Origin of the sequence: Paenisporosarcina sp. (assembly GCF_049671445.1) — a bacterium.
Lineage (GTDB): Bacteria > Bacillota > Bacilli > Bacillales_A > Planococcaceae > Paenisporosarcina.
The window spans coordinates 1-57,671 of the sequence record NZ_JBATUX010000020.1; the positions used below are offsets into that span (position 1 = coordinate 1).

Consider the following 57,671-nt stretch of genomic DNA (forward strand, 5'->3'; position numbering starts at 1 on the left):
TGAGATAGCTTTCGATTTAGTGATATGGAGCAAAACAGTGAAGACTCCAGCGGAAATAGCGAAGTGCAGAAATCCACTCGGACGTTAAGTCCGAGTTAGTTCGGCGCAAGCCCGCGGAAAGCGTAACTGTTTTGCGGAATATCAACAGCAACATTTAACATAGCCTTTATTTTTATCCGCCGGGAACCCAACCAGGATTCTTCAATATTCGCTGCCAAAGAGGAGTGGGCATCACTAACTCATGCTGCTTATCAATATCGAGTTGCGTCACAATGTCATCTTCTCGACCTTGTTCTATTTTCTGTACCCATTCAGGATCTATTAATAGGCCTCGTCCAAGACCGATTAGAGGAATACCTGAAGTTAATGCTTTGCGTGCATCTTCAGCGGTATAAATAGAACCTACACCGATGACTGGTACGCGATCACCAACAGCTTCTTGGATAATTTCAATACGAGAACGTGTGTCTTCAACCCCACGTCTAGGTGTTGACCAGAAGTCCATAAGTGAAACATGAAGATAATCTAAGTTTTTATTCGCTAATTCATCAATTAACACTAATGTATCGGACATCGTAATTCCTGGTGTTTCTGGTTCTTCAGGTGAGAAACGATAGCCAACAATAAATGGTGTTGTTGCGTGCTCTCTTACGATTCGTTGAACTTCATCTACAACTGCTAGTGGGAACGTCATGCGTTTTTCTAAAGACCCACCAAATCGATCCGTTCGTCGATTAGAATGTGGGGAAAAGAATTGTTGTATCAAATACGTGTTTGCCCCATGAATTTCCACACCATCGTAGCCAGCTTCAATAGCTCGGCGAGTTGTTTGACCGAAATCCGCAATAATATTTTCCACTTCTGATTCAGTCAGCTCACGAGGAACTGGTTTACCTTCTCCAGGATAAGGAACAGGACTTGCACTTACTACGTCACCATTTGGGGCAATCTCTTGTGGCACTTGTCGACCACCATGGAAGATTTGCAAAATAGCTTTTGAACCTTCGTCTTTAATCGCAGTGGCCAATCGACGTAGACTCGGAATCATCTCATCTGTGTGTCCGGCGAACTCACCAGGAAAACCTTGGCCGTTCGGCGTAACGTATGTACAAGCTGTAATGACCATGCTAACGCCTTTAGAGCGGTGAATATAATAATTTATTTCATCGTCAGATACCGTGCCATCTGAATTTGAAGAGTAGTTCGTCATTGGTGCCATAACTACCCGATTTTTTAGTTGGATACCATTTGGGAATACAAAAGGTTTTAGTAATGGTTTATATGTTTCGTTAATCATATTTGATAACCTCCTGGATGTTAGTTTATAGAGAATTTAGAGATGGTCGGATTTGGTTGCAACTATCCAATTATCTCCTAATAATTAGATATCTCCTAAAGCTGTGGTAAGGTTACTTTATGTCTTGTTGTTGGCTATAGTCAAAAATTATGCCTATATAATATGCTAACTAGAAATATCAAACGATAAGGAAATAGAGAATAATAGAGGAATAAAGACAAATGAAACAGAAGGTAACGTATATACTAGTATTTAGAAAATAGGTGAAAAGAGTGTTAATACGAACTGAAACTAAAGATGATTTTAAACACGTATTTAATCTCAATTACTTGGCATTTGAAAAAAGAGATGATGAGGCGAAGTTAGTGGAACGCATTCGCTTTTCCAACTGTTTTATCCGAGACCTATCATTAGTAGCGGAAGAACAAGGAGAAATAGTTGGTCATGTCTTACTTAGCAAGGCTAAAATCATTCAAGAAAATGGGGAGAAAGAAGTCCTCGTACTTGCTCCGGTAGCTGTGAACCCTTCTGTTCAAAAGAAAGGAATTGGCAGCAACTTAATTCAAGAAGTCTTAAGACGAGCAAAAGATTTGGGTTATGGTCTTGTATTATTAATTGGGCATCCAACATATTATCCGAAGTTTGATTTTCAGCCTGCTAAACAGCATGGGATAGAATTGACTCAATTTATAGTTCCTGACGATGTTTTCATGGTTTGTGAACTAATAGAAGGTGAGCTCCAACGAACCAATGGAGAATTACGCTATCCTCCCGCATTTTTTAGGTAATACTGTGTTTAAATATAGGGATATTTCGTATGAGTTTTTTCATATATCTTTTCTTTAACAAACTGAAAACACCAGATAGAGACACTGAGCCAAAATGCACCAGCAAAATAGCCACCAAGCACGTCACTAGGATAATGAACGCCTAAATAAATACGACTAAAGCCAATCGTAAGAATCATAATAGTGCTAAACAGAATGAGTAGCTTGCGACCCCAAGAAGTAGGGATATGACGCCATAACAGAAATGACAGAATTCCGTATACAGTCATTGCATTTGTCGCATGACCGCTTGGAAAACTATATCCACCGATTTCAATAAGACGATGTAAATCCGGACGGGCTCGATGAAAGATTTCTTTTAAAAACCGAAATATATAGTGAGAACCCATTAGGACAAAGATAAATAACAGAATTTCTGATCGATAATGTAGGACGAAGTAAAGAATGATTACGCCTAGAACGACAATTATATTAATAAATGATCCTGAACCGATATATGAGAAGAAATTCATCGTCGCAGTTAAAAATGGAGTCTCTAGGTTTTGAATAAAGGAGATAATTATTTCGTCGAAAAGAACAATGTCGTTATCTTTTATTAAAAGTGTCATGGAGCCAAAACCAACTAAAGTGATAAGTAAGAGTGAAAATTTTAACTTTGTGTTCATTGACAACTTCTCCTCGATACACAAGAATTAATGCCGTAAAATTATATACTTACATTTGTATGAATTATCCAATTCGTTGAATTCGTCGCATACTTATTGGAAGGGGAATCATCTTGAAAAAATACATATTGATAAGTGGCATTCTACTTTTAACGGGCTGTTCAAATGAATTAGATACTTCACAATTAATCGAATCACAACAAGGAGAAGGGGATTTTTTAAAGTTTTACAGTGCACCTTCTGTTGAAGTAGCAATCAAAGCATTACCTTATGAAGTCAATTTGCCCGAGCGATTGCCATTCGAAACAGTGGGTTTTCAATCTTTAGGAATTACAGATTACGGTGGTAAAGGGCAAAACCCAGAAGCCCAATTTATCGCAATAAATGAAAATGAAAATAACTTAATCCTGTCCACTACTACAGCCCACCGTGATTATCCAGACAGTGATACTGAAGAAATCACGTTAGACAATGGCTACGAAGCATTTTATACAGCACCAGATGGACTCGATGTGATTGTAAAAGATATCACTTATTCTTATACACTAATCATGCCAGAATTAGAAGAACCACAAATAAAAGAAGAATTGTTGAAATTAGCGGAACAATTATCTGAGTAGATAAGCTGTGAAAAAGAAAGAGGCTGACCCAGGAGCAGAATTTATCTACTCCTGGGTCAGCCTTTTGTCGTATAACGATCAAAAATTACACGAAATCGGTAAGTTATTTTATTCTCATAAATTCTACGACTTTTTTATCAATCATGCCACGTTGTTGTACACGTTCATCAAAGTTCTCTATCAAATGGTAGGACTGAACAGCATCCAACAAATCCTCATGTTCTGAAAGCTCACGGCTAAGATGTCCATTTTCATATAATAAGTCTTGAAGTTCTTCTGCAAGAGCTCCTTCTATGGTCACGATATCCTCTGGCAAAGTAGGTTCGAAATATAGTTTATGTAATTTTAATAAGCGGGTTAGTTCTTGAACAGGATCCTCATGATCATCCACTCGAAGATCAATATAGCGGTCGTTGTAGCCGCCATAACTTCCGTTTTCTTTAACCACTAACAAAGCAGCAGATTGTTTTCCTCGACTATCTCCACCAGCAGCATCACCTGCAAGTAAGCTTGCGAGCAACCGTTCAGCTAATGATCCGGGTGTTTGTAGAAAAGTGGATTCCATTGCCTCAAGCGTGTGTTGATCGACTAATATATTACCTTGTGCTGCAAAATTTTCCCCTGCAGAACCTCCAGCCCAGTCATAACAATCTTCTCCAGTAAATGTGACGCTTCTTCCTTGTGCATCCACAATGCCAACTTGTCTAGAAGCAGAGTTATCATCATTACGAACCAACTCTTCTAATACTTCATGAGGGGTAAAGCCATTTTCCAACATCTCAAGTCCGTGCTCCCCATAATTTAAGTTTGCCCAGGACTGTGTTGCAATTGCTCCAACTCCTGCTTTAGCATATGGAACAACAGCGCCGACGCTTAAAAATTTTGAAGCCACGGCAACTCCTAATTCTTTTGTTTCTGGATCAAAGCCTACGATTGAAAATGTCATGAAGAAAACCCCCTTGTTTATAGATTAATGTTTATTATTTAATATCAACTTACGATGTGTTTCTTCATTACAAATCACATATAAAACTGCATCCTGAGGAATATCCTCATGCAATCGTCGATTGATATCCATTTGTTGACGATCTGCAATTAGAGTTGCTCCTTTTGCTAATAAATCATGGAAAGCGTCTCCATATGTTCTCCAATTAGAATCTTTTGTTACTTCAAACAAATCCTCGCCGATGCTTCGACTAATCAATTGCGTAACGATGGTACTCACATTTTGATGCATTGCGGAACGAACAGCAAGTAGAGAGGTAGTTTCTTGAGATAAAATGAACTCATCCACTTTGACATGAGAGAAATTCGGGATTTGTTTTTTTGTCATGATTTCTACAGTTGTGTGAACGTGAGTAGCTAAACGTTCGACTGTTATAGCAATCGTCAATGTTTTTGCATCTCTCAAGGAAGGCACTTGAATCGCATCATCTGAGAAAATAATAACGGATTTGGCTTTTTTAATATTGGCACGAATAAATGTCTCTTCTTCTGAAGCATCACCTTGAATATAATGCACACGCTCGATAGCTACATCTATCGGTGAAGTAGGAAGGGTATCGATAATGACAACTTCACTAAATGAATCTGAAGATAATATTTCTTCTACAGCGGTTTCCGTTTTCTTACCCCAGCCTACAATGATAATGTGATTTTCATGTGTATACGCCAATTTACCTTCCTCCTTACGTTTTCTAAAGATAGAGAACGAATCAACTATTTTTCCAATAACTACACCTAGTAATCCAATCCCCAGTAAATACATAAGAACAGTGAAAAGTCTGCCGGGTCCCGTCACAGGTGAAAAATCTCCATATCCTACTGTAGAAAAAGTAGTCATGACAAAGTAAAATGAGGTTAGTAAACTTTCAAAAGTTTCCGGCTCTAATAAATAAATCGTTACCGTACAAAAAGTAATGAAAATAAGTGCAGCGATTAATAAAGATAGATTTTTCATACGGACTAAACTAAGTCCTACTTTTAAGAAAAAATGCATACACGAACCTCCACGCTTCAAAATTTCATTTAATTCAGTGTACCGTTTTTTAGATGGATGTACTAGGTTTTAGAAAGGGCAATGTTTTAAATGGAAACCACTCAATGTGCTTCATCAAGCCCTTTACTAGAAAGAGTATCAACTTTAATCGGCCAGTCAATATCGTTTTTTTGAGTATATTCATTAACCTTTTTTGAGGTTAATAGATACCCGACAAAAATAAGAATCCAAAAAATTAAGCCTAAAGCTTTTCGCAAAAGAATAAGATGCATAAAGGCTTCTACACCATGGCGCTTAATTTATTATTTTTTACTTTCTTTTGTAAAATGACCAATTGAATACATTAAACCCCATTTTTCCGATAATTACCAATATTATAATACCTAACGTAGCGTTAGATACAAGTGGAGAATTTTTAAAGATTTACATTTAAATATTTTAGTCAAACTAGAGTAATGAAATATAGGATATAAGCGAATCATGAATATAATACTTTGACTGAAAAAGGAGAAATCAAATGATAAACATTTTAGTCGACGCTGATGGTTGTCCAGTTGTAGATTTAACCATTCAATTCGCAAAAAAATATAAACTTCCTGTAACGTTATTTTGCGATACTGCACATAATATGCAACGTGAAGGTGCAAAGACTATTATGGTTTCAAAAGGCATGGATGCGGTTGATTTTGAACTCGTCAACCGAGTAAAACCAGGCGATATTGTGATCACACAGGATTATGGTTTAGCAGCAATGGTCTTAGCTAAGCGAGGTCTCGTTATGGATCAAAATGGGCGAGAGTATACCAATCAAAATATAGATCAACTTTTACATAGTCGTCATATCGCAAAAAAAATTCGTCAAGCTGGTGGAAGGATGAAAGGACCGAAAAAGAGGCGGAAAGAAGATAATGAGAGCTTTGAAATTGCTTTTAATGCATTAATACTGAAGCAGATAAATAAGCAAGAAGAGTGAATTGAATGAGCTAAGATAATGCGAATTACATTTTGAGCGAGTGAAACGCATGTTGATTTTAAAAAATAAGCATAGGTCGGTAAGTTTCACTCATACTAAATTCGATTTCTTCTTTTCATTCTTAAAAAAAGAGGTGAAAGGCAATGAGTAAAAAACAACCAATGGATGTAAAATCCTCGGGGATTCATCACAACTGGACGAGACCTAAGAGAACCAATACCCAAGTCAACGGCCAAACCGAAGAATCACAGTCTACTCAGCTTTTAAAAACCAGCGCCAAAGTCCACTCACTTAAATAAGTTGGATAAGAAGAATGTCAGGCCCGGAGATTTCTCTGGGTCTTTTATTTTGGAAGAAACTGGCCGAATGGGAATAAAAGCAGCGTAAAAGGGAATAAACCCATCATGAAACGCACCACGCACCGCACGAACAACAAAATACACCTCATTAGAACTAATCCAACCCTAACCTTATTAGATTCCCTGCACATATCTGTATATACCTACATATTATTTGGATGAAGAGGTGGTGAAAAATGACGGAGTTAAAAAATCCAATAGAGACGGAACGACAGGAATGGCGTAAGCAACAAATCCAGAAACGATTGAAAACATGGTTGACCATTTTTTCGCCACTATGCCTCTTGCTTATCTGGCAATTCTTATCTCAAAGCGGGCTTATAGATGCTCGGTTTTTCCCACCACCAACTGCTATTGTTTCCACATTTATTGAATTGCTCACAAGTGGTGAGTTATTTCATCACATAAATATTTCGTTGTTTCGGATTTTAGTTGGATTCTTACTAGGTGTAATTCCTGGTATTATCATTGGATTGTGCATGGGCTTATATGCACCAGTTCGCCACTTTATTTCTCCTCTTATCATGGCTTTGATGCCGATTCCTACACTTGCTTTACTGCCAATCATTTTAATTATCTTTGGAATTGGAGAAGTGTCAAAGGTTGTCACCATTGCGGGAAGCGTGTTTTTTCCTGTTGTCATTAATACGGTTGCAGGTGTCATTTCAATTGACTCTATTTACTTAGATGTTGCAAAAAATTATGGAGCAAATCGAAAAGATTTCTTCATGAAAATTGCTTTACCTGGATCACTTCCTTTTATGTTAGAAGGAATACAAATGGGGCAGGCAATCGCATTGCTGACGATTGTAGCAGCTGAAATGATGGGCGCAAGATCAGGGATTGGTTACTTAATATGGACTTCCTACAGTGCGTTTTTATTAAAAGAAATGTTCGTGGGATTGATTCTTATTTCTTTCTTTGGCTATGTCTTTTCATTATTGTTGCGGGGATTGCAACGAAAGTTAATACCTTGGAGGTGACGATATGAACGCGAAGCCCAAAATTTCAATTCGTAATTTGACGAAAGTGTTTTATAAAAAAGAAGATAGTGTCACCGCAATTGAAGATATTTCACTGGATATCAAAGATGGAGAATTTGTTTGTCTGGTTGGACCGAGCGGTTGCGGGAAAACGACATTACTTCGGATATTAGCTGGACTTGAAAATCAAAGCTCAGGTGACTTTACTATTGAAAAGAGTGACCATGATCGTCCCAATCAATCCATGGTTTTTCAAGAACGAGGAATCCTTCCTTGGCTAACAGTAGAAGAAAATGTAGCGTTCGGACTTTCAATGCGTCATTTGTCAAAACCACTTATTAAAGAAAGAACGGCTTACTTTTTAAATAAAGTAGGTCTCACGAAATTTTCGAAAATGTATCCGAAAGAACTTTCGGGAGGAATGAAGCAACGAGTTAGTATTGCACGAGCCTTTGCGAACGATTCGGAGATTCTGTTAATGGATGAACCGTTCGGAGCCTTAGATGAACAAAATAAATACATCTTACAAGAAGAATTATTATCGATTTGGTCTGAAACAAAGAAAACGGTGTTATTCATTACACATAGTATCGATGAAGCGCTGTATTTAAGTGACCGCGTGTTATTAATGAGTGCACAACCAGGCAAGATTCTTACTGAAATGAAAATAGATTTACCCCGACCAAGAAAATTAGAAGACATTCGATCAAATCCAGAAATGGCTGCAAAATTTTTAAAAATTTGGAGCCATTTACAGGTAGAAGTGCAAGGGTCAAGATTGTGAAAGGAGTGTATAGATGAGAAAGTGGTTAGGAATGTTAGGCGTATTAATCTTACTAATTGGAGGCTGTTCGGAAAAAGATGCCGTTAAAGTAAACGACGACGTAAGTAAAGATAATCCATCCGGCGATTTAGCGCCATTAAGTGAGAAAACAAAAGTTGTGATTGCAGAGGATGGTTCAGCATCTGGAGCAGGTTTTTATATAGCGAACGAAAAAGGGTATTTTGATGACTACAATATTGAAGTTGAGTTTGTGTCATTTGCGAACAGTGACGATATGCTGCCAGCACTGGCATCTGGTGAAGTGGATATAGCAGGCGGTATTTCTTCAGCTGCGTTCTTTAATGCAATTGCTCAAGGCATTGACGTTAAAATTATTGCAGATAAAGGGCATAATGCCAAAGATCGATCGTATTTCACCTTTGTAATTGGTGCTGACAAACAAGACGAAATTAAAGACTATAGTGATTTGAAAGGGAAAAGAGTTGCGGTATCAGGAGAGCATGGCGTCGATGATTACATCTACCAACTGATGCTCGAACACGCAGGACTGGCGAAAGACGAAGTGGAGTTTGTACTAATGCCTGACTTCGGCACCATGTTAGCGGCTATAGAGAATGGCTCGATTGATGCAGCCTTGAATATTGAGCCGCTCATTACACAAGGGGTTTCACAAGGCATTCACGCGCGATTTGGTGATGCCACAGACTTTGCACCAGAGGCACAAATAGCAATGGTACTTGGCGCTCCTCAATTTATGAACGATGAACAAGATGTATCCTTACGCTTTATGGCAGCATATTTGAAGGGTGTCCGTGATTACAATGATGCTTTCATCAAAGGCGAAGATAAGGATGAAATTATCGATATTATGACCAAATACACGGCATTAAAAGACCCCGCAGTCTGGGAAAATGTATTTGTGACTGGACTTAATCCTGATGGCAAAATGTTCATAGGAGACATTCGTGATCAATATGAAATGTATAAGAAAAATGGAGCCATTCGTGGACAATTCAAATTTGACGAAGCAATTGACACGTCGATTACTGAAAAGGCAGTAGAGATTATAGGAGAGTATGAAAAATAAGTTGTGAATATTAACTAAGCAACACAATATTAAATTAAATCTCAAGAAGAAAGGACTAAGCGTCATCGTTTAGTTCTTTTTTTATGATGGTGGTTTTTAAAATACTTGAAAGTATGTAGGGCAAGCTGGAGATTGAATGTAGTTGATAAAGGGGCAAATGTGAAAAATGAATCGATGAATGGCCGACTTTTTTATTTATCAATAGGCTATATTAAAAAATGCTATTGATTTTCGGCTAGTACAAATGAAGGGTAAAAAACAGTGTAGTTTAACAGAGCAAATCCATAAAACAGAAAAAGAGTATTCTTTACTAAGAATCTCTTTTTCTGTTTTATCATTTATTTAGTATACTTTCTTGAGAAAACCTTAAAAGCAGTCCTTGATAAAACTCCTTTTAGTCCAGTCTTTGGAACATGGGCATTGGCTTCTCCATGCTCCACATATTGTTGTAGGTGAAGGAGCGTATCATCCCATCCTTTGGAGCACATTTTGTAACATGATAAGGATGGGGTTAAGCCGTTATGTTGAAATTCAACACTTGTTTTTCTTGTTCCAATAGAACGTAATAAAAAAACAACATCCGTACCTTTCCACTCATTCCAACCCTCAACACAGGTCCAATGTACCTTCTCGTTCGGGACGAGATTCACTATTTTCATTGAATTAAATAATAATCGTTCGAAGCGAAAAGAGTGTACTCCACCGATTTCAGTGCTTATATCGCAATCAACAGTCCACCAACTTTTTATGCCTTTTTCAGTTGTAATGGCTTTGTATACTTCTTCAACTGATGCCGAAAGTTCAAATCGTTTTACATAGCTACTCATTATTTTCCCTCAACATGTTTTCTTAATTTATTTAGAAGTAATTCCCATCCATTCGAATGTGCTTTTTCCCATTCTGGATCTAGTAATCCAACAGCACTATGTGATAATTTTACCGTCGTTACTTTACCGTTGTTTTCCAATTTGTACCCATAATGACTATTAACAGCGCCTTGCATACCTAATAAACCTTGCAAACGAATTTCTTCATTTTCTTTGTAATAAAGAACTGTTCCCCAAAGTGCTCCTTGACCATTGTCCCAATTCTCCATAAAGAACCCACCAACTTTTGGATCAAATGTAATGTGAGAATTTTCTTCTTCAAATCGGAATTCCCACCAGTCATTAATATCATTAACAAGAGAGTGGAAAACAGCTTTTAATGGTGCGTTTATTTCAACTTGTTGTTCAATTTGAAAAGAACTAATTTCAGTCTTCATATTTTCGGTTCCTCCAATTTCTAATTTTGTTTTTAAATTAGTTAAAGATGTTGATAATGTTGATTCATATTTACTAACCCAACGGTTATACACTTCTTGAAAAGGAATGATATTTAAGTAGTTTAATCGCATACGCCCTTGTCTTCGTATAACGATTAAATGTACGTCTTCCAATATCTTTAAATGCTTCATAACAGCATACCTAGAGACATCAAAGTGTTCACTTAACTCACCTGTAGATAGTGGACCTTTCTTTAATAAATCAAGAATATCTACTCGTGTTGGATGGGACAGCGCTTTAAATAGATGAGTAACTTCTTCGTTAATCATAATATTGTTTCTTCACGCCTTTCCAATCATTATGTTACTAAAAGGTAACATATAATATTTTTAAATACAAGCTTGATGTTGTAGGAGAAAGGGTAATGAAAAGAGAAAATATATGGTAAACTAAAGTTACTATTTTCATAATTTTCTAACAATACAACTAGAGAGGGTGTTGACATGTTTACTTCGTATAAGGTAGATCCATTTTTTGATGAAATGTTAAAAGCAAGTGGGAAGCCGAAAGACCATTATCAAAAATTTTATGATATGATACAAAAATTTTCTATCGATGAACTTAAAGAAAAACATGAGACAGCCCAACAATCTTTTTTACGCCAAGGGATAACCTTTACGGTTTACAATAATAACGTAGGTGCTGAAAGGACAATGCCTTTCGATTTCGTACCAATCATCATTCCGCCAGAGGATTGGAATACCATAGAAAAAGGTATGGTGCAGCGCTCTGAAGCGTTAAATTGTTTCTTGCAGGATGTGTATAATGAACAAAAAATTATTAACGATGGCATTATTCCGCGAAATTTGGTTGAAGAAAATCCTTATTATTATGCCAAACAAATACAAGGGATAAAAATACCGTTAAATAATCATATTTTTCTTGCTGGTATTGATTTAATTAGAGATGAAAATGGAGATTACTTAGTGCTAGAAGACAATTTGCGAAATCCTTCCGGAATATCATATGTGTATCAAAATCGCTATGTCATGCGTCAAGTTTACCCAGAGTTTTTTGCCAAACATTCTGTCCAAACATTAGAACATCAAGTAACATTTTTACATGAAGCCATCATGGATCATGCTCCAAATGGAGTAGAAAATCCTCGTGCAGTTTTACTAACTCCGGGTATTTATAATTCAGCGTATTACGATCATGTGTTTTTAGCACAACAAATGGGACTTCAAATGGTTGAAGGCCGTGACTTGATGGTCTCAAACAACATTGTTTATATGAAAACGATTCGTGGTCTTGAACGGGTAGATATCATCTATCGCCGTATTGACGATGATTATTTAGATCCAGAAGCATTCCTTGAAGATTCAACACTGGGAGTCAAAGGATTATTGGAAGCATATCGCCAAGGGAATGTGGCTATTTTAAACGGCATAGGTAATGGTGTAGCTGATGATAAAGCGATGTATGTATATGTTCCTGACATGATACGCTATTACTTAAACGAAGAACCAATTATTAAAAACGTCACGACGTATCGTTTAGAAGATCCAACCCAAAGAGAATGGGTGTTGGAACATTTACACGAATTAGTGGTTAAAAATGTTGGCGCTTCTGGTGGCTATGACATGCTTATTGGACCACATGCATCTGAGGAAGAAATCGAGAAATTCAGAGAGAAAATCCTTGAAACACCTCATCAATATATTGCACAACCGACAATCAAATTATCAAGAGCACCTGCCTATCAAGGGGAGGAGTTTTATCCTTGTCATGTGGACTTACGTGTATTTGTTATGAGAGGAAAAGAAACGCATGTATTCCCAGGTGGTTTATCTCGTGTAGCATTGAAAAAAGGTTCCCTTGTCGTAAACTCATCACAAGGTGGTGGTGGTAAAGATACGTGGGTCATGAAAACAGGGGGAGTAAGCTAATGTTAAGTCGTGTAGCAGATTCACTCTATTGGATGGCAAGAAATATTGAACGTACAGAATTAAATGCGCGAATTTTAGACGTTCATTTAACACAGATGGTTGAGAGCTCGAGTGAAGATTTATTGGATGGAAAACATTGGAAAATATTATTCGAATCTTGTTCGACAAAAGAGGAATTAGAGGAATTAAAAAATAATCCTGAAGCTCAAGATGAAGAGTATATACGTTATTTGGCTTATAGTTCGGAAAATCTAAATTCTATTTTCAGTTGTGTGCGAGTAGCTCGAGAAAACGCCCGAATCAGTCGAGATCATCTGCCAAATGAGCTATTTGAAATTTGGAATGATCTATACCTCTTTACACACCAGGCAGAACAAGAACAATTTTCCATTCATCAAGTACGTGCATTTTTGCGAAAAGTGAAAGTGACCGCATTAACAGCTCAAGGAATTATTGAGTCAGGGATGTCTCGTAGTGTAGCTTATCGGATGATTAAAATCGGTAAATGGCTGGAGCGGGCAGAAAAAACAGCCCGAATTTTAAACGTTGTATGTGAACAAACACGAGAAACACAATTATTGTACAAAGGTGACGACTACTACGCGTGGTTGTCTGCGTTAAGAATGTTAAATGGCTACGAGGCTTACTTAAAAGTAAACCGTCCGAAAATGGATCCTAAAACCATCTTAACTTTCTTAATTGCAGACGAGTCCTTTCCAAGGTCGATTCACTACAATATGAATCATGTACGAGCGGCGGTTGATATTTTAGAAAATGCGAAGATAGCTCATTATTCTTCAGAATTATATTATGCACTCGAAAGCCTGAAGAATGATTTTGACGAAATATCGATTCAAGAGTTAAATTCAGACGATATGTTAGCATTTTTAAATACGTTTCAAAATAAATGTAATGAAGTCGGTCGAATCTTCTCTAGAACATATTATTTGATCGAACCGGTTTCGAAGCAAGAACAAACTCAAATAGTTAGTATCCCGGAACAGTTGAATTTTGAAAAAGCATCTTCTATGAAATATAAAATCGAACATACGAATATTTTCGATTATGACACATGGGTTGATCAAAGTATGAATTCTATTCGACTCAAACCACGAACTGATGAGTGTCAGCGTTTGCTATCATACCGCACAGATATAACGCCTGTAGCACTGACGAAGGAACATGTGGATATTTGGGGAAATAATGTGGAATCATTCTTTATTGCAGACCATCATAAGCATTTAGAGGTAAAGGCCACTTCAGTTGTGAGCATTCAAAAGAGTCCCTGGATTCATCGAATTGATTATTCACCTGAAATGCATGCTATTTTCCATTCTGATTTATTTAGTAGTCATTATCTAGCGTATTTAAGTAATACGGCGTACACATATTTAACTCCTGAACAGGTGGAGCATGTAGATTCGGATATTGGACAAATGGCAAACCCGGTGCAGTACGCTATCGATGTAATGGGTTATTTATTTAATCGCTTTACGTATGATGGTTCTTCTACGACCGTGTCAACGAAGGCAACTGAATCATTTGATTTGAAGAAAGGTGTTTGCCAAGATATTTCACATGTTATGCTTGGGATTTTACGCACGAAACACATTCCAGCGAGATATGTCAGTGGGTACTTATATGTAGGAGAAAATTCTGCATTAGTAGGTGACGCAGCTAGTCATGCTTGGATTGAAGTGATGGTACCTGGTATTGGATGGGTAGGGCTCGATCCTACCAATAATGTAGAGGCGCTTGAAAATCATATACGTGTTGGAGTTGGACGGGACTATGGTGATGTTAGTCCTGTACAAGGTGTCTATCGTGGAGGTAGTCATAAATTAGATGTTAAAGTATCAGTTAGTTTAATTGAGTAATAAAAAGCAATCGTGCATTTTAAGTTCAATAAAAGATGACTCGGAATTCATTTCCGGAGTCATCTTTTTTGTTGAAGTGACACCTTCGAAATTGGAGGTGGATACTTCGTCCACTCAACTTGGTTTGTTGTCCACTCACTGTGAGTGATCGTCCATTCGACTTGGTTTATTGTCCACTCGCTGTGAGTTGTCGTCCATTCAACTTGGTTTATCGTCCATTCGCTTGGAGACGCACAGCATTCAGCCTGAGAAGGACACCTGTCCTGTACCTATGGCGAGAGTCGGTTCGAATTACAGTCTTTATCATGAGAATGCGCTTTCCAAATAAACGATCATAAAACGCTTATTTCCACTCGATTACGTCCATTGTTTTTTGCGCGATAAAGCTCATTATCTGCCATGACATACATGTCGAGTACCCGTGATGTTTGCGATCGCTTGCAATGGACTGCACCGATACTAATCGTAACTGGAAGGGTTTCTCCCTTAAATTGATAAGATAGGTTTAAATCTCCCACCGCTTTTCTAATTGATTCTGCAAACTGTTTCAATGGAGTCGCTTCTAATCCGTTCGTAAAGCAAACAAATTCCTCTCCACCATAGCGTCCAAGAATACCTTGCTGATTACCAAAGGTTAAGTTCATACATGCTGCGACCTGTTTTAAACATTCATCACCTTGCACATGTCCGTGGTAATCGTTATAGCGTTTGAAATAGTCTATATCCAACATCATCAACGAAATAGGTTGATCTAAAAGGGACTCTTCATCCCAAATCTTTTGAAGGTATCTGGTTACGCCTTTTCGACTAACTACTCCCGTCAATTCATCATAATCAACTTCATCACTCAGATTCATATTGGCTGTTTCTAGTTCAGCTAATAGCTTTTTTTGAGTCGCGATTTCAATTTCTAGTTGTTCATTCATTTTCGAAATTTGTTCTACTTCCTTACCAGTGAATCCCTTATTTAATTCGATCTTAATAATTTCAAGTTTTTTGGAGATTACTTGAGTTTCAATAGCTTGTTCCACAATATGATAGCGCTTGAAGTAATCTAGAGCTAATTGATAGTGTCCTTTTTCTTCGTGAAATTCAGTAAGCATGGTGTAAAGTGAACTCAGTTTTTTTCTGGCTTGAACTTGTTCGGCATGTTGAACAGCTTGATTCAGATATTCCAAAAAACTACTTTCATTTTCCCCACGTTCCATTTCGGCTAAGTTAACGAATACGTCAATGGTGTAGAATTTATTCCCAATATGCTCTAATCTTTTTAACGCACTGTCATAAAATTGTTTAGCAAGCTCGTACTCTTTTTTTATGAAATGAATTTTACCGATTTTATTTTCTACTTCCGCTAAAGATGGGGTATCATCGAGCTCAATTAACATCTCATAACTTTTTTGGAAATAATCATAACTGATATCCAAATTTAAGTTTTTTAATTGAATTTCACCGATGTTTTCTAAAATTATCGGCAAATTCATTTCAAATTGATGGTCTCTCGAAATTTCTAATGCCAGCTCGTAAGCGGCAAGGGCTTCTTCTTCATTGTTAGCTTCTCGATATACTTCACCTATATTATTGTATATACGACTCATAATTAAATATTCTTCTAAGCCCTTTAAGTGAAATAAAGCGTTTAAGAAATACTCCAGTGCTTGGTCGTATTGAGCGTAGTAAAAGTAGACGACGCCTAGTAAGTTTAATGCTTCCGCTACGCCACGATTGTTTCCTAATTGTTCGTACAATTGGTAGGAGTCGTAAGCATGATCATAACACTGTTCTAAATCAGTCATTGAACGGCAAGCTAAGCCCATTGCAAATAGAGCAGCCGCTAGTGAACTTTTTTGATTGTTTTCGAGTGCAAGCAATTGAGCTTTATGAGCTAACTCAAAAGCTTGAGCTGGATTTTGAAAAGCTATCCTTCTAGATTCTTCAATTAAATCCATCAGTTGTTCAGTAACTAATTCCATGCTCACCACTCCTCAAAGGAAATTCTTCCTCCTTATTTCGACATTTTTTGCCAATAACCTTCTCAGCATGAATGAAAAGGATGCGATATGTTAAATGTGAAACTCAAAATCATGGGGAGAGACAAGTGTGCGCAACACATTGCAAGGTCAAGTCATGTGCAATAAGGCAGGTTGGTATGAAATAATAGGGGAAAACGCTAACGGAGGGTGAAACAAATGAAATTTAAACTTAAATGGATCGTCGTCGCCCTAATCGGTATTGCGATTGTCATTGGACTCGTTCTATTTATGAATTATCAGCAAGCAAAATCCAATGGTAGTGAATCAGTTTCATATAACGAAGAACAAACAGCGATATTTGCAGGAGGATGTTTCTGGTGTATGGAACCCCCGTTTGAAAAATTAGTCGGTGTTGAGTCTGTTGTATCAGGTTATACAGGGGGCGAAGAAGTGAATCCAGCATACAATGACGTAGCTTCAGGTAAAACAGGACATTTGGAATCCGTTATTATCACGTTTGATCCGGAAGTTATTTCATATGAAGAACTTCTTGAAGTTTTCTGGCGTCAAGTAGACCCAACAGACGCTGATGGGCAATTTGTCGATCGTGGACCACAATATGCAACGGCTATATTTTACACAAATGAAAAACAAAAAGAACTAGCAGAAGCATCTAAGCAGAATATGCAAGACAGTGGAATTTTTGAAGGTGAGCTGGTTACGCCTATTCGACAAGCTATGACATTTTACGAAGCAGAAGAATATCACCAAGATTACTATTTAAAGAGTGAACAGCGGTATGAATACTATCGTGACCGTTCTGGTCGTGATCAATTTATAGATAAAACATGGGGAAATCAACCTGAGCTCGAAATAGAATCATACACAAAATACAGTGAGCAAGAATTGCGAGACAAATTGACGGATCTTCAGTTTGAAGTCACTCAAAATGATGCAACAGAGCCGGCATTCAATAATAAATATGATAAAAACGAAGAAGACGGAATTTATGTGGATATCGTTTCTGGTGAACCTCTGTTTAGTTCGCTCGATAAGTTCGATTCTAAAACGGGATGGCCAAGTTTTACGCAACCATTAGAAACATCAAACATCATCGAAATTGAAGACTTTACCCTTGGGACAAAACGAATGGAAGTGAGAAGTCGACATGGCAATTCGCATTTAGGCCATGTTTTTGAAGACGGACCAGAGCCTACAGGACTACGCTATTGCATGAATTCCGCATCATTGCGATTTATTCCAAAAGAGGATCTTGAAAAAGAAGGATATGGTAAGTACGTGGAGTTATTTAGTTAAACAGTGAGTGAGAGTTGGGGAGACCATGAAAAAAACGCTTTTTATAGCCCTATTAGTGTTTGTCCTCGCAGGTTGTGGGAATGGCAGCGAAAGACAATCTGTCCAAATTTACATGTGGGGTGGCGATGAAAATATTAACAAATATATTGATCAAACCGTTGCCCCTTATGTGCTGAAGGAACACGATATTGAATTAAAAAGAGTAGCAATGGAAACGAATGATTTTATGAGCAAACTCCAAAATGAAAAATCTGTAGGCCGCAAAGAAGGTTCAATCGATCTTATTTGGATTAATGGAGCTGCTTTTAAACAGGGGAAGGATAATGACTTACTGTCAGCAGATTTATTAAGCGATTTAGAGAACTCGCAACGTTTTGAGCAAATACTTTTAGAAACGGATAGTGGAGAACCAATTGAAGGATTGGAAATCCCTTGGGGTAAGACTTCATTTGCATTCCAAGTAAATACAGAAACTGTCAAACAACCTCCAATGACAATCGATGAATTGACAGAATGGATTCAAAAAAATCCTGGAAGGTTCACGTATCCTGATGCTACGGACTTCACAGGCAATGGTTTTATTCGACAACTAGTGTATGCATTGAGCCCAGGTCAACTAAAAGGTGACCCTAGCCTTGAACAACGTCAAAAAGTCTACGAGTATTTAAATGACATCAAACCGTATTTATGGCGTGAGGGAAAAGATTACCCGAAAACATTACAACAACTGGATCAAATGTATAGCAGTAATGATGTGGACTTTACGATGGGCTTCAACGAACGACGAGCTCTACCGTTTATTGAAAATGGTACGTTCGACAAATCTACGCGGACACTTGCTTTAAATGGAGAGGCTATTACAAATGCACACTATGTAACGATTCCGTTTAATTCACCCAATAAAGAGAAGGCTTTACAAGTGATTGAGGCGTTAACGAATTTTCCGATGCAAGCGGAAAAATTAAAAAGCAATGTATGGGGAGATGGCTCTGTATTAGCAGTGGAGCAATTAACAGCTGACCAACAAGAAAAATTGAAGTCTATTGAAGCTTCTGGTAACCATTACTTAAATGAATGGGACAACCAAAGTGATTTTTCGGCGGAGATGATCCAACTCATCGAAAAAGAATGGAGAGACTATGTCGTTCGTCCATAAAGTAGGAAGCTTAATTGTCATCACGATAGGAACTGTTAGTTTACTTGCAGTCGCCCTATTAGTTGTGGATATCGTGCGCTTAACAGAACTCGTATACCCTCTACCAACTTGGCAAGATTATATAGAGCCAATGACTCGTTTACTATGGTCATCCATTTTAGCCTTGATTGCGACCATCATCAGTATTGTATCGGGTATATGGATTGTCCGTGGCTTCTATTTACAAAAAGCCAGGAAGACATCCATTGATAGACTGTCGATTGCTTTCTACTTTCCTCATTTTATTGTGGCTTTATATGTATTGGCAGTAGCTAATAGTATCTATGAGTGGATGGATTTTTATCATCCAACATTCGGTTTTTTAGAAATACTACTTGCGTATTGGCTAAAAGAAGTTCCTTTTGTGGTGTTTTATTTAACCGTTACTTATACGTCTCTTGATTTACAGTCTCGGAGAATAATTTACTTATTTGGTGGAACGAAGTGGCAACAATTTGTTCATGTTGAATGGGTTGCAATTAGAGGACAAGTGCTCGAGCTTTTCCTCATTTTATTTGCTTTTATCTTAACGGCTTATGAAGTACCAACACTCATAGGGAGTAGTGTATATCCATTGTTCGGCCCCACCATATTCGAATACTATTATTCCATTGATTTGGCACAACGTTTCATGATAGATGTTCTGTTATTTGGCGTAGCAATTACGCTCGTTGTTTCAACATTTGTTTTGTTTGCATGGACAAGTCGAACGCGTCAGGCATACGGAAAAGGGAGGCACATGTTATGAAGCGATTGCTTTTTTTTAGCTATATCATGATGCTTCTCTACACGGTATGGCTATTTGTGTCTGGAAGAATGATGTTTACATTTATTGTACAAGACCCGTCAATTGGTCTTGCACTTACATATACAGTAATGATTACAACGATCACCATCTTCTTAAATATCGTCTTAGCCCTTTTAGCTGGTTGGCACTTAGCTGGAAAATTACGTCTGTGGCACGATGTTTTTGTTTTATTGCCACTCATTCTTCCAGTCATTGCGGTAATGGGTGGAATCCAATTGGCACTTTTGTGGATTGGCATTCCAGACCACTTAATCGGCGTGTTGCTTATTCATTTAATGGTGACACTTCCATTCTCGATTCAAATCTTTAAAAATCGATTTTTAGAGCTAGAACAAGAAATCCCATCACTAGTACGATTATTTAAAGGGTCCTTAAAGACGATGTGGATATTCGTCTATTTTCCTTTGTTAAGCGGAAGTTTATATACAGTTGTCGTGCTAACAACGGTTATTTCGCTTAGTCAGTACGCGATTACGGCGTTTATTGGTGGAGGATTAATCCCAACCGTCACTACATTGCTATTTCCTTACTTGCAATCGTCCAACTCTTATATTGTACATACGTCGGTATTCCTTCTTATTACAATGATTGGTTTGTTTGCGTTGTTCATGAAATTACTCATTTTAATCTCTAAAAAGGTGGTGACTTCTTTCTTATGATGGAGTTACGAAACGTCTCAAAAACATTTGAAGGTAAGATGGTTCTCGAAAATGTGAATCTTTCTCTAAAACAAGGGAAAATCATGACCATTCTTGGTAAGTCTGGCAGTGGAAAGTCTACCTTACTGCAGCTTATGGCAGAAATGGAATCAGTTGATTCAGGTGAAATTCATAAAAGCAAAGAAACGCTGTGTGCGTATATTACGCAAAAACCTTTATTGTTTAGTCATATGACGGTTTTGCAAAATATCGCTTTTCCATTGAAATGCCAAGGTGTTGGAAAGAAGGCTCGACTTGAAGCAGCGACTAATTGGTTAAAAAAAGTTGAACTTTTTGGACTAGAGAATCGTTTTCCTTATGAGCTTTCAGGTGGACAGCAACAACGTGTGTCCATTGCCCGTGCATTTGTCTATCAGCCAGATGTGCTACTTATGGATGAACCTTTTGCTAATTTAGATGTGAAATTGAGTAGACAACTTCAACAGCTAATCTTTAATGAAATGAACGAGCGCAATGTCGCCGGGATTTTTGTAACACACAATTACGAAGAAACGAAAATGTATGCAGATCAAACACTTTTATTGCAAGAAGGAAAGCTTACTACTATGTCTGACGAAGAAGTTGAATTGTATTTCAATGAGGGGATTGAAATAGATGGTCAAATAGTTGGAATTTCTGAATGGACATTGTCAAATATCACAAGTGACACATCCATCCAAGTCCGTCTTGAAAAAGAAATTCGTCTTTATGGTGTCGACTTCTATGTAGTGACCTTGCCTAATGGGCAGAAGCAGTTTGTAAAAAGGATGAAAAAATTAAATACAGGTAAGGCATTGTATTTGGTATTGAAGGAGGAGTAAGTATGTTAGATACAAAAGGCCAACCATATATACAACCTCTTTTAGATACAACTGCGGATACATTTGTGAAATGGCATTTGTCAGCAAATGTTGTTACGGGTATTGCTGTTGGAATAGGGATTATGGCAAGTGTGTGGATATATGTGGATTTGATCTGGCTAGGACTTGTTTTCTTATGGTTGTCGGGCTTTCTCGATGCAGTCGACGGCACGATGGCAAGGAAAACAAAACCTTCTGCCTTAGGTACAGTCCTAGATGTTACGTTTGATCGAGTGGTCGAAGGTGGAATTATTTTAGTGCTCGCTATTAAATATCCTGAGCATGCAGTTCTGTTGCTCATCTTAATGTTTTCTATCCTCATTGCGATGACGTTATTTTTAACGATCGGCAATGTGGCACCAAACTCAGGAAAAAAAAGTTTTCATTATGCAACTGGATTAGCAGAGCGAACAGAAGGATTTCTTTTACTTTCGATTATGGTGATTTTTGCGCCGACATGGTTGTTTTGGTCAACATTACTTTTCATCATCATAGAAGTGTTGAGTACGGTTTTGCGTTTCGCGGCTTTTGCGAAGGAAGAGAGGGAAGGACATGAAAGAACATAAAATAGTCGTCATTGGGGGCGGCTCTGGCGGTTTATATACAGCCGCTGGACTGGCTAGGCTTCATGTTGATGTAGCCCTGGTAAATATTACCGAAAAACTTGGTGGAGATTGTCTGCATTCAGGATGTGTACCTTCGAAGTCATTAATTTATGCGTCTACACAAGGAATGAACTGGGAACAAACGACGGAGCACATTAGAAAAGTCATAGCAGAAATTCAAGTTCATGACTCGGTTGAACGATTTGAAGGTCTTGGAGTATCTGTCTATATTGGACATGCGAAATTTGTTAGTCCCAATGAAATTGAAGTAAATGGGCAACGAATTCGTGCGAAAAAATTTGTGATAGCTACTGGTTCAAAACCCCGCGAATTAGCCATTGAGGGCATTGATTCGGTAGGCTATTTAACAAATGAATCACTATTCCATTTGAAAGAACAGCCAAAGTCTTTAGCCATTATCGGAGCGGGTCCCATTGCTCTTGAGCTTGGACAAGCGATGACGAAACTTGGAACGAACGTACACATTATTAACCGTGACAAAGAAATTCTAGGACAATTTGATTCGTCTATTCGAACAACTGCAGCAAAGTATCTTGAGAAAGAGATGACATTCTATCACCAAGCACAGGTTGCACGAGTCGAAGCTCAAGGAAATCAAAAACATCTTACTTTCAAAGATGGAAAAGAACTGGTCGTGGATGAAATTATGGTAGCGGCAGGTAGAGTTGCGAATATTGGATCTCTGCGACTCGAAAATGCAGGCGTTACTATGAAAGAAGGCTTTATCAAAGTAACAGATACACATCAAACAACAAAATCTCATATTTATGCGATTGGCGATGTTATTGATACGTATGCTCATACACATGCTGCTGGATTAGAAGCGCGTGCCGTCATCGAACATATCGTATTTCCGAAAAAGAAGAAGGACCTTTATTTCGACTTTTCCGCTATTATTTACACGTCGCCTGAAGTGTATCAACTATTCGGTAATGAAAACGAAGTCATTGAGACTTTAGAAGTTACATCGAAGGATATCGATCGCTATAAAACAGAAAATATGGAAGATGTCATTATTCGGATTGGCATTGATGAAAAAGGGCATATCATAAATGCACAGGCAGTCGGACCGCACATTAGTGATTTAATGCAGCTCGTTGCTTATACGAAGCGCATGAAGAAATCCATTTCAACATGGTCTAGCATGACGGTGCCATATCCGACTCATGCTCAGATTTTACAACAAATCGCTAATACGTATATGTCACGTACACTTGAAAAACCAATCGTACAACATTTGATTAAAACGTATGTATCCATTCGTGGATTAAGCAAATGAAAACCAACACCGTGTGGCAAGAATGGCGAAAAATCATCTTGTTTATTGGATTTGCACTGATATGTTTAATTGTCTTGTACGCATTTGATGTAATTGACAAAATTGATCTTGATGCTACAAGTGACGCTGTTAGGGACTTAGGAATTTGGGGTATGTTATTGTATGTTATTGCGTACACCATACGACCTTTATTTTTCTTCCCAGCAACGCTCTTAACATTATTTGGTGGCTATACATTTGGGCCGTTTCTTGGAACGGGGTTGGATATCGTAGGTGCTGGAAGTGGAGCAGTGTTAGCATTTTTAGTAGCTCGTTATCTAGGTAGAGAAAAAATGGAGCGATTTGTAAAAGGGAAAAAAATCGAACGATTTGAACAAACTATTCAAAACAATGGTTTTATGGTTGTACTTTATTTGAGACTAATTCCCTTAATTCCGTTTGATTCCATTAATTATTCACTTGGTTTAAGTTCAGTCAAGTTGAAATCGTATATGGTAGCCACTTATTTAGGTATTATCCCCGGTGCATTCGCACTCAATTACATTGGTTCTTCACTACGAACGATGGATGGGAATCTATGGATTGCGATTGCCTTGTATGGCGTGATGGTCTTACTGCCTATTATCGTGAAAAAATATAAGGGAACCTCACAAATTCCACTTGAAAAAGAGAGTACTAGTAAGTAGAAAGGAGGCTGAATCTATATGAACCTAGGTTTAACGAATGGTCAATTACAACCTGTTGAGGACAAACCGAATAGCGTATCAAGCCAAACAGTGCTACAACGCAATTATATGGATCCAATTCCTTATACAGGTAATCGTCTTCAATCAAGAGGTAAAATAAAAGCAATCTTAACAAACATGAAACGAATTGAATTAGTTGAAGAACAAGATAAATACCTACACTATGTAGTAACGTCAAAAGTATTTAAATTTAAAGATGATGTTGAGTTTTATTTTGATGATTCCAATCAAGTGATTCAGTTCCGCTCGAAATCACGAGTAGGGTATACAGATTTTGGAGTCAATCGAAAACGCATGAAAAAAATCACGGATGCTTATAAGCGTCCGTGATTTTTTCTTTGAAAGATAAGCAAGTTTAAGGAGAGCTACACTTTGGAACTTTGAGAATTGATTTCGTCCATTCAATGTTTATTTTCATCCATTCATCTTAAGTTTCTGTCCACTCACAATAGGTTATCATCCGTTTGAAATGGGTTTATGTCCACTTAACCACCCTTATTGACCATTCGCTTGGAGACGGACACTATTCCCCCTGGAAAAGACATGATTTTTAGCTTGAGATGTTATTTCTGATAGTTAGCTAGATAGCGCTCTGAAAGTCTAGATTTTCGATACAATAGCGAAACTTCCTTGGCCACCATGAATAGCAATTATCGGGCTAAGTTCACCGATTTTAATTGCCTGCGTTTGAAACTTCAGTTGGAGCTGTTGCTTTACTTCTTTTGCAGTTTTTTCATCACCACAATGCAGCACCCACATATCACTTGAAGTTGGTTCAAAATCATTGATCATTTGAAGAATGGCTCTCTTTCGGGTCCGGATTTTATGAGCTACTTGAATCGTTCCTTCTTTAAACTTAAGAATGGGATGGATTTTTAACAAGCTCCCCACGAGAAATCCTACTTTTCCGATACGACCACCTTTTAATAATTGATTGAGATCAGCTACAAAAATTCGATTGTGATACATCACATATTTTTCATTGAGAGATTGAGTGATTAAAAGAGGCGTTACACCTTCTTTTGCTAGCATTCTACCTTGTTCAATTAGGTCGTACAATGGCCATGATACGATTTTTGAGTCTACTAAGTGGACAGGAATCGACAAAGATTTAGCAACTGAGGCTACAGTGTCGAATGTGCCACTAATTTGTCGTGAGATGAGAACGGCTATGATGGCGTCATATTCTTTTTCTAAAGCTTGAAATAGATTTTCTATATCATAAACAGTTGGCTGTGAGGACTTTGGAGCAGATTCAGAACGACCAAGAAGGTCATAAAAATCTTCTGTGCTTAAGTCTATGCCATCTTTATACGTGTTGTTTTCATGATTTATTTGCAAAGGAACTACATACAAATCTGAATGGTTAGCATCTTTCGGTAGATATGCTGAACTATCGGTTACCCATGCAATTTTCATGTTTATCCCTCCATTAGAACATTCAAACAAGATAGTCTTTGTGCTACTAAGTATAATGAAAGTATTCTATAAAATAAAAAATGAATGTGCAGGTGGGTCGAATGTTGGTGATAATTGCTGCATTATGTATGATTTTGTTTATGAGTGTCATTTGGATGATGGCTGTAAAACTTGATAACTATTCAATAGTGGATATTGTATGGGGATTAACGTTTATTTTGACAACAGTCGTCGTTCTTGTTTATACAGGAAATTACAATGTAGTTTCTTTGACGATTGCTACGCTAGTTATTATTTGGGGACTTCGCTTGTCGATCTATCTATTTATGAGAAATGCAGGGAAACCTGAGGATTATCGTTACGTTGACATGCGTAAAAAGTGGGGCAGTAAAGTTAAGCTAACGGCATTTGTTCGAGTGTTTATGTTGCAAGGAACGGTTTCTCTATTATTCTCTTTAGGTATATTCCTAGGTATTAGTAAAAGTGACACGATTTTATCGATGTGGCCAGTCTATGTAGGTGTAGTGGTGTGGGTGATAGGATTTTTATTTGAATCGATTGGAGATTCACAATTACGTGCTTTCATCCAAAAGCCAGCAAATAAAGGGAAAGTTATTACAACAGGCTTGTGGAAATATACAAGACACCCAAATTACTTTGGAGAAGCGACACAATGGTTTGGCATAAGCATTGTAGCGTGCGCAGTTCCACTTGGATGGATTTCATTTATTAGTCCATTGTTAGTTACATTCTTCTTAATGAAAATTTCTGGTGTTCCTTTACTTGAAAAGAAAAATAGTAAGAAACCAGGGTATGCAGAATACGCTGCGAAAACAAGTGTATTTGTGCCAATGCCTCCTAAAAATTAATACAACAAAGCCAAGTCGTAGTGAACCACGACTTGGCTTTTATATTTGTCTCTTTGATGTGATATTCTCGATAAGCATTTCATTGAAAGACAAGTTACGTGCGATATTCTGCAGAATTAGACATAATAGAAGAAATAGCTTTGAGAGGATGATTCACATGAATACATATACAGAAATCACTACACTTCCACAATGGGAAGATGTTCTTCAACAATCGAAAGAAAAACCATTTTTGCTGCTAAAGCATAGTACAACTTGTCCTGTCAGTGCAGCTGCATATCGTGAATTTACGTCGACTGAAACGGAACTTGACTTATATTTAGTAAAAGTCATCGAAAGTCGTCCAGTCTCAAATGAAATTGAAAGTAACTTAAGTGTGCAGCACAAATCACCTCAACTCTTTTTAGTGGCGAATGAAGAACCAGTATGGCACACGTCTCATTGGAATATTACGCAAACCAACATAGCTGATGCTATACAACATCATCAAGTATAAAAGGCTAAACCCCACCCAACGTTCATGTTGAGCGGGGTTTTTTACTGCTATTTTTTTGAATATTACTGTTTTTTTAATATGTTTATAGTAATATTTTGTTAAGTAGATATATTGTATGAAAACAAATGGGGAAGTGTGAGAAATGGATTCTATCCAACAGGTAAGTAAATATTTAATTGAAAACGCGCATGCAATCTCACTTGAAATGGTGAATTTGAGTTTAGAGAATTTAGAAATTGACATTCCAGAAGAACTTATTCAAAAATCCGTCAAAGCGAATGCGGAATTTTTAGTATTACTTGCAGAATCTTTCAATGAAAGTGATGAGAATGCTGCAAAAGAGTTAATAGAGTGGAGTAAAACGTATGGGGAGGAGCAAGCAACTATGCTTTCACAACTTTCCGCGCTTATTAAACCTTATGCTGAAAATCGTTTAGCTTTCATGAAACGTATTACTCAAATTTCAATGGATCATAAATTAACAACTGAGAATGTTGTAGCTATTAATAATCGAGTTAGCTACTTAATGGATGTAAGTATGATAGAGACAATCTTCGCATATGAAGCCTATCGTGATGGATTGATGAAGGAACGCCAACGCGAAATTAATGAATTGTCAGCACCTATCGTACCTATTCAACAAGGTATCGCTGTTCTACCATTAATTGGCGTTATTGATCATCCACGGGTTCAACATTTATTGAATAAAGTTTTACCTGGTATTCCGTTGATTGATACTGAACACTTAATTATCGATTTTTCTGGAATATTAACAATCGATGCAGAAGTTGCTCAACATATTTTCACCATTCATAATGTACTAGAATTGTTAGGTATCCATGTGATGTTTACAGGGATTCGACCTAACTTATCGATGGCAGTTGTTCAAGCTGGCATCGACTTTACCTCGTTCAACACTTTTGGCAGCGTTAAACAAGCAATCGAAAGTATCAAATGATAGGTTGAGGTGAAATGAATGGTTCAATTAATAAAACCAACTGTTGATTTGCAGCCAGCTTATTTGTCCTTCTATGAAGAGTGGAAAGCATCAGAAGAAATAATGATACCTTGGGTTATTGAAAAAAATCCGAGTGATTTTCCAGCTATGGTTCAGTCGTTGTTAGACGCAGAAAAAGGAATTGGACTAAAAGAAAATTGGGTACCTGACTCTACATATTGGTTAGTGGATGAAGAATACCGTATACTCGGTGCGGTGAACATTCGCCATACTTTAAGTGAATATTTATTTAACGCAGGAGGACATATTGGTTATGGGGTTCGGCCTTCCGAGCGACAGAAAGGCTATGCCACTAAAATGTTGGCACTAGCTTTAGAAGAAACAAAAAAGCTTGGAATCAATCCTGTCTTAGTATGTTGTGATGCTGTAAATACTCCTTCAGATAAAACCATTCGTAATAATGGTGGCGTGGAAGATACAGATTTTGTTGAAGACAATGGAAATGTGATTAAACGATATTGGATTGGATAAAGCTTTCTTTGTGGTAATGAATGTCGAGAATATAGATTTTTGATGGCATTTGTGATAGCATTACACTTTAAAGAAGTGAGGAAGTGATCGAATATGATTAACATTGAAATACCAAAACCAGATATTACGATTGTGCAACGTGTGCAAGATCGCTCGAATGACGAACCAGAAATCCCTTCGGTTTACGGCTTTATTGATTTTCATCAAATTGCGCGCGACAAAGGCGGAATTATTATGTTCTTCAACAAAGAAGAAGAGCTTTTGTTTGTAGGAAAGGCACGTAAAGTTAGACAACGTGTTAAAAAACATTTTGAAGATAATGTTTCGCCAATTAAAGATCATCGTGATGAAGTAACTAAGATCAAGATTTTTTATGTTGAAGATGCAATGGAACGTGAAATTTACGAAACATACATCATTAATAAATTTGTAGCGAAGTACAATATCGAAAAAAAATTCGCGCATTAATCAGGAAAAGCTGTCCTTAAGAGGATGGCTTTTTTTGTTGGGGAAAATACAACTTCATAGAAATTAATTACGCTCAAAATTAAAATAATTACGATTAAACGAAAATATTGTTGCATTTAAAAGTAATTTAAATTACTATAAAAAGTAATAAGGAGGTTTTATTGTGGATGATATTCGATTGAACGTCGCGTTACTTAGAAGAAAAGTACCAAACTTAACGACCGCAGCAAAATCAATTGGCATTCGACCAGCTACAGTGTCAAATTTATGTACTGGAAAAATCGATTTAGGAAAAGCTGAAGTTCGCACTTTAGTTGGTCTAGCAACACTTGCTAAATGTTCTGTAGACGAATTGATACTTAGAGGGGAGAAGTTGAATATGATTGAAACACAGATTAAAACGTTAGATTTCTTTGCACCGCTAGTAAAAGGAGGGACGACTGGATTAGTGGCTCGTCCTGGCATGGGCCAAGTGGTTATTTTGGCTGAATTAATGCATCGTTTTAAAAAGAATGACGTCACTACTGTTTTTTTACTTCCAACGACAAACCATCCTGAACTGGAAGGCACGACTGAATTAGCAGATATCGTGACAACAACAATCGAAGAAACATTTACAACCTTAACCTCACAGAACGGCGATGTCATATTCATTTCAGACAAGAGTTATATTGTGACAGGTGAAATTCTTGAATTACAGGAAAGGTTAGTGGCAGAAAGTGTACAAAATATCACGACCATACTCGTCGACCTTTCTGGCGAAGTGGTTGACGAAGAGATGCCGTATGGTCCTCTTGAAACACTCTGGCACTTGGATGCTGATTTAGCAATACGCCAACAATTCCCGGCTCTTCATCCGATTTATTCTACTTCTTCGATTCTAGAAGGGACCGATTTGGATCAACGTCACTTTAATTTAAGACAACGTGCACAAAAACTACTACGTAGATATCGCGAGTTGCGTTCAGTGATGACTGTCCATGGGGTGGAGAAAATTCCTGCAGGGGAGTTGGAAACTTATCAGAGGGGCGAGCGACTGGAAGCCTACTTTACCCAACCACTATTTGTTGCAGAAGACTTTACAGGCCAGCAAGGGAAAGCTGTACCGTTGGCGCTGACTCTTCAAGACGTGGAATCGATTTTAGATGGAAAGGCAGATCAACTTTCGGTAGATGAACTAAGATACTGTGGAAGTTTAGTGTGATGTTACTGAGAGTGGGAATTCCTCACTCTCTTTTTTTGTCGAAATACATGAAGAATCTAATCTGAAAATAAAGGGAATAGGTGTATATGTATCGAAATAGTATATAGTATGAATTATTAAAATATTAACTAATGAGGAGGAACTCAGATGACTTTTAAAGTTCAACGAATAGAAGATTTGAAGAAAGTCGATGTGTCGCAGTTGGTAACCGAAAGTGAAGAAGAAGGTTACCGTTTCTTAACTCGTTTAGTAAATGATTATGAAGATGGATCTAATACGTTTAATAAAAATGGTGAAGCTCTCTATGGTGTGTGGGAAGGTCCTGAAAAATTAGTCGCAATTGGCGGCATTAGTCAAAATCCATACACAGAGAATAAGGATGAAGCTCGACTGAAGCGATTTTACACACTTGGTGATGCACGAAGACAAGGCGTCGGATCTCAATTACTTTCGGAACTAGTGAACCATGCAAAAGGTAACTTTAAGAAAATCACGTGTCGTACAGAATCTGCAAAAGCAGATGCTTTTTATAGGGCAAATGGATTTGAAGAAACACATGATACACCGGAAACCACTCATGTGATGAAATTAGGGTAAATAATAATGAGGATTCGCAAACACATGCGGATCCTCATTTTTTGAAGGAGTGTTAATATTGGCAAGAGTAACTGGAATTGGTGGCGTGTTTTTTAAAAGTGAGGACCCAATCAAATTACGCAAATGGTATGAGGACAATTTAGGAATTCAATCGGACGCATATGGCAAAACATTTCTATGGAATGCCACAGAACCCCCTAATGTGGGAAGTACCGTGTGGGCACCATTTAAACAACAAACCACCTATTTTGAACCTTCCCAGAAACAATTTATGATTAATTTTCGTGTAGACAATCTTCCTGAATTGGTGAAAGAACTTCAAGGAAAAGGGCAAGAAATTTTAGCACCTATAATAGAAGAAAGTTACGGGAAGTTTGCACATATTTTGGATCCTGAAGGCAATAAAATCGAATTGTGGGAACCTGTTGATCACGTCATGCAGGATTTGATTAACGAAGAGAACACAAAATGAAAATCACTATAGAATGATTTGAAAAAGGCGATGTAAAAAAGAGGAAAGGATAACAGCTGTTCCTCTTTTAAATCCTATAATTCAACGATTTCAAAAGTTTCCAGCATACGGTGAAATCTAGCACCATGACCTTCAGCAGCTTCAAGGAAATAGTACTGCGTGATAATAAAGCTGCCTTCTTTGCCATTGCTGATGACATAGGCATGGACCACTACACTATCTGATTGATTGCCATTAATTCCATGTAACAAATAGCCAGTTACTGGTTCTGTAACTTCTTCAATGGCTCTTAGTTCAGGGAAATCCTTCTTCAGCTCTTCTTCATATTGCTCTACAAGTAGTTCTGGTTTAATATCAGGCACTTGTTTGATTTCCATCGATACATCTGGATAATTTTCTGGAAGCGGCTCTTTCGTCGTGATGAGGTCCGTTTCTTCGCCTTTAATCATTTTGTATCGCTCTTCATCGACGTAGATGACGTACTCCGAATCAATTCCTTCATTTAGTTGAACTTTCGTTTCTTCGTCTTGACCTTCAATACTTTGGATCACTTCTTTTTCAGGGACAAACATATCCTTAATGCTATTTACAAATGCCGCACCTGTATCTGTTTGCAAACTCAATGTAATCAAAATCCCTGCAGCTACTGTAATAATAAGTGGAATTACACGGCTTATTTTTTTCGTTTTTCTACTATCTTTTCTAGTCTTTTTGTCTTCACTAAACAACTCATTTTCCAACATAATCCAAATTTCATCTTTCAGTCCAAGACTATCCTTCTCTGTTCGTGCATGAAGGTCATCTATTACTTTTTTATCAATATTACTCATTTTTAGGTATCCTCCTTTTCGGTTGAAGTCAACTGATCTTGCAGTCGTTTTCTTCCTTTGAACAATCTGGACTTTACTGTGTTTTGATTAAGGTCAAGAATTTCAGCGATTTCTTTCTCACTGAAACCCTTTACGTATTTTAGAATGAGTGGGATGCGATGTGTGTCATCTAGTGACTGGATGACATCGTATAAATTAGTAAGACGTTCAACAGATTCCTCGGCCAGGGAAGGTTCATTTTCTAAGTCGGGATGTTCGAACTTTGAGTATGATGAATCCTTTTTTAGTAACCGCATGCATTCATTAGTTAAGATTCTGTAAAACCAAGGTTCAAATGGAAGATTCGGATTGTAGCTTTTAATTTGTCGGAATACACGAATGAAAGTCTCCTGTACCGCATCCTTGGCCATTTCACGATTCTGTGTAATCGCAGAAGCTGTTCGAATGGCATATTCTGAATAGGCTGCGTAAAAACGACGAAAAGCATCCTTATCACCCGATTGTATTTGTATAATCCATTCATTATTATTCAATCATTATTCACTCCTTCCTGAACAACGGTTGTTATTCTTACTATATTTACCCTTAGAAAGGCTAAGAAGTTTTCGACGTTAAAAATAATTGTTAATATGAGTCAATTATCATTCATAAAACTGGATGAAAACATTATCATTCTAAAAACAGAGATTCTTTATATTTCCGTCCGATACTGGCTGACGATTTTCACGGGCAGTCCATGTGCCACCTCGTTGCATGAAAAACCATCGCTTTCTGCAGGTCACACAGGAGAAAACCTTATTGAGACGAGTAACCGCAGTTTGACAATTAACGATTAACAATTTAAACTAACATTAGCTACTTTGTAAAACAAGGTAGTTATTATTTTAATTGCTATCTTGTTTTACAATGTACTGTAAGGGAGGAAAGGCCATGTCACTTAGAAGTCAGCTGCTAAAAGGGATATTAGATGGTTGTGTACTGGCAGTTATTGCGAAAGCACCTGTTTATGGCTATGAACTTTCGAAAAAATTGCAAGATCTTGGTCTCGGAGACGTTAGTGAAGGAACGATTTACCCTGTGTTATTACGCTTGCAAAAACAAGCATTAATATTGGGAGAATTTAAACCTTCAGAATCTGGTCCTAACCGAAAATATTATTCACTGACGCAAGAGGGTATTAATGCACTACAAATGATTTCATTGGAATGGAAACAACTATCGATTCCAATTAATGCTTTATTAATGAAAGGAGAAGATGTTCATGAATGTTAAAGAACTAATCAAACAAAATAATGAAAAACGAGAAAATCTAAATGAAGAAAATAAAAAATATTACACGGACTTGATGTTATACATTCGTACAAAATTAACATTGTCTGAAAAACAGGCAGAAGAAGTCCTAATGGAAATGTTAGATCACTTATTGGAAGCTCAAGAAGAAGGAAAGACAGCTAATCAAGTATTTGGAGAAAATCCACGAACATTTGCTGATGAACTCATTGAACAATTGCCGGAAGAAGAGAAGCGTGACATGGTCAAGTTTGTAGGACAGCTAGCTTTTAGTTTAGTTGGTTGGTTTTTAGTGACGCGCGGATTGGTGTTGCTGTTATTCTCAAATTTTGTAGATGTAAGCACTACTGTTTATATTGTTCCAACAATTATCATCTTTGGATTGCTTGCCGGTATTGTGTTTATAAGTGTAAAAGTAATCTTTGGATTAATTCATCAGTCACTCTTCAAAGAAAAATCGGCCGATAAGATGAATATGATTAAAGTTGGATTGTTTGGGGCAGGAAGTTTCGCGGTAATATTAGGAGCTAATTATTTCATTCGAGGTTTTGGTCCATCTTTTGAATTTCCGTGGTCAGCATCAATTGGAGCGGGGACCGTTTTTCTATTAATTACCTGGTTAATGAAATTCAAAACAAAGGTCAATTAAACAAAGTAAGCGCTATACAACGATTAGAAAGAATGTTTGTCGTTTGACAAAGATTCTTTTTTTAATTATTATATGTTTAAATACTTGAACGTTTAAACATACGAACTAATAGGGGGAATATAAAATGAAAAAAACAGCATTAATCACGGGAGCAACTAGTGGATTAGGATACGAATTTGTACAATTATTAGCAAAAGACCAATATGATCTCATCGTGGTTGCACGAAATGAGGAACAGTTATTAAGTATTAAATCCAAATTTCCGCAATTACATGTTACAGCGATATCAAAAGATTTAAGTAAACCTGGTTCAGTAAAAGAAGTTGTTGAAGAAATAAGAGAAAAGCAACTACAAGTAGATGTATTAATAAATAATGCAGGCTTTGGATTGTTAGGGAAATTTGACGAATTAAATGTGGAGAAACAACTTGAAATGATCCAACTTAATATTTCAGCTCTCACCGAGCTAACCCATGCTTTTCTACCTGAAATGAAAAAGAGGAAATCTGGTAAAATAATGAATGTAGCAAGTACAGCTGCTTTTCAACCGGGTCCGATGATGGCTGTTTACTATGCAACGAAAGCTTATGTACTGTCTTTCTCTGAAGCTCTAGTTGAAGAGTTAATGGGCACAGGAGTGAGTGTGACGACGTTATGTCCAGGGGCGACAAAAACCAATTTTGGATCTGTTGCTAATGTTGAAAAGACTAAAATGTTTAGTAAGGCTATGGATGCCAGTACTGTGGCGTCATTAGGTTATATAGGAATGCAAAAAGGGAAACGAGTGGTTATTACAGGTAGCACAAATAAAGTGGGGGCAGCGGCTGCCAAATTTTTGCCGAGAAGTACAACGGCGAAAATCGCCAAATATGTTGCGGGTGATAAATAAGAAGTAATGGAGAGGTGTCAAAAATGGCTCAACAAGCAATTGATGTATTTAGAGCATGTATTCCTTTATTTCAAACATTCTCAGACCCAGCGAGACAAGACATTATCTTGTTATTGGCTGAACATGAAACATTGAGTGTGAATGAAATAGCTGATCAATCCATATTATCAAGGCCTGCTATTTCGCATCACTTGAAAATATTAAGAGATAATCGATTAGTGCAGATTGAACAGAAAGGGACTCAACGGTATTATTCCCTTTCTCTTGAAACAAGCGTGGAGCAACTAAAAGAGTTAATCAAACTGGTCGAAGAGGAATGTATTTTGTAATAAATTTTGCAATTAAACATTCTCCAGGTAGCGTTCTATAAGAGCGAGAAGGTTTTTAACTCACAGGAAAAGGGCTAAATTGAGATGCTACAGCGAGACAATTGGTTAAATAAAAGGCTACCCCTTTGTTTAAAATGGGGTAGCCTTTTGAGATTTGCGCCTAGCACACCGCGAAAGCATGAAGAATGAGACCTGCAATTATATGTGGTTTTCATATTTGTTTGCTCATGCGGAACGTGCGGCCAGCGCAACTGTGCAATAAAGAGAAGCATCGTTTAACACAGTCTTAATTTTAAGAAACAAACAAGTGAGCGAATAGAACAATGATTGGTAAAGTAATAATTGTACGTAAAACAAAGATGATCACAAGTTCCATGAAGTTAACTGGAATATTTGAGCGTAAAATCAAAATTCCGATTTCAGACATATAGATTAATTGAGTTAAAGATACACCAGCAACTACAAATTTCGTCAAGTCGCTTTCAAGACCACTACCTAAAACTGCAGGTAAGAACATATCCGCAAAACCTACTAAAATCGTTGGTGCAGCCTCTGCAGCTTCAGGTAACCCTAGTAAAGTTAGCACTGGAATTAACGGATAAGAAATGATTTTAAATAATGGCGTGTATTCAGCAAGTATTAGTGCTAGTGTACCTAGAGCCATAACAAGTGGAATCAAACCTAACCAAATATCTAGTACAGTCTCAGCACCAGACTTTGCAAGATGCTTCGCACTACTTACTTGGTTTGCCTTACGACGTGCTTCATCGAACCCCCATTTAACTAAAGAAACGCCTTCTGGGATATTGTCATCAATTTGTTTTCCCACTGGCTCGTAATAAGTATCTTCTTTACGTGACAATGGCGGGATGCGTGGCATGATAATCGCTGCAACTACACATGCAACCGATACTGCAATATAGAAAGGCAGGAACAAGTGACCGATACCAACGACATTTGCTACGACAAGACTAAAGGCAACAGAAGCAATTGAGAAGGTTGTAGCAATAACAGAAGCTTCACGTTTTGTATAATAGCCTTCATCATATTGCTTCATTGTTACTAGAACTCCAACTGGTGCAGCTCCCATCCATGATGCCATACAGTCAACTGCTGAACGGCCAGGTAACGTAAACACAGGTCGCATAACCCGATTAACTAAAGCACCAACAAACTCCATTAATCCGAATTCAACTAACAATGGTAATAAAATACCAGCAAATAAAAACCATGTTAGCAACACTGGAGCTAAATCATATAACACCACGCCACCAGTATTTCGTGAAGATATGGCTTCAGGTCCAATTTCATAAAATGCCATAATTCCGACTGCAAATCCAACGACGCGAACGATCAGACCGAATGGACCAGTAATAAAAATAGAACGTAAAAATGTTGAATCTCGAACAAATGTTGGTTTCAAAGCTGTTGCCGCTATGGTTGCGAATGCTGAAAAACCTAGTAGTAATAAAATAAATGCAGGAATCCACTCACCAAATGTAGTCTGTAAATATGAAGCTAAAATTCCAACCCCGATTGTTACTTGTCCGTCATACTTTACGGGCACTAAAAATAATAATGCCCCAATCAGTGACGGAATGATAAACTTCCATGTTGCGGACGATGAAATCGCCGTTTCCCCTTTGTAAATCGTAGTCATGTCCATTTCCCCCTTATGCTTTGTAAGCTAGTAGTGCTTGATTCAAAACATCAATCCCTGTATCAATTTGTTCTTTGGAAATAGTTAACGGTGGAATCATTCGAATGACTTCACCTGAGTTCCCACAAAGATAGAAAAGCACACCTCTTTTTAAGCATTCATCTAATACTTCCATCACGGCTTCTCCATTTGGTTTGCCTGTTTCAGGAACTTGTAGTTCAATACCTATCATCAAACCAACGCCTCTTATATTTTTAATGAGTTTATGTTTCTTTTTCAACTGTTCAAGTTGCTCTAAAGCATAAGCTCCCATATTTGTTGCATTTTCAAGTAACCGTTCTTCTTTCAATACTTCTAGTGATGCAAGTGCTGCTGAACAAGCAATCGGGTTACCTCCAAATGTTGTACCGTGAGTACCAAGTGGCCATTTAGCCATTAACTCTTTAGATGCAACAGTTGCACTCAGTGGGAGTCCAGCGGCAATACCTTTAGCGATTGCCATAATATCTGGAGTAACCCCAAATGTTTGCGAAGCAAACCAGTTGCCAGTTCGCCCAAAACCAGTTTGAACTTCGTCAAAAATCAATAAGATGCCATGACGATCACAAATCTCTCGAATTTTTGCAAGCCACTCTTTAGGTGGAATAATATAGCCACCTTCACCTAAAACAGGCTCTAATATCATGCAAGATACTTCTTCAGGAGTTACTTGATGATTAAAAAGTTTTTCAACATCACTTTCTAGTTTTTCCGGGAAGAACGTTTCAGGATTTGCTCCTTCAGGTAAATCATCTGGATGCGCATAGGGCAGTTGATACGTTAGCCATGAAGGCTGTAAAAACTTTCGATACTTACTTTTGGAAGTCGTTACACTTAATGCTCCGATTGAACGTCCGTGAAAACAACCAGTAAATGACACGACATATGGTCGCTGAGTTGCATATTTAGCTAATTTAATCGCTCCTTCAATTGCTTCAGTGCCGCTGTTGGCGAAGAAGAAGTTATCAAGTTTTGGGGGCAATATTTGTTGCAATTCATGTGCTAGTTTTAAAATAGATTCATATATTATGACTCCGGATGGACCGTGGATTAAAGTGTCTGCACTATCCTTAATAGCTTGAACAACTTTAGGGTGACGATGTCCAACGTTTTCTACTGCAATGCCTGAAGTGAAGTCTAAATATTTCTTTCCATCTACTCCGTAGTAATAACAACCTTCAGCTTTTACGACGGGTAAATTGGGATGGTCCTTTGCCATGCTTGGTGCGAGCAAGTTTGCAATAGATCCCACTAGATGTTGAAAATCTGGTTGTGTTACTGTCGTCATTCGGTCTCATCTCCTATATGTGTGTGTAGATGTTTTTTTAACTTACGAACTACAGAAGGTTGGCTTATTCCTAATACACGTGCCATTTCTGTTGTCGTCTTATAGTGGTTCTGTGCATTCAATAATACTTTTTTCTCAACAAAATCTAGAATAGTTGGAAGTGTTTGTCCTTCAATCTCAAAACCAATTTGTTCTTCATCCATTGGACGGTAGGTAGCAGGTAAGTCTTGAAGAGTGACAATATTAGTTTCACTTTCGATAAAGCTACGTTCCAGTACATTTTGTAGTTCCCGGAAATTACCTTCCCATTTAAGTTGAAGAAGATACACGTACAAATTATCAGCAATTTTTTTAGGTTCATTGTATTTCTTGATTAATTTTTGCATAAACAGGTCTATAGCTTTTTCTAAATCTTCAGGTCTTTCACGTAAAGGTTTTAATTGAATGGGAGCTATATGGAGTAAATAAAATAAGTCTTCGCGTAATGTGCCTTGTTTTACTAACAGGTCTAATGGAGTTTCACTTAACGCAATTATTCTTGTTGATTCTTGGTTATTTAGTAGATTGAATAGAACTGTTTGAGAAGAATGAGATAATTGATCAATTTCTTTTAGCACAAGTGAGCCACCATCAGCCAAAGATAAATAACCTTGTGACATAGAATCTTTATTGCCAGTGAAAGCGATTTCAAAAACTGTTTCAGGAATTGTTCCGCAATTCACTTCAATAAAAGGTCCATCACTTCGATTACTTTTAGAATGAACAAATTTTGCTAACGTTGTTTTACCGACGCCAAGTTCACCTTGAATGACAATCGGTGCATCAATACGTGCCATTTTAAGGGCTGTTTTTATTGCACGAGCCGAAGATTGACTTTCCATAGCGGAACCATCAATTTGAATATGTTGATCCCGTAAATGTGCAAGTTCTTCTTTTACTTTCGACATTTCAGTTTCTAAATCTCGCAAGTACTCTTTCATAACAATTAGCTCAGACAGTTCGAAAGAGTAACTAATCACAAACTCAACCTCACGTTGATCGTTAAAAAGGGGAATACCAGTAATAAGTACTTTGCGACCGGAAGGAGTCGTTTGAACGGTCACTACTTTTTTCTTTTTCTTGACTACTTCAGGAGTAATAGCTGGCGAAAAAATCCCTTGTGCTTCTAAGTCGTAAACAGACTTACCTAGAAGGTCTCCGGGTGCTAAACCATAGTGCTCTCCACTAATTTGCGTTACTTTAATAATTTTCCCTTCACGGGTAGTAATGATAATATCTTCATCATGTGTATCTATAATTTCTTCATCCGTATTTGGAAGTAATAACATCGAATTCATTATTGAACTCCTTTATTCATTCTTGTATAGAACTATACAATAATGAATAATCTAATTACAAGTGCAATTTGAATAATTCTAATAATTTATTTTTTGGCTCAGATAGAGTTTTTTGTTTTATTTACGCTATCAGCACGTTCCGTATGGGACACCAAGTTTGGGAACTAGATTGAATTTAGGAATTAAAAAGGAGTTAAGTGAACATGTCACTTAACTCCTTTTTTCATGATTTAGAGGATGTACCAGAGACTTTTGAGTCAAAGTGATCCAAAAACCCCGTCAACATAGAGGACATTCCTCTTGTTTAACATTTAGTTGTAAAATTTCCGTGTTTAGTTGTAAAAATCAGGCACTTAGTTGTAATTTTGAACGATTTAATTGGAAAAATCACGGGTGTAGTTGTAATAGTAAAATTATGGAACAATAAACAAAAGGTGTTACTAACAGAAAAGGCTTTTGGTGGTAGCCAAAAGCAGTAATCTGGTCTTTAATTTTGATGTTTGAAAGAGAAAAGTTGATGTCACTACACTTTCGTTTATCGCACAGGTATTATCCTAGATCCTTAGTGAAAGGAATTTCAATACACATTTAAAGACGCCAATTAGGGCGTCTGAGGTCGTTGACAAAAGTATTTTTACAACCATCACTCAATCTTTGTGAAGTTGTCAGCCAGTGTTTGACGATAAAGCATAAGGACCGTTAGCACTTTTTCAATCTTTTGTTAAAGTCTTAATAGCAGGCAGGGACTGCCACAAAGACTACTGTGGGAATAGCTTGAATTGAAGACCCGTCGCAAACGAATTGTTAAGACCAACTCGTTCACTGCGGGGTCTAGTTTGGACACGCTTATTCCGCAGGAAAGATATTGGACGAACTGTCATTTCGTCCAATATCTTTGCGACGAGTAACCGCAGGAGCAATCTTCTTTGCGACGAGTAACCGCAGGAGCAATCTTCTTTGCGACGAGTAACCGCAGGAGCAATCTTCTTTGCGACGAGTAACCGCAGGAGCACCATGTTTTCCCGTCGACTTCTACTACAATCATTCTAGTGAACAAGTATATGAGAGAGCTTTCGAATTAGTGATATGGAGCAAAACAGTGAAGACTCCAGCGGGAATAGCGAAGTGTAGAAATCCACTTGGACGTTAAGTCCGAGTTAGTTCGGCGCAAGCCCGCGGAAAGCGTAACTGTTTTGCGGAATATCAACAGCAACATTTAATATAGTCTTTTATTAAAGCAATTATGTAATCACTACACTTTCGTTTATTGCACAATTGCGTTAGCGTATCCTTAGTGTAAGGAATCAAGTGTCGGATAATTTAAAAACACATTTAAAAGACGCCCTGTTAAGGCGTCTAGTTTAGTTATATATCTATCCGAATTAATATCTAATTGCAGTGTTTTTACAATTATTTCTTGCGGATGACTTTCCATGAAGTACGAGAAATTTCTTCGAGTTCTGAAGCATCAAGTTTGAATGTTAAAGCCCCCACATTGTCTTGTGCATGATGGACCTTAGTGGCCCCTGGAATTGCAAAAACAGTATCTCCGTGGTAATGAATAGTCCAGTTTAACGCAACTTGACTAGCACTCACATTATACTTTTCGCCAATGGCATCCAGTAGAGAAATAAGTGGTTTAGTTTCTGCTAACCCAACTTCTTTAAACTTTCGTTGAAGTCTTCGAGGGCCTTTAGCATCTTGAATTAACGCAGGGTTGTCATGAAATTTCCCTGTTAGCAATCCTTGTTCAAGAGGCGAATAGGCAATAATAGAAATTCCGAGATTCTTCGCACTTTCAAGCGTTCCATTCTCTTCTATTCGACGGTCGAGCAAGCTGTATTTCACTTGATTCGAAGCAAGTGTTAGACCGTTGTCAGTCAAAATACGATGGGAATTGACCATTGCAGTTGCATTAAAATTACTTACACCAACATGCTTAATATGACCATCTTTTACTAATTCAATCATAGCTTTGATTTGTTTTTCAACAGAAGAAAGCGAATATGGTTGGTGGATTTGATACAAATCAATTGGACGATTACCTAGCGCTTCTTTTCGTGTATCAATTGTTTTTGAAAGTGAGGTAGCTGTTCGAAACATTGGCCACCATTTGGTTGCAATTCTTGCCTCTTCAGGTGTGGTACCAATGTTGTTAAGTGCTTTTGCTAATATTTTTTCGGACTCGCCACCACCATAAACTTCTGCTGTATCGAACCAATTGATACCACCATCTAAAGAAGTTTTGATGATGTCTTCAGTCAATTGGTCATCTAAAGAACCCCAAAACTTACCAACGATGCCAGTTCCTTTGCTAAATTGCCACGTTCCGAGTCCAAGGGGGGACAAGAGTAAATCTGTTTGACCTAATGGTCGTTTCATTATGTTGTTTTCCATAGACTTCAGCCTCCAAAAGAGCGTTTATTTGGGGTAAGTGTAACACTTGTTCTCTGAAGTTAGCGAATATCATGCGGTTTGAAAGTTTTATTAAACTATTCCATAATACAAACTAGAAACTTAACTTCCTAAGGGGGAAAAACAGTGAAAGACGATTTAGAATTTGATATGGAAATGGCGAGAGAATACGATAAAGGAATTCGCCGTGCTTTGCCTACATATGATGCGATGTTTCGTATAGTACAGTCCTTCTTAAGAGCTCATGTAAAAGACGCAGCAAACATCTTAGTCGTCGGGGCTGGTGGAGGAAATGAAATCGTAACGTTTGGTAAAGCTAATCCTACTTGGACATTTGTTGGTGTTGACCCGTCGGAAGCGATGCTTGAAGTAGCGTTACAAAAAGCGAAAAATGAAGGCATTGAAGAACGAGTGACCATACAAACAGGGACAATCGAGCAAGTGGATTTAACTGGAGTGTTTAATGGAGCTACCTGCTTACTTGTCCTTCATTTTGTAGAAACTGTAGAAGAAAAATTAAGTTTATTAAAAACAGTGAATGAAAGCTTAGAACCTGGATCACCTTTTGTCCTCGTGACGATGTATGGAGATCAATCTGAACCAGAATTTGATGTACGTATGAATTTATGGAAATCCATATGGCTGGATTTAACCGACTTAACAAAAGACGAAGTGGAAGGTATGGAGGAATCGGTTCGAGAACTATCTTTTAGTTCTTCAACTGAAATCGAAGAACTTTTAGAGCAAGCTGGATTTGAAAGAGTTACACAATTCTTTTCAACCACACTATTTGGAGGTTGGATTGCACATTCTACAAAATAAGAAGACAGAGCCATGGCTCTGTCTTTTTATTCTGTCAAAGGAACTTGAAAATAAAAATTCGCTTTTTTAGAAAGTTCAAGAGGATTCAATTTGTGAAAATCAGTGTTTCTTAGATTTTTGCGATCAAAAACCATATTAAATATGCCACCATAATAATCTAGATTTCCTTCCTCATCTTCAATCGGAGTTTCAATAATTAAATCAACTTTTTGTACTTCCAGCTGTCTCTTTATATCTTGGAGTACGTTTGTGCAACTATCGAGAGTATCGGCTACAAACTCTTCGTATGATTCATCTTCAAACATATAGGTAAGTACGACAATTTTCATATTTCCAGTTTCAACATCAAATTCAATTTGCTTTACCGCATCGTCTTCAAGTTCATGGCGATATCCGAAATTTTCTAAGATGGAGTAGCTAAGGGTTTGCTCTAATTCGCTTAAATTTGATGTACTATCTTCTGAATTAGCCACCTCACAACAACCTGAAATTAAAATTAAAAGGAATAGCATTACTATTTTTTTCAATTGTTTTCAATCTCCTTCAAATGGATTCGAGAGAATTATAATCTATTAAGAAGTAGATTGGAATATATTTCAATTAAATCCAAAAAGAAATTTATTATTTTATTCAACTATTTCTTCAAATAGGTTTCTACTTTTACTAGAAGGGGAACTTAACGTATAAGATGACAAGTAGAGGGAGTGCCGAAAATGGAAGCAGCATCAAAAGCTCAAGCAAAGGATAAAATGAGGGAAGCAAAACCGTGGATACGTAGATTTGGGCGTTTCGGATACATGGCAAAAGGCGTTGTTTATGGAATGATCGGAATTCTGGCAGCACTTGCTGCTTTTGGACCTGAAGGAGAAACGACGGGGACTTCAGGTGCGTTACAATCGATCGCAGAAATGCCTTTTGGAGAAGTATTACTTTGGATAATCGGAATTGGTTTAATCGGTTATATTGTATGGGATTTCATCAAAGCCATTAAAGATCCAGAAAATGAAGGTACGGATGCAAAAGGTCTAATAAAACGGACAGGATATTTTATTAGCGGAATCATTTATGCGAATTTAGCTTTTGGGGCCATCAAATTGGCAAGTCACACAGGAAACGCTGGTGGAGGTGACTCGGAACAAACGATTTCTGCGAAATTAATGGAACAACCTTTTGGGGTGTGGATTGTTGGTTTAGTGGGGGCCATTATTATCGGATATGGATTGCATGAACTATTTAGTGGAGTCAAAGAAAAGTTTATGGAGAAATTCAAGACTTATGAAATGAATGCCAAAGAACGTAAATTGGCTCGAATTTCCGGTAAAGTGGGATTAATTGCACGTGGTGTAGTACTAACTATGGTTGGATTCTTTTTCATTAAAACTGCCTATACCCATGACGCTGATCATTCCAAAGGTCTCGGAGGAGCTTTAGATGAAATGGCAAGTCAACCATTTGGTCAGTTCCTACTCGCAATGGCAGCGGTTGGTTTAATACTATACGGTATCTATCAAATCATTCGAGGACGTTATCAACATATGCATTTTGGTGAAGAAGGAAAATAAAGAAGAGAGCCATTCACAAAATGTGAATGGTTCTTTTATGTTTATTGTAGGAGAAATAGAATGTGATAGTATTAGAAAATAGAATAATATTAACGGACGAAGGTTCAGTGAAGGAAGAATAATTATGCGCGTGTACGCAGCACTTATTGCACTTAGCCTCATTTGGGGGTTATCTTTTGTATTTATTTCAATTCTAAGCGAGCCGGCAGGGGTATGGGGAACTGTATTTATCCGCTGTTTAGCAGGGGCATTATTATTATTACCATTATTATGGTATAGAAAAAAAGACATTATCAAGCCTATTCCATGGAAACCCTTATTGATAGTTGGCGTGATAAATGCTGGGTTGCCATGGGGATTAATTGCTCTTAGTCAAACTCAGATTGATAGTAGTTTAGCTGCTGTCTTAAATGCATTTACACCCATATTCACAGGGTTAATGGGGTTAGTGTTTTTTGGTTCCATATTACTAAAACAACAATGGATAGGAATAGCTACTGGCTTTATCGGCATCTTGATCATCATGGACTTTGATATTTCTTTATTGTTTGGAGAAAGTTTTGTAGGAATTGGCACAATGATCATCGCTACTATGTGTTATGGGTTTTCTTCACATTACGTTCGTAAACATTTAAGAGAAGCCGGAATTATTTTTGTTACTACTTGCACATTAATAGTTGGAGCATTTGTCGGAGGAGTCACGATGCTTTTAACAAATCCCAACCAATTACATTCGCTCGCACAAAATCTGAATGGCGAAATTCTATTCGCAATAATTGGGCTTGGATTCTTTGGTTCAGGTATTGCCCACTTATTATTTTTCTACTTAATGAGAGAGAGAAGCCCAGAATTCGCCACTTCCGTAACTTATTTAATTCCGATTTCAGCTATTTTCTGGGGATATTTTTTATTAAAAGAACCTGTTTCTTTACATATGATTATTGGATTATTAGTCATTTTATGTGGCGTGTATTTGACAACTCGTCCCAAACTATCCTTCAATTTTTTCGCAAAAGGTAATAACGGTTAAAATGATTAAAGCCACAACAAACTCTGTTGTGGCTTTTTCTATGATGAGAGAACTTAATTCGCGTAGTCAAACCATTTCCTTAAAGAATCTTGAATGAACTCAAGTCTATGGAGGAATAGTACAAAAGAAACGGAAAAATTATATTTATAGCATGTTTTAAATAAAACCCACATATATAGGAATAGACATTAAAGAGAGTCTCTATGAGGAAAGAATGCTTTTTAATAATTTTACACAAAATACATAATATTCAAATTAATTTATGATATGCTCATTTCCATACTATCCATTTGGAGGGAAAACATAGTGAAATTCAAAAGATATATTGTTTTTATGTTAATTGCAGTTCTAGCATTTTTACCATTTCTAATTGAGGATAATCAACCAAAGGTAATTGCGACCGATGAATATGCTCAATTAGGAAACAGCATCAATAAAATCCTTCAAGATGAACGACTCGATGGCGCTACGACCGGAGTAAGTATTCGAAAAGCAACTACTGGTGAAATCGTTTATGATCATTTTGGTGAAACTAGATTACATCCAGCCTCCAACATGAAACTACTGACTGCGGCAGCTGCTCTAGAAACATTGGGGGAAGATTATCGTTTCACTACGGAAGTGCTAACTGATGGCCAACTAAAAGGTGGAGTGTTACAGGGAGACGTTTATTTGAAAGGAAAGGGAGATCCAACATTGCTGAAACAAGATTTCGATACTTTGGCTAAAAATCTTGCTTCAAAAGGCATTAAGAAAATTAATGGAAACTTAATTGGAGACGATACTTGGTATGACGATGTCCGTTTATCGTCAGATAAAAACTGGTCTGACGAATCTTACTACTATGCAGCTCAAGTATCTGCATTAACGGCTTCACCAAATGCAGACTTCGATGCAGGGTCCGTTATTGTTGAAGCACATGCGAATGCAAGCGTAGGAGAACCAGCTACAATAAAGGTATTACCTAAGACTGAGGTGGTGAAAATTATCAACCGCTCTGAAACAGTTGCCTCAGGAACGAAAAACATCACGATTGAGAGGGAACATGGTACAAATAATGTTGTTATTGAAGGTACCGTTCCAGTTGGTGGCACAGTCACACGTGAATGGACTGCAGTTTGGGAGCCTTCATATTATGCTCTTGATCTTTTCAGAAAATCTTTACAGGAACAAGGCATAAAATTTGGAGGGAAACCACAAGTCACACTCGCAAAAACTCCAAGTGAAGCTCAACTGCTAACATCAAAAGAATCGATGACTCTTAAAGAATTATCGATTCCATTTATGAAGCTAAGTAACAATGCCCATGCAGAAGTATTGGCAAAAGAGATGGGTAAAGTGATTTATGGTGAAGGAAGTTGGGAGAAAGGGCTTCAAGTAATTAAAGAGAATTCTTCAAAATTAGGATTAAACATGGAGCGAATCATGATTCGAGATGCCTCAGGGATGTCGCATATCAATTTGATTCCTTCGAATGAAGTAACTAATCTTCTCGTTTCTGTTCAAAAAGAACCTTGGTATCAAACATTTTTAACATCCCTTCCAGTAGCAGGAGTGGGCGAACGATTTGTCGGTGGAACTTTACGTAATCGAATGAAAACTGAGCCAACTGTCGGAAACGTTAAAGCCAAAACCGGAACATTAACAGCAGTCTCTGCTTTATCTGGTTATGCCACAACCAAAGATGGAGAGCTTCTCGTTTTCTCAGTGCTCATTAACAATGACTTAGCAGCGGTTACGCCAATTGAAGATCAAATTGCCACGGCGATTGCCAACTATACAAAATGAAAATAACGACTAGCTTCCCATACTAAAATGTGGGAAGCTATTTTTAGATAGAATATTACGAATACAAGGAGATTAACATGTTAACAAGGAAACAATTAAAAGATATTGAGACACTTCAAAAAGAATGTGAAAAACATGATAGCTTACAACTTAAATTAAACTGGGAAATGTTAAGAAGCCGAGAGACAAATCAATTTGATTTTCTGACGTATGAGAATGAAGAATTAATCGCATTTTTGGGTGTGTATGCATTTGGTTCAACTGCAGAAGTATGCGGAATGGTGAAGCCAAGTGAACGTCGTAAAGGTCACTATAATGAATTGTTTAAGAGAGCGAAAGTAACAATGAAACATCACGGTTTTAAGAAAGTATTACTTAATGCCCCAGCGAGTTCGAATGCAGCGAAAGCATTTCTTAATACCGTAGGAGCGATTTACAAATTTACTGAACATCAAATGCATTGGCAACCTCAATCACTTGAAGATTCAGCTGGCTTTACTTTGAGACATGCGACAAAAAACGATACAGATATGCGAGTTAAGCTCGACGTCGAAGCGTTCGGAGTGCCCGAAGAAGATGCCAGAGCGATGGAAAGTCGAATTGACAGCGATGAAGACACTGATATGTTAATGATTGTAGTGGAAGATAAGACGATTGGAAAAGTTAGAGTGAAACGAGAAGAGGGAGAGGCTTGGATTTATGGTTTTTGCATTTTACCTGAATACCAGGGAAAAGGGATAGGACGCAAAGTACTTCGTGAAGTTGTTAAAGGCCAAAACGAATTAGGTCACTCCGTTCATTTAGAAGTCGAAACAAAAAATGCACACGCGTTAAAGTTGTACGAATCTGTTGGATTCAAAGCAGTCCATGCACAAGATTACTATGTATACCAAATGGAAACCGACTCTCAGTGAGTCGGTTTTTTTATTTCGAGGGTATGGTAAAGTTAGTGTACAAGATAAGAGGAGCGGATTAAATGGATCGTTATTGGTTGAAAATTAAAGAAAGCATTTGGTTTATACCGACGTTGTATAGTTTGTTTTCAGTAATATTGGCAATTACTTTCTCAACCATTGATCATATATATCATCAAACGATTTTAATGTATGTACCACATGTGCTATTGACGACAGTTGATCTTGCGCAAACGATTTTAGGTGGATTGTCAGCAGCTTTACTAACTATGACAACATTTACATTTTCCACAATTATGGTCGTGTTAACGACTTACTCATCGCAATTCTCACCACGTACTTTGAAAAATTTTGTGCGAGATCCTATGGTGTGGCGAGTTTTAGGTGTCTTTATGGGTGGCTTTATTTACACCACATTATCGTTGTTATTCATGCAAGAATCGATTGCAGGAGAGTCTGTCATTTCGTCACTAGTTGGTGTGTTGTATGCAATGGTTTGTTTAATATTCTTTGCAATTTTTATCCATCATATTGCCCGAAATATTCAAGTAAACACTTTAATCGAAAAGTTAACAATTGAAGGTATTGAGGCTGTTGGTTGTTATGAGGAGTTGTTAAAGCGTAAAGATATGACAACAGAAACGACTGATAATTGGCAGGTCAGAGGAATAGCTAATCCGATTGCTGCGGAGAATGATGGCTATTTGCAATTAATTGATATTGATCAACTCATTGCATTAGCACAAAAGCACAAGGGGAAAATTGAAATGAATTGCTGTATTGGAGATTTTGTTCAAACAAGCACCCCGGTTGTTACGCTTTACACAAATAATCAAATCACGTTTGAAGAAGTTGACAAGCTTTTTGTTGTGGGGAGTGAACGTGACACGAGACAAGATCCGGTTTTTGCTATTCAAAAAATGGTTGAGGTGTCACTTCGCGCGATATCACCAGGAATAAATGATCCAAATACAGCAATTCATAACATCTATCAATTAGGAAGATTACTAGGTTCATATAGCCAGCTTCCAAAGAAAGACTTCATCTTCATGGATGAAGATAAACAGTCACGTGTTAAAATGAGTTTACACTCATTTGATGAATTACTGTATCAGACTTTTCACCAGCTACGCCATTATGGGAAAAGTGACATTTCGATTATGGGGGCTATTACAGATTCTCTAATTATGGCAGCCGTCCAAGCACCACTAGAGAGCAAAAAAGATATTTGGACAATTCAATTGTATCTAATTGAGGGGATGGAGAATATAGACTTTCAATCATTGGATCGTTTGTTCTATCAAAAAAAGATAGATAAATTAGCGGATTTGGTTGGAGAAGAGTCTGTAAATGGCATCTAAATAAAAAAAATCATTAAAAAAATAGCGAAAGCATCAAATTTTGATGTTTTCGCTTGGGTTATGATTAATATTCTTTTAACATATTGCGTTTTTTCTCAGTGTTAAACTCAAGTACTTCATTAGAAGGATCATAAGATTCACCGTAGAAATGTTCGTCTTTAAAAGTATGAATGTTTTCATACGTCCATTTCATGGCTTTATAAATTTCTAATTCATCTTGATTACCTGGAGACCAATACAAAATTTCTAACACTGTATTTTCGCCTGTCGCTAGAGAACGACGAATGTAACCAATGCGGGATGCATGTTTAAAGTCTTCACGAGCGTAGAATTTAAGTCGTTTTTCAGTGTCGGTGTCTTCATAATTTACTGGTTCGACTTCGAGTAAAATAGGTTTGTTTTTTTCTTTTAATTGATTTAACAGCTTACGACCTAATCCTTCACCGCGAGCTTCTTTAGATACAAATAAGTAATCAACAAATACAAAATTTTCAAACTCGACGTACATAAGCACGTGTTTCGGACCTTCATCTTTAATATAAACATTACCTTTTTCAGCTAGCAACGTTTCCATATGCTCTTTTGATTTCATTTCTTCAACTGGGAAATATTGATTAAGTTTTTCGTACCAATTCATATAAACAGTCTCCTTAAAAATGTATTTTACGCGGAGTTTTTGTTTGTGTAGTATTGTAAGAGGAAAAAAGTAGGCGAGAAAAAATCCTCGGTATTATATTTACCCACTTTTTCAAATGTCTAAACATTTTTCTAAAAACTTTTTATTTGAAGCTAAAAGTTGTTCTGGAAGGTTGTCAATTGGAAAGAAACCTAAACTTAAAGTTTCTTGTGCTTTTGCTTGAAGCGTTCCTGAGTAGGTCTTTGTTCGATAAACTACTGTAACGGAGTAAAATTCATCTCCATTATCAATTTTAAAATAATAATCAGAACCAGAAAAAATCTGACATAGTTCTAAATCTGAAATGAATAATCCGGTCTCTTCTAAAACTTCTCGGCTTGCAGTTTCTTCTAAACTTTCACCAATGTCCATTAATCCACCGGGTAAACCGAATAATCCAGGTTTACGTTCTTGCAATAGTATTTCATTAAATTCATTTTGAATAATGACAACTGCTCCCGGTAAGATTAGGGGACGGTGACCAACGTATTGTCGAATTTCTTGATAATATTCCATAATAACGTCCTCCTTTAATCATTTAAACTATGTATACCCGTTATTACCTAAAATAACTTATAATAAGAGTCACAAACACATTCAAGGACGTGAATTCATTGACGAAAAAGCTTTGGTTTCAAGTAGGAGTAGGAATATTACTTGGGTTATTAATTATTCGAATGTTTATAGAAGTAAAAGGGATTTTTTCACCTCTCTTTATTATCGGTCAGACAATCTTCTTACCACTTTTACTTGGTGGAGTATTATTTTATTTAACTAGACCGATTTTGAATTTTTTAGATTCTAGAGGATGGAAAAGATGGACTAGTCTATCAGCTATTTTTGTAGGATTGGCTCTCGTTTTCTGGGTATTCTCATCCCTAGTTGGTCCTGCAATAACGAATCAAGTAAACGATTTAGTTGAAGAAGCACCTGCTATTACACAAGATGTTGAAGACATGATTGAAGAAGTAATTAATCAAAAAGATCGACTTCCTGACTCAATTGAACAATCAATAAATGACCAATCAAGTAAAGTAACGGATATTGCAAAGGGCTTCAGTAATTGGGTGGTCGTATTTGTTCAAAGTATTGCTCAAGGGTTATTTGCTTTAATATTAGTTCCGTTTTTCCTGTTCTATATCCTAAAAGATCATGAAAAATTCGCACCTTTTGTTGCTAACTTCTTTAGTGGAGAACGTAAAACGTGGATTCGCAAAACTCTGGTAGACATTGATGGAACTTTAAAGTCATATATTCAAGGTCAGCTCGTGGTTAGTGTTGCAGTTGGGATTTTATTGCTGATCGGCTATTTAACGATTGGATTAAAATACGCATTTCTTTTAGCATTTTTTGGATTGCTTACGAATGTAATTCCATTTTTAGGTCCTTTCATTGCCGTCATTCCCGCGTTAATTATTGGATTTATTCAAGAGCCTCAAATGGCCATTTATGTTGCCATTATCATGCTTGTTGCACAACAAATTGAAAGTAATTTAATATCACCTAACGTAATGGGTAGAGCACTCCATATCCATCCATTAACAGTTATAACTATTATTTTAGCTGCAGGAAATATTGCAGGGTTATGGGGAATCATATTAGCAATACCTACTTACGCAGTTATTAAAACAATATTGAAAAATGCGTATGCAAGACGCTCAGAAATTAAAGAAGCGGCAACCTCAACGGTAGAAGAAGAATAAAAATAAAAACCCGGTTCACTCACAATAGAGTGAACCGGGTTTCATTTATTCTGGATATTTTTCTTCAGTTGCTGAAGTATCTTTGGAATGATTTTTATTTTTCTCGTCTTTCACTTTTTGATTTAATTCCTCAACGGGAACCGCATCAACCGTTTGCATATCTTCATGCATATCGAAAAGACTTTCTTTTTCTGTGTCAACTAAATCGGGATTGTCTAATTTACGACCTTTTTGATTTTTGTGCTCTTTTTCATTAAAAGGTTTGTTCGTCATATCAATCCGTCCTTTCACATACTTATTTTCTCACCATATTTACTAACATGTGAGATAAAGCATGTTGTTGATCTTTGTCGCCAGATTTCCATAGCTCTTGTAACAAGTTTTCTTCACTGTTTCTTGGTTCTTCATTATTAGCTAGGTAACCTGCTACTTTTTCTGCTGTTTTAGCTAATTGCTCTTCACCAAGACCTAATTTTTCACCTAATGCTACTTTTTCACCCAAATAAGATTTAAAGGTTGAAAAATTCGCTAAAATTTCTTCTTTCTTTTCAGGACTAACGTTGTTTAATTCTTCTTGAACTTTACCTTGAATGTTTTCCATGTCGTAGACACGCTCCTTTTCATCTTCTTAGGTTAGGTTTATCCTAATTACTCTCAACTAAAACCTTCCAATGTGCAAAATGGGTATTTTATCCTAATGAAGTGGGCAAAATCCACATTTTAACAAACCGGGGACATCTTTTGAAAAACAACATGTCGTACGAACTTTAGTATTCAGCAATTGTGCGGGTTCTAAACCTTTTAAATACGTGTTGAAGAGAGATTGTGGAGCGATGCCTTCCCAAACTTCGTTAGATTTCAAGATTTCCAAATCTATTCTGGCTTGTTTTGCCGTAGAAGGTTGAGCGAGCATCACAGAATAATGCCACAACAAAAAACCAAATACATTTTCCCACAAGGTTAAAGGAGAGACAGATGAATGATTGCGAATTTCTATAAGTAAAGAATGGATTTGATCCTTTACTATTTTTCGGATTATTTCTTGGCGGAGCTTATTTTCTATATCGACATAGTGATTTTGATTGATATACATACTGATTCCTTTATTTCCGTATTCGACATTTGCAGCAAACTGTAAGTCTTCAAGTTCACCTAACCATATTTCATCGTAAGTGGCTAACATGACAAACTGTGTCGAGACAAACATTCCATAGCGGCGCATAAGATAGGAGGCAGCAACCGTTTTGCTTGTTATTCCAGTAACCGCTTGAACAACTGATAAAAAGTCAACTTCCTGCAATTGTTTCAGGGTAAATAAGGGATGTTCTGGTGGTGTGACATACGTACTGTACATATTTAATTGTCGGATTTGATCGTTCGTTAAATTAGTCATAAATTAAGTATACAAAATTTCTATGAATAAAGTATTGACTTGTTAAGTGATAATGATTATCATTATCGTATAAGAGAAATTCTTTCTGAAAATCAGGGGAGAATCCATGTCAGCGACTTTTCTCCAAATCGACGCTGATTCACTACAAACTTAACCCCCCTCATCGTTAAGTTGTGGAAGTCAAGATTATCGGATCCATGCGCTATTGCATGGATCTTTTTTATTTCTGCAACTCTTTTTCTAAGATTGGTGAAACATTTTATATGAAGTATGATTGATTTCTATGAAGCAAGAAGGTTTTCAGTGCGCTTCGGACGTTTCCTCTGCTGCACTATAATCTAGAGATTAAAGAGTGGGGCTTGTGACTTTGCCACAAGCCCCACTCTATTATTTTAGATCATTCTGCGGCGGAGATTCGTCCTTCGCTCCCTGAAAACCTAGACGCGCTCAGTTAATTTCTTTTGGTTTATGAGAAAATTGACACTCTCTTTACATAGATATTCGGCCGAAGATGCAATTTCGGCCTCTTTCTGCTTATTTTATTTCAAATCATTCTTTAAAGTTAGTAGTGACACTTACTTTAAAGCAAAATAGACATTGGTTGATGTTGAAAAACCCGTTTTTCATTCTTCCGATAAATCTCAGTCTGACTTTTCGAGGTTGACGTCTGAAAAATTTGCGTTGACGTCTGAAAAAAACACCTCCACGTCTGAAATATAGGCATTTACGTCTGAAAAACATGAATAGCACAAAACTTCAGTCATTAGTAACCGAAATATAAAAATACATTGTCCGAAGGTTGTAGGGGAGCGACGAAAGCATCCAAGCCGCAAGATTAACTGTCTAAATAAATAAGGGGATGTGGCAAAGTCACATCCTCTTATTACTTATTCATTAGATAAAGGTGCAGCATACTGCTTTCCAAAGCTCACCGGATACCTGAGAGATCACGTGATTCCAAATTAACTCGATTATCTTGCTTTTGGGCAGTAGGGACATTTTTTCGTATTAGGCATTTCTTTCAATAAACAACAGGTAAGGCGTTTATAATCTTTCATTGCATCAAGTGCTGATTGATTTTGTAGAAATTGTTTGAAAGGAGAACGTCTCAAATGAGGTGTCCAAGTGCTGTCGAGCAACAAAAAATCTAAATCCTTGGAAGCTGACTGCACACCTTCGTGAAGTAACTGGTTGTATACCCAAATGACATATCCCCAAATATTTTCCCATAAAATCAATTTCGAAATTTTTGCGTGTTTGCTGAAAATCTCGACAAGTGGGTGGCCATAAGTATCTAATACAAATCTCAAAGCTTGTTGTGAATCTTGAACTTTAATAAAATCTTCGCTTGATACAGTAAATTTAAATGTATATTCATCGTGAATAACTCCTACTTGTTTTAAAGAACCAGCAAACACTTGCTGATGAACTGCAATGGCATGAAATTGAGCAGCTAAAAAGAATCCAAGACGACGAAAAAAAACAGATGTAGCTACGGCATCCGTAGGTGCATCTGTCAATTCTCGAACGGTTTGTAGAAACTTAGTAAGTCCTTCTTCAATTTGCACATCACCAAGCATCATCATCGGTTTACGAGCATCATCGACAAATACTGAGAGACGTTCCATTGAATGCTTCATAACTTATGCTCCCGTTGCTGAACGTAATTCAGGTACCACGCAACGTCCGCGTCCAAAAGGAATACAATGTGGTGTACCGAACATTGGATCTTTGGAAACTTGACACTCCATTCCAAAAACAGAACGGACTAAATCACAGGTAATAATATCTTCAGGTTTTCCTTGTTCATGAACTTTTCCATCTTTAATAGCGATGATATTATGGGCATAACGAGAAGCTAGATTTAAATCGTGTAATACCATCACAATGGTGCGATTTTTTTTCTCGTTTAATTCAAACAACAAATCCAAGATTTCTATTTGGTGTGTCATGTCTAAGTAAGTTGTTGGTTCATCAAGTAATATGACATCAGTATCTTGTGCAAGTGTCATAGCAATCCAAGCACGTTGACGTTGACCACCAGATAATGTATCAACTGCACGGTCACGTAAATCACTAATGCAGGTTGCTTCCATTGCAGCTTCTACTTTTTCTGTATCTTCTTCTGTCCAACGCTTTAACCATGATTGGTGTGGGTAACGACCTTGTTTCACCAAATCATGAACCGTTAAGCCTTCGGGTGAAACAGGGGATTGTGGTAAAATACCCATCTTTTTCGCAACATCTTTAGAAGACATATTGTGTACATCTTTTCCTTCTAATAAAACAGAACCGCTTGTTGGTTTTAGAAGGCGTGCAATCGAACGCAGAAGTGTTGACTTCCCACACCCATTGCTACCAACAAAGACAGAAATTTCTCCACGAGGTATATGTAAATTTAAGTTCTCAAATAATAATTGATCTGTATATCCAATCGATAAGGATTCAGTTTGTACAGCAGTAAACATAATTTTGTGGCCTCCATCTAACTGATAGGTATTCTCACTAGCGTTATCATAACACATAACAGTCATCTAGTGAGAACGATTTTCATCGTTTTATTGATAAAGTTTTTACAAAATTGTGAAGGTACTACAAACTTAATAGAGCGAATTGTCATTTTGCCACATGATTTCCTATGAGGACTCCAAATCGCGATGATTGGGACCTACATTTACTATACTTACTAAAAGAAGAAATAATGAGTAAATAAAAAAACAAGCATGATCTGTCTAGGAGACGGACCTTGCTTGTTTTTGTTTCAAGATTTTAGTGTAAAAACTGTGTAAAAACAGACCAATAATGATAATAATCAAACCGATAAATGCGATAGGTTCAGGTAATGGCACACCTAATAACATCATTTCTCCAACGATTACAAATATGATTTGTGTTGCTTGTGTTGCCTCAACAGCAGCAAGTTTTCCTTGATTCTCTCGAACACGATCTGTAGCCATGAAAAATAACGTAGTAGCAATCACACCTGAACTGAGACCGACGATTAAACTTTGAAAAACCTGGCTACTGGAAGGAAGACCGACTGAAAAGGTTGCGTAAACTGCGAGCAAAATCCATACAGGTAATGTTGCGATTGTCATCCCAAGAACACGACTAATCGGATCGAGGCGGCCACCAGTTAGATCCATCATTTTACGATTTCCGAGAGGGTAGGCGAATGCTGCAACCAGAACGGGTAATGTTCCGAGCAATAGAGTACCTGTGGACACGTCATTTGCATGAGGGATTTGTATCAGTATGATGCCAATCAAGATGACACTGGAAATTAAAAGTGATATAAAGGGGATTTGTTGTCGGACTTTACGAATCCCATTCGATGTTTGAAGCGTTATAAAAAAAAGTGGAGCTAAAAATACACCAGCTATAATGGTCACTTGCCAAGTACCTGAAATTAGCCAACCAGGACCGTAAGCAGCTGCATATGTAATAGGCGCATAGAATAAAACAAACGCTACAAAGCTCCAACCGAACCAGGAAAAAGGACGAGATTTCATTTCTGCTAAGAGCATTGCCATTCTACCACGAAGAACGACTAGTAACATCAGAAATGGGACCATGAAGAAATAGCGTAATGAAGCACTCCACATCCAACTGCCTCCGGAAAGCTCCATTGAACGGTTTAAAATAAATGTCACCGCAAAAAATAAAGATGCCAAGACTCCAAGTCCTATTTCTTTCAAGATTTCACTCCTATACTTGTCTTTCGAACAGTTGAATCATTTCAATCATTACTAGTGTAGCCTTTTCCATGTTATCAACCGAAATATATTCATATTTTCCGTGATAATTTTCTCCACCTGTAAAAATGTTTGGAGTAGGTAAGCCCATATAAGACAATTGAGATCCATCTGTGCCTCCTCGAATTGGAAGAACTAAAGGATCGATTGATAGATTTGTCATAGCTTCATGTGCAATATCCACAATTTCTTTCACGACTTCAATTTTTTCACCCATATTGTAATATTGATCATTTACTTCAACGGTAATCGCATTAGAACCATATTCTGCTTTTACTTCTGCAGCTGCTTTTTCAAATAATTCTTTTTTAGCTTCGAATTTTTCTCGGTCAAAGTCGCGAATAATGTAGGACAGCTGTGCTTCTTCTACATGACCGCTGACATTCATTAAGTGGATAAATCCTTCATAGCCTTCAGTCTTTTCAGGTACTTCATGTGCTGGCATATGAGACTGGAACTTCATGGCAATTGTTAAGGCGTTGACCATTTTGTTTTTTGCAGAACCAGGATGTACGCTAGTGCCACGTGTGATAACTTTTGCACCAGCCGCGTTAAAACTTTCAAATTGTAGTTCCCCTAAAGGACCACCGTCCATCGTGTAAGCATATTTCGCATCGAATTTTTCAACATCAAATTTATGAGGTCCACGACCAATTTCTTCATCAGGAGTGAAGGCGATTCGAAGTTTACCATGTTTGATGTCTGGGTTTTTAATCAAAAACTCCATAGCGGTCATTATTTCAGCTATACCAGCTTTGTTGTCTGCACCTAGTAAAGTG

General features: G+C 37.3%; 61 protein-coding genes (1 of these 61 running past the window's edge). 37 read left to right on the plus strand and 24 right to left on the minus strand.

Going from position 1 to position 57,671, the window contains the following annotated elements:
• Positions 1-172: 172 nt before the first annotated feature.
• Positions 173-1,297 (minus strand): NADH-dependent flavin oxidoreductase, encoded by a 1,125-nt coding sequence (locus WBG45_RS02100; protein ID WP_424412144.1) that lies wholly within the window; start codon positions 1,295-1,297, stop codon positions 173-175.
• A gap of 272 nt (positions 1,298-1,569) precedes the next feature.
• Between WBG45_RS02100 and WBG45_RS02105 the strand changes: the two genes are divergently transcribed.
• Positions 1,570-2,085, plus strand: a complete 516-nt coding sequence (locus WBG45_RS02105; RefSeq protein WP_424412145.1) for a GNAT family N-acetyltransferase — start codon at positions 1,570-1,572, stop codon at positions 2,083-2,085.
• 8 nt (positions 2,086-2,093) lie between these two features.
• Here the strand turns inward: WBG45_RS02105 and WBG45_RS02110 are convergent, their stop codons facing one another.
• A complete protein-coding gene (locus WBG45_RS02110; protein ID WP_424412146.1) occupies positions 2,094-2,750 on the minus strand; it encodes a phosphatase PAP2 family protein in 657 nt (218 codons plus the stop codon).
• Between the two features lie 113 nt (positions 2,751-2,863).
• Here WBG45_RS02110 and WBG45_RS02115 point away from each other — a divergent pair, with 113 nt between their 5' ends.
• The gene (locus WBG45_RS02115; RefSeq protein WP_424412147.1) at positions 2,864-3,370 is read left to right on the plus strand and encodes a hypothetical protein; all 507 of its coding nucleotides are present in this window, start codon (positions 2,864-2,866) and stop codon (positions 3,368-3,370) included.
• 103 nt (positions 3,371-3,473) lie between these two features.
• On the opposite strand, the gene WBG45_RS02120 is transcribed toward WBG45_RS02115, so the two are convergent.
• Positions 3,474-4,316 carry a DUF1028 domain-containing protein gene (locus WBG45_RS02120; protein ID WP_424412148.1) on the minus strand — a complete coding sequence of 281 codons (843 nt, stop codon included), beginning with the start codon at positions 4,314-4,316 and terminating at the stop codon, positions 3,474-3,476.
• A 24-nt stretch (positions 4,317-4,340) separates the two neighbouring features.
• Positions 4,341-5,369 carry a potassium channel family protein gene (locus WBG45_RS02125; protein ID WP_424412149.1) on the minus strand — a complete coding sequence of 343 codons (1,029 nt, stop codon included), beginning with the start codon at positions 5,367-5,369 and terminating at the stop codon, positions 4,341-4,343.
• Between the two features lie 517 nt (positions 5,370-5,886).
• Here WBG45_RS02125 and WBG45_RS02130 point away from each other — a divergent pair.
• The 5 genes from WBG45_RS02130 (at position 5,887) to WBG45_RS02150 (ending at position 9,555) form a co-directional block, all read left to right on the plus strand.
• The gene (locus WBG45_RS02130; protein WP_424412150.1) at positions 5,887-6,342 is read left to right on the plus strand and encodes a YaiI/YqxD family protein; all 456 of its coding nucleotides are present in this window, start codon (positions 5,887-5,889) and stop codon (positions 6,340-6,342) included.
• Between the two features lie 143 nt (positions 6,343-6,485).
• Positions 6,486-6,641: a YpzG family protein gene (locus WBG45_RS02135; RefSeq protein WP_424412151.1), complete on the plus strand. Its 156-nt coding sequence runs from the start codon at positions 6,486-6,488 to the stop codon at positions 6,639-6,641.
• Between the two features lie 236 nt (positions 6,642-6,877).
• Positions 6,878-7,684 carry an ABC transporter permease gene (locus WBG45_RS02140; RefSeq protein WP_424412152.1) on the plus strand — a complete coding sequence of 269 codons (807 nt, stop codon included), beginning with the start codon at positions 6,878-6,880 and terminating at the stop codon, positions 7,682-7,684.
• Between the two features lie 4 nt (positions 7,685-7,688).
• Entirely contained in the window at positions 7,689-8,468 is a 780-nt protein-coding gene (locus tag WBG45_RS02145) for an ABC transporter ATP-binding protein (RefSeq protein ID WP_424412153.1), read from the plus strand.
• A gap of 13 nt (positions 8,469-8,481) precedes the next feature.
• Positions 8,482-9,555, plus strand: coding sequence for an ABC transporter substrate-binding protein (locus WBG45_RS02150; RefSeq protein ID WP_424412154.1), 1,074 nt, complete (start codon positions 8,482-8,484; stop codon positions 9,553-9,555).
• Between the two features lie 338 nt (positions 9,556-9,893).
• Here the strand turns inward: WBG45_RS02150 and WBG45_RS02155 are convergent, their stop codons facing one another.
• Both WBG45_RS02155 and WBG45_RS02160 read right to left on the minus strand, forming a co-directional pair.
• Positions 9,894-10,382 carry an SRPBCC family protein gene (locus WBG45_RS02155; protein ID WP_424412155.1) on the minus strand — a complete coding sequence of 163 codons (489 nt, stop codon included), beginning with the start codon at positions 10,380-10,382 and terminating at the stop codon, positions 9,894-9,896.
• Complete coding sequence (locus WBG45_RS02160; RefSeq protein ID WP_424412156.1) at positions 10,382-11,149, minus strand: metalloregulator ArsR/SmtB family transcription factor; 768 nt, start codon at positions 11,147-11,149, stop codon at positions 10,382-10,384. The genes WBG45_RS02155 and WBG45_RS02160 overlap by 1 nt, the downstream gene beginning before the upstream one ends.
• Positions 11,150-11,323: 174 nt before the next feature.
• Here WBG45_RS02160 and WBG45_RS02165 point away from each other — a divergent pair, with 174 nt between their 5' ends.
• On the plus strand, positions 11,324-12,769 hold the full coding sequence (locus WBG45_RS02165; RefSeq protein WP_424412157.1) for a circularly permuted type 2 ATP-grasp protein: 1,446 nt from the start codon (positions 11,324-11,326) through the stop codon (positions 12,767-12,769).
• The gene (locus tag WBG45_RS02170; RefSeq protein ID WP_424412158.1) at positions 12,769-14,646 is read left to right on the plus strand and encodes an alpha-E domain-containing protein; all 1,878 of its coding nucleotides are present in this window, start codon (positions 12,769-12,771) and stop codon (positions 14,644-14,646) included. The genes WBG45_RS02165 and WBG45_RS02170 overlap by 1 nt, the downstream gene beginning before the upstream one ends.
• A gap of 332 nt (positions 14,647-14,978) precedes the next feature.
• On the opposite strand, the gene WBG45_RS02175 is transcribed toward WBG45_RS02170, so the two are convergent.
• Entirely contained in the window at positions 14,979-16,619 is a 1,641-nt protein-coding gene (locus tag WBG45_RS02175; RefSeq protein ID WP_424412159.1) for a tetratricopeptide repeat-containing diguanylate cyclase, read from the minus strand.
• A gap of 216 nt (positions 16,620-16,835) precedes the next feature.
• On the opposite strand from WBG45_RS02175, the gene msrB reads away from it, so the two are divergent.
• From msrB to WBG45_RS02220, 9 genes are read left to right on the plus strand one after another with little or no spacing between them, the layout of a single operon-like run.
• Complete coding sequence (gene msrB, locus WBG45_RS02180) at positions 16,836-17,936, plus strand: peptide-methionine (R)-S-oxide reductase MsrB (protein WP_424412160.1); 1,101 nt, start codon at positions 16,836-16,838, stop codon at positions 17,934-17,936.
• Positions 17,937-17,961: 25 nt separating this feature from the next.
• Positions 17,962-19,092, plus strand: coding sequence for an ABC transporter substrate-binding protein (locus tag WBG45_RS02185; RefSeq protein WP_424412161.1), 1,131 nt, complete (start codon positions 17,962-17,964; stop codon positions 19,090-19,092).
• On the plus strand, positions 19,076-19,879 hold the full coding sequence (locus tag WBG45_RS02190; RefSeq protein WP_424412162.1) for a hypothetical protein: 804 nt from the start codon (positions 19,076-19,078) through the stop codon (positions 19,877-19,879). The genes WBG45_RS02185 and WBG45_RS02190 overlap by 17 nt, the downstream gene beginning before the upstream one ends.
• The gene (locus tag WBG45_RS02195) at positions 19,876-20,598 is read left to right on the plus strand and encodes a hypothetical protein (RefSeq protein ID WP_424412163.1); all 723 of its coding nucleotides are present in this window, start codon (positions 19,876-19,878) and stop codon (positions 20,596-20,598) included. Before WBG45_RS02190 ends, WBG45_RS02195 begins: the two co-directional genes overlap by 4 nt.
• The gene (locus tag WBG45_RS02200) at positions 20,595-21,458 is read left to right on the plus strand and encodes an ATP-binding cassette domain-containing protein (RefSeq protein WP_424412164.1); all 864 of its coding nucleotides are present in this window, start codon (positions 20,595-20,597) and stop codon (positions 21,456-21,458) included. The genes WBG45_RS02195 and WBG45_RS02200 overlap by 4 nt, the downstream gene beginning before the upstream one ends.
• 2 nt (positions 21,459-21,460) lie before the next feature.
• Positions 21,461-22,063: a CDP-alcohol phosphatidyltransferase family protein gene (locus WBG45_RS02205; protein WP_424412165.1), complete on the plus strand. Its 603-nt coding sequence runs from the start codon at positions 21,461-21,463 to the stop codon at positions 22,061-22,063.
• Positions 22,050-23,402, plus strand: coding sequence for a dihydrolipoyl dehydrogenase family protein (locus WBG45_RS02210; RefSeq protein ID WP_424412166.1), 1,353 nt, complete (start codon positions 22,050-22,052; stop codon positions 23,400-23,402). The genes WBG45_RS02205 and WBG45_RS02210 overlap by 14 nt, the downstream gene beginning before the upstream one ends.
• Entirely contained in the window at positions 23,399-24,088 is a 690-nt protein-coding gene (locus tag WBG45_RS02215) for a TVP38/TMEM64 family protein (RefSeq protein ID WP_424412167.1), read from the plus strand. The genes WBG45_RS02210 and WBG45_RS02215 overlap by 4 nt, the downstream gene beginning before the upstream one ends.
• 18 nt (positions 24,089-24,106) lie before the next feature.
• A complete protein-coding gene (locus WBG45_RS02220) occupies positions 24,107-24,478 on the plus strand; it encodes a DUF1499 domain-containing protein (RefSeq protein WP_424412168.1) in 372 nt (123 codons plus the stop codon).
• A gap of 270 nt (positions 24,479-24,748) precedes the next feature.
• On the opposite strand, the gene WBG45_RS02225 is transcribed toward WBG45_RS02220, so the two are convergent.
• Positions 24,749-25,567 (minus strand): DegV family protein, encoded by an 819-nt coding sequence (locus WBG45_RS02225; RefSeq protein ID WP_424412169.1) that lies wholly within the window; start codon positions 25,565-25,567, stop codon positions 24,749-24,751.
• A gap of 101 nt (positions 25,568-25,668) precedes the next feature.
• Here WBG45_RS02225 and WBG45_RS02230 point away from each other — a divergent pair, with 101 nt between their 5' ends.
• From WBG45_RS02230 to WBG45_RS02265, 8 genes are all read left to right on the plus strand, one after another.
• Entirely contained in the window at positions 25,669-26,436 is a 768-nt protein-coding gene (locus WBG45_RS02230) for a DUF1295 domain-containing protein (RefSeq protein ID WP_424412170.1), read from the plus strand.
• Between the two features lie 157 nt (positions 26,437-26,593).
• On the plus strand, positions 26,594-26,932 hold the full coding sequence (gene ytxJ / locus WBG45_RS02235; protein WP_424412171.1) for a bacillithiol system redox-active protein YtxJ: 339 nt from the start codon (positions 26,594-26,596) through the stop codon (positions 26,930-26,932).
• A 142-nt stretch (positions 26,933-27,074) separates the two neighbouring features.
• Positions 27,075-27,890, plus strand: a complete 816-nt coding sequence (locus WBG45_RS02240) for an STAS domain-containing protein (RefSeq protein ID WP_424412172.1) — start codon at positions 27,075-27,077, stop codon at positions 27,888-27,890.
• Between the two features lie 18 nt (positions 27,891-27,908).
• On the plus strand, positions 27,909-28,421 hold the full coding sequence (locus WBG45_RS02245) for a GNAT family N-acetyltransferase (RefSeq protein WP_424412173.1): 513 nt from the start codon (positions 27,909-27,911) through the stop codon (positions 28,419-28,421).
• A gap of 93 nt (positions 28,422-28,514) precedes the next feature.
• The gene (locus tag WBG45_RS02250; RefSeq protein WP_424412174.1) at positions 28,515-28,889 is read left to right on the plus strand and encodes a nucleotide excision repair endonuclease; all 375 of its coding nucleotides are present in this window, start codon (positions 28,515-28,517) and stop codon (positions 28,887-28,889) included.
• Between the two features lie 163 nt (positions 28,890-29,052).
• Positions 29,053-30,093, plus strand: coding sequence for a hypothetical protein (locus WBG45_RS02255; RefSeq protein ID WP_424412175.1), 1,041 nt, complete (start codon positions 29,053-29,055; stop codon positions 30,091-30,093).
• Between the two features lie 147 nt (positions 30,094-30,240).
• Positions 30,241-30,690, plus strand: a complete 450-nt coding sequence (locus WBG45_RS02260) for a GNAT family N-acetyltransferase (RefSeq protein WP_377735612.1) — start codon at positions 30,241-30,243, stop codon at positions 30,688-30,690.
• Between the two features lie 58 nt (positions 30,691-30,748).
• Complete coding sequence (locus tag WBG45_RS02265) at positions 30,749-31,162, plus strand: VOC family protein (protein ID WP_424412176.1); 414 nt, start codon at positions 30,749-30,751, stop codon at positions 31,160-31,162.
• Positions 31,163-31,236: 74 nt separating this feature from the next.
• On the opposite strand, the gene WBG45_RS02270 is transcribed toward WBG45_RS02265, so the two are convergent.
• The gene (locus WBG45_RS02270; RefSeq protein ID WP_424412177.1) at positions 31,237-31,992 is read right to left on the minus strand and encodes a hypothetical protein; all 756 of its coding nucleotides are present in this window, start codon (positions 31,990-31,992) and stop codon (positions 31,237-31,239) included.
• Between the two features lie 2 nt (positions 31,993-31,994).
• Positions 31,995-32,525, minus strand: coding sequence for an RNA polymerase sigma factor (locus WBG45_RS02275; protein WP_424412178.1), 531 nt, complete (start codon positions 32,523-32,525; stop codon positions 31,995-31,997).
• A gap of 397 nt (positions 32,526-32,922) precedes the next feature.
• On the opposite strand from WBG45_RS02275, the gene WBG45_RS02280 reads away from it, so the two are divergent.
• The 4 genes from WBG45_RS02280 (at position 32,923) to WBG45_RS02295 (ending at position 35,149) form a co-directional block, all read left to right on the plus strand.
• Positions 32,923-33,264 carry a PadR family transcriptional regulator gene (locus WBG45_RS02280; RefSeq protein WP_424412179.1) on the plus strand — a complete coding sequence of 114 codons (342 nt, stop codon included), beginning with the start codon at positions 32,923-32,925 and terminating at the stop codon, positions 33,262-33,264.
• The gene (locus tag WBG45_RS02285) at positions 33,254-33,931 is read left to right on the plus strand and encodes a DUF1129 family protein (RefSeq protein ID WP_424412180.1); all 678 of its coding nucleotides are present in this window, start codon (positions 33,254-33,256) and stop codon (positions 33,929-33,931) included. The genes WBG45_RS02280 and WBG45_RS02285 overlap by 11 nt, the downstream gene beginning before the upstream one ends.
• Before the next feature lie 124 nt (positions 33,932-34,055).
• Positions 34,056-34,820 carry an SDR family NAD(P)-dependent oxidoreductase gene (locus WBG45_RS02290; RefSeq protein WP_424412181.1) on the plus strand — a complete coding sequence of 255 codons (765 nt, stop codon included), beginning with the start codon at positions 34,056-34,058 and terminating at the stop codon, positions 34,818-34,820.
• Between the two features lie 23 nt (positions 34,821-34,843).
• Positions 34,844-35,149: an ArsR/SmtB family transcription factor gene (locus tag WBG45_RS02295; RefSeq protein WP_424412182.1), complete on the plus strand. Its 306-nt coding sequence runs from the start codon at positions 34,844-34,846 to the stop codon at positions 35,147-35,149.
• Positions 35,150-35,441: 292 nt separating this feature from the next.
• On the opposite strand, the gene WBG45_RS02300 is transcribed toward WBG45_RS02295, so the two are convergent.
• The 4 genes from WBG45_RS02300 to WBG45_RS02315 all read right to left on the minus strand — a co-directional run bounded on the left by WBG45_RS02300 (position 35,442) and on the right by WBG45_RS02315 (position 41,870).
• Positions 35,442-36,809, minus strand: coding sequence for a YjiH family protein (locus tag WBG45_RS02300; protein ID WP_424412183.1), 1,368 nt, complete (start codon positions 36,807-36,809; stop codon positions 35,442-35,444).
• A 13-nt stretch (positions 36,810-36,822) separates the two neighbouring features.
• Positions 36,823-38,136 carry an aspartate aminotransferase family protein gene (locus tag WBG45_RS02305; protein ID WP_424412184.1) on the minus strand — a complete coding sequence of 438 codons (1,314 nt, stop codon included), beginning with the start codon at positions 38,134-38,136 and terminating at the stop codon, positions 36,823-36,825.
• Positions 38,133-39,473: a sigma 54-interacting transcriptional regulator gene (locus WBG45_RS02310; protein ID WP_424412185.1), complete on the minus strand. Its 1,341-nt coding sequence runs from the start codon at positions 39,471-39,473 to the stop codon at positions 38,133-38,135. The genes WBG45_RS02305 and WBG45_RS02310 overlap by 4 nt, the downstream gene beginning before the upstream one ends.
• A 1,410-nt stretch (positions 39,474-40,883) precedes the next feature.
• Positions 40,884-41,870, minus strand: coding sequence for an aldo/keto reductase (locus WBG45_RS02315; RefSeq protein WP_424412186.1), 987 nt, complete (start codon positions 41,868-41,870; stop codon positions 40,884-40,886).
• A gap of 144 nt (positions 41,871-42,014) precedes the next feature.
• Between WBG45_RS02315 and WBG45_RS02320 the strand changes: the two genes are divergently transcribed.
• The gene (locus WBG45_RS02320; RefSeq protein ID WP_424412187.1) at positions 42,015-42,710 is read left to right on the plus strand and encodes a class I SAM-dependent methyltransferase; all 696 of its coding nucleotides are present in this window, start codon (positions 42,015-42,017) and stop codon (positions 42,708-42,710) included.
• A gap of 26 nt (positions 42,711-42,736) precedes the next feature.
• Here the strand turns inward: WBG45_RS02320 and WBG45_RS02325 are convergent, their stop codons facing one another.
• Positions 42,737-43,237 carry a hypothetical protein gene (locus WBG45_RS02325; protein ID WP_424412188.1) on the minus strand — a complete coding sequence of 167 codons (501 nt, stop codon included), beginning with the start codon at positions 43,235-43,237 and terminating at the stop codon, positions 42,737-42,739.
• Between the two features lie 186 nt (positions 43,238-43,423).
• On the opposite strand from WBG45_RS02325, the gene WBG45_RS02330 reads away from it, so the two are divergent.
• The 5 genes from WBG45_RS02330 (at position 43,424) to WBG45_RS02350 (ending at position 49,365) form a co-directional block, all read left to right on the plus strand.
• Entirely contained in the window at positions 43,424-44,272 is an 849-nt protein-coding gene (locus WBG45_RS02330; protein ID WP_424412189.1) for a DUF1206 domain-containing protein, read from the plus strand.
• Between the two features lie 124 nt (positions 44,273-44,396).
• The gene (locus WBG45_RS02335; RefSeq protein ID WP_424412190.1) at positions 44,397-45,302 is read left to right on the plus strand and encodes a DMT family transporter; all 906 of its coding nucleotides are present in this window, start codon (positions 44,397-44,399) and stop codon (positions 45,300-45,302) included.
• Positions 45,303-45,635: 333 nt separating this feature from the next.
• The gene (gene dacB / locus WBG45_RS02340) at positions 45,636-47,090 is read left to right on the plus strand and encodes a D-alanyl-D-alanine carboxypeptidase/D-alanyl-D-alanine endopeptidase (RefSeq protein WP_424412225.1); all 1,455 of its coding nucleotides are present in this window, start codon (positions 45,636-45,638) and stop codon (positions 47,088-47,090) included.
• 77 nt (positions 47,091-47,167) lie between these two features.
• Positions 47,168-48,004, plus strand: coding sequence for a GNAT family N-acetyltransferase (locus WBG45_RS02345; protein ID WP_424412191.1), 837 nt, complete (start codon positions 47,168-47,170; stop codon positions 48,002-48,004).
• Positions 48,005-48,066: 62 nt separating this feature from the next.
• Positions 48,067-49,365 (plus strand): DUF2254 domain-containing protein, encoded by a 1,299-nt coding sequence (locus WBG45_RS02350; RefSeq protein WP_424412192.1) that lies wholly within the window; start codon positions 48,067-48,069, stop codon positions 49,363-49,365.
• Positions 49,366-49,429: 64 nt separating this feature from the next.
• On the opposite strand, the gene WBG45_RS02355 is transcribed toward WBG45_RS02350, so the two are convergent.
• Together WBG45_RS02355 and WBG45_RS02360 are read right to left on the minus strand one after the other, a co-directional pair.
• Positions 49,430-50,002 carry a GNAT family N-acetyltransferase gene (locus WBG45_RS02355; RefSeq protein WP_424412193.1) on the minus strand — a complete coding sequence of 191 codons (573 nt, stop codon included), beginning with the start codon at positions 50,000-50,002 and terminating at the stop codon, positions 49,430-49,432.
• A gap of 111 nt (positions 50,003-50,113) precedes the next feature.
• A complete protein-coding gene (locus tag WBG45_RS02360; protein ID WP_424412194.1) occupies positions 50,114-50,557 on the minus strand; it encodes an NUDIX hydrolase in 444 nt (147 codons plus the stop codon).
• A gap of 98 nt (positions 50,558-50,655) precedes the next feature.
• Between WBG45_RS02360 and WBG45_RS02365 the strand changes: the two genes are divergently transcribed.
• Positions 50,656-51,744 (plus strand): AI-2E family transporter, encoded by a 1,089-nt coding sequence (locus tag WBG45_RS02365; RefSeq protein WP_424412195.1) that lies wholly within the window; start codon positions 50,656-50,658, stop codon positions 51,742-51,744.
• Positions 51,745-51,789: 45 nt separating this feature from the next.
• On the opposite strand, the gene WBG45_RS02370 is transcribed toward WBG45_RS02365, so the two are convergent.
• The 7 genes from WBG45_RS02370 to pepT all read right to left on the minus strand — a co-directional run.
• Positions 51,790-52,017: a hypothetical protein gene (locus tag WBG45_RS02370; protein ID WP_424412196.1), complete on the minus strand. Its 228-nt coding sequence runs from the start codon at positions 52,015-52,017 to the stop codon at positions 51,790-51,792.
• A gap of 22 nt (positions 52,018-52,039) precedes the next feature.
• Positions 52,040-52,345, minus strand: a complete 306-nt coding sequence (locus tag WBG45_RS02375) for a DUF3243 domain-containing protein (RefSeq protein ID WP_424412197.1) — start codon at positions 52,343-52,345, stop codon at positions 52,040-52,042.
• A gap of 93 nt (positions 52,346-52,438) precedes the next feature.
• Positions 52,439-53,137 (minus strand): hypothetical protein, encoded by a 699-nt coding sequence (locus tag WBG45_RS02380; RefSeq protein WP_424412198.1) that lies wholly within the window; start codon positions 53,135-53,137, stop codon positions 52,439-52,441.
• Between the two features lie 971 nt (positions 53,138-54,108).
• Positions 54,109-54,777: an IucA/IucC family C-terminal-domain containing protein gene (locus WBG45_RS02385; RefSeq protein ID WP_424412199.1), complete on the minus strand. Its 669-nt coding sequence runs from the start codon at positions 54,775-54,777 to the stop codon at positions 54,109-54,111.
• A 3-nt stretch (positions 54,778-54,780) separates the two neighbouring features.
• The gene (locus WBG45_RS02390) at positions 54,781-55,605 is read right to left on the minus strand and encodes an ABC transporter ATP-binding protein (RefSeq protein WP_424412226.1); all 825 of its coding nucleotides are present in this window, start codon (positions 55,603-55,605) and stop codon (positions 54,781-54,783) included.
• A gap of 264 nt (positions 55,606-55,869) precedes the next feature.
• On the minus strand, positions 55,870-56,835 hold the full coding sequence (locus WBG45_RS02395) for a multidrug resistance efflux transporter family protein (RefSeq protein WP_424412200.1): 966 nt from the start codon (positions 56,833-56,835) through the stop codon (positions 55,870-55,872).
• A 10-nt stretch (positions 56,836-56,845) separates the two neighbouring features.
• Positions 56,846-57,671: the 3' portion of a peptidase T gene (gene pepT / locus WBG45_RS02400; RefSeq protein ID WP_424412201.1), read on the minus strand. The gene runs 401 nt beyond the window's last position; only the last 826 of its 1,227 coding nucleotides appear in the window; its start codon lies beyond the right edge, outside the window; it ends in the stop codon at positions 56,846-56,848.

Coding starts and splice junctions, on each gene's coding strand:
- WBG45_RS02330 (WP_424412189.1), top strand. CDS start 43,424: ATGGAAGCAGCATCAAAAGCTCAAGCAAAGGATAAAATGAGGGAAGCA.
- WBG45_RS02175 (WP_424412159.1), bottom strand. CDS start 16,619: ATGGAATTAGTTACTGAACAACTGATGGATTTAATTGAAGAATCTAGA.
- WBG45_RS02335 (WP_424412190.1), top strand. CDS start 44,397: ATGCGCGTGTACGCAGCACTTATTGCACTTAGCCTCATTTGGGGGTTA.
- WBG45_RS02225 (WP_424412169.1), bottom strand. CDS start 25,567: ATGAAAATTGCATGGGTAACCGATAGTTCAGCATATCTACCGAAAGAT.
- WBG45_RS02360 (WP_424412194.1), bottom strand. CDS start 50,557: ATGGAATATTATCAAGAAATTCGACAATACGTTGGTCACCGTCCCCTA.
- WBG45_RS02135 (WP_424412151.1), top strand. CDS start 6,486: ATGAGTAAAAAACAACCAATGGATGTAAAATCCTCGGGGATTCATCAC.
- WBG45_RS02380 (WP_424412198.1), bottom strand. CDS start 53,137: ATGACTAATTTAACGAACGATCAAATCCGACAATTAAATATGTACAGT.
- WBG45_RS02230 (WP_424412170.1), top strand. CDS start 25,669: ATGTTGGTGATAATTGCTGCATTATGTATGATTTTGTTTATGAGTGTC.
- WBG45_RS02125 (WP_424412149.1), bottom strand. CDS start 5,369: ATGCATTTTTTCTTAAAAGTAGGACTTAGTTTAGTCCGTATGAAAAAT.
- WBG45_RS02100 (WP_424412144.1), bottom strand. CDS start 1,297: ATGATTAACGAAACATATAAACCATTACTAAAACCTTTTGTATTCCCA.
- WBG45_RS02270 (WP_424412177.1), bottom strand. CDS start 31,992: ATGAGTAATATTGATAAAAAAGTAATAGATGACCTTCATGCACGAACA.
- WBG45_RS02185 (WP_424412161.1), top strand. CDS start 17,962: ATGAAAAAAACGCTTTTTATAGCCCTATTAGTGTTTGTCCTCGCAGGT.
- WBG45_RS02145 (WP_424412153.1), top strand. CDS start 7,689: ATGAACGCGAAGCCCAAAATTTCAATTCGTAATTTGACGAAAGTGTTT.
- WBG45_RS02120 (WP_424412148.1), bottom strand. CDS start 4,316: ATGACATTTTCAATCGTAGGCTTTGATCCAGAAACAAAAGAATTAGGA.
- WBG45_RS02210 (WP_424412166.1), top strand. CDS start 22,050: ATGAAAGAACATAAAATAGTCGTCATTGGGGGCGGCTCTGGCGGTTTA.
- WBG45_RS02315 (WP_424412186.1), bottom strand. CDS start 41,870: ATGGAAAACAACATAATGAAACGACCATTAGGTCAAACAGATTTACTC.
- WBG45_RS02170 (WP_424412158.1), top strand. CDS start 12,769: ATGTTAAGTCGTGTAGCAGATTCACTCTATTGGATGGCAAGAAATATT.
- WBG45_RS02295 (WP_424412182.1), top strand. CDS start 34,844: ATGGCTCAACAAGCAATTGATGTATTTAGAGCATGTATTCCTTTATTT.
- WBG45_RS02150 (WP_424412154.1), top strand. CDS start 8,482: ATGAGAAAGTGGTTAGGAATGTTAGGCGTATTAATCTTACTAATTGGA.
- WBG45_RS02260 (WP_377735612.1), top strand. CDS start 30,241: ATGACTTTTAAAGTTCAACGAATAGAAGATTTGAAGAAAGTCGATGTG.
- WBG45_RS02290 (WP_424412181.1), top strand. CDS start 34,056: ATGAAAAAAACAGCATTAATCACGGGAGCAACTAGTGGATTAGGATAC.
- ytxJ (WP_424412171.1), top strand. CDS start 26,594: ATGAATACATATACAGAAATCACTACACTTCCACAATGGGAAGATGTT.
- WBG45_RS02375 (WP_424412197.1), bottom strand. CDS start 52,345: ATGGAAAACATTCAAGGTAAAGTTCAAGAAGAATTAAACAACGTTAGT.
- WBG45_RS02220 (WP_424412168.1), top strand. CDS start 24,107: ATGAACCTAGGTTTAACGAATGGTCAATTACAACCTGTTGAGGACAAA.
- WBG45_RS02205 (WP_424412165.1), top strand. CDS start 21,461: ATGTTAGATACAAAAGGCCAACCATATATACAACCTCTTTTAGATACA.
- WBG45_RS02130 (WP_424412150.1), top strand. CDS start 5,887: ATGATAAACATTTTAGTCGACGCTGATGGTTGTCCAGTTGTAGATTTA.
- WBG45_RS02200 (WP_424412164.1), top strand. CDS start 20,595: ATGATGGAGTTACGAAACGTCTCAAAAACATTTGAAGGTAAGATGGTT.
- WBG45_RS02350 (WP_424412192.1), top strand. CDS start 48,067: ATGGATCGTTATTGGTTGAAAATTAAAGAAAGCATTTGGTTTATACCG.
- WBG45_RS02310 (WP_424412185.1), bottom strand. CDS start 39,473: ATGAATTCGATGTTATTACTTCCAAATACGGATGAAGAAATTATAGAT.
- WBG45_RS02305 (WP_424412184.1), bottom strand. CDS start 38,136: ATGACGACAGTAACACAACCAGATTTTCAACATCTAGTGGGATCTATT.
- WBG45_RS02385 (WP_424412199.1), bottom strand. CDS start 54,777: ATGAAGCATTCAATGGAACGTCTCTCAGTATTTGTCGATGATGCTCGT.
- WBG45_RS02215 (WP_424412167.1), top strand. CDS start 23,399: ATGAAAACCAACACCGTGTGGCAAGAATGGCGAAAAATCATCTTGTTT.
- WBG45_RS02195 (WP_424412163.1), top strand. CDS start 19,876: ATGAAGCGATTGCTTTTTTTTAGCTATATCATGATGCTTCTCTACACG.
- WBG45_RS02370 (WP_424412196.1), bottom strand. CDS start 52,017: ATGACGAACAAACCTTTTAATGAAAAAGAGCACAAAAATCAAAAAGGT.
- WBG45_RS02390 (WP_424412226.1), bottom strand. CDS start 55,605: ATGTTTACTGCTGTACAAACTGAATCCTTATCGATTGGATATACAGAT.
- WBG45_RS02190 (WP_424412162.1), top strand. CDS start 19,076: ATGTCGTTCGTCCATAAAGTAGGAAGCTTAATTGTCATCACGATAGGA.
- WBG45_RS02300 (WP_424412183.1), bottom strand. CDS start 36,809: ATGACTACGATTTACAAAGGGGAAACGGCGATTTCATCGTCCGCAACA.
- WBG45_RS02245 (WP_424412173.1), top strand. CDS start 27,909: ATGGTTCAATTAATAAAACCAACTGTTGATTTGCAGCCAGCTTATTTG.
- WBG45_RS02155 (WP_424412155.1), bottom strand. CDS start 10,382: ATGAGTAGCTATGTAAAACGATTTGAACTTTCGGCATCAGTTGAAGAA.
- WBG45_RS02110 (WP_424412146.1), bottom strand. CDS start 2,750: ATGAACACAAAGTTAAAATTTTCACTCTTACTTATCACTTTAGTTGGT.
- msrB (WP_424412160.1), top strand. CDS start 16,836: ATGAAATTTAAACTTAAATGGATCGTCGTCGCCCTAATCGGTATTGCG.
- WBG45_RS02240 (WP_424412172.1), top strand. CDS start 27,075: ATGGATTCTATCCAACAGGTAAGTAAATATTTAATTGAAAACGCGCAT.
- WBG45_RS02140 (WP_424412152.1), top strand. CDS start 6,878: ATGACGGAGTTAAAAAATCCAATAGAGACGGAACGACAGGAATGGCGT.
- dacB (WP_424412225.1), top strand. CDS start 45,636: ATGTTAATTGCAGTTCTAGCATTTTTACCATTTCTAATTGAGGATAAT.
- WBG45_RS02250 (WP_424412174.1), top strand. CDS start 28,515: ATGATTAACATTGAAATACCAAAACCAGATATTACGATTGTGCAACGT.
- WBG45_RS02345 (WP_424412191.1), top strand. CDS start 47,168: ATGTTAACAAGGAAACAATTAAAAGATATTGAGACACTTCAAAAAGAA.
- WBG45_RS02355 (WP_424412193.1), bottom strand. CDS start 50,002: ATGAATTGGTACGAAAAACTTAATCAATATTTCCCAGTTGAAGAAATG.
- WBG45_RS02280 (WP_424412179.1), top strand. CDS start 32,923: ATGTCACTTAGAAGTCAGCTGCTAAAAGGGATATTAGATGGTTGTGTA.
- WBG45_RS02165 (WP_424412157.1), top strand. CDS start 11,324: ATGTTTACTTCGTATAAGGTAGATCCATTTTTTGATGAAATGTTAAAA.
- WBG45_RS02285 (WP_424412180.1), top strand. CDS start 33,254: ATGAATGTTAAAGAACTAATCAAACAAAATAATGAAAAACGAGAAAAT.
- WBG45_RS02160 (WP_424412156.1), bottom strand. CDS start 11,149: ATGATTAACGAAGAAGTTACTCATCTATTTAAAGCGCTGTCCCATCCA.